The 47,659-nt window shown below is 74.1% G+C and carries 41 protein-coding genes, 1 tRNA gene and 1 pseudogene; 16 read left to right on the forward strand and 27 right to left on the reverse strand.

Translation table 11 applies throughout. The features are described 5' to 3' along the window. Nucleotides 1-101 precede the first annotated feature (101 nt). The gene (locus ACWEMJ_RS22860) at nucleotides 102-1,388 is read left to right on the forward strand and encodes a hypothetical protein (RefSeq protein WP_452138953.1); all 1,287 of its coding nucleotides are present in this window, start codon (nucleotides 102-104) and stop codon (nucleotides 1,386-1,388) included. Beyond that, nucleotides 1,385-1,891: a potassium channel family protein gene (locus ACWEMJ_RS22865; RefSeq protein ID WP_452138954.1), complete on the forward strand. Its 507-nt coding sequence runs from the start codon at nucleotides 1,385-1,387 to the stop codon at nucleotides 1,889-1,891. Before ACWEMJ_RS22860 ends, ACWEMJ_RS22865 begins: the two co-directional genes overlap by 4 nt. On the opposite strand, the gene ACWEMJ_RS22870 is transcribed toward ACWEMJ_RS22865, so the two are convergent. The 4 genes from ACWEMJ_RS22870 to ACWEMJ_RS22885 form a co-directional block, all read right to left on the reverse strand. Beyond that, on the reverse strand, nucleotides 1,888-3,399 hold the full coding sequence (locus ACWEMJ_RS22870) for a protein kinase domain-containing protein (protein ID WP_452138955.1): 1,512 nt from the start codon (nucleotides 3,397-3,399) through the stop codon (nucleotides 1,888-1,890). The two genes, ACWEMJ_RS22865 and ACWEMJ_RS22870, sit on opposite strands and share 4 nt — an antisense overlap. Nucleotides 3,400-3,450: 51 nt before the next feature. Then, on the reverse strand, nucleotides 3,451-3,588 hold the full coding sequence (locus tag ACWEMJ_RS22875; protein WP_452138956.1) for a hypothetical protein: 138 nt from the start codon (nucleotides 3,586-3,588) through the stop codon (nucleotides 3,451-3,453). Nucleotides 3,589-3,915: 327 nt separating this feature from the next. Then, nucleotides 3,916-4,797: a hypothetical protein gene (locus tag ACWEMJ_RS22880; protein ID WP_452138957.1), complete on the reverse strand. Its 882-nt coding sequence runs from the start codon at nucleotides 4,795-4,797 to the stop codon at nucleotides 3,916-3,918. Next, nucleotides 4,794-5,528 carry an RNA polymerase sigma factor gene (locus ACWEMJ_RS22885; protein ID WP_452138991.1) on the reverse strand — a complete coding sequence of 245 codons (735 nt, stop codon included), beginning with the start codon at nucleotides 5,526-5,528 and terminating at the stop codon, nucleotides 4,794-4,796. Before ACWEMJ_RS22885 ends, ACWEMJ_RS22880 begins: the two co-directional genes overlap by 4 nt. Nucleotides 5,529-5,841: 313 nt before the next feature. Here ACWEMJ_RS22885 and ACWEMJ_RS22890 point away from each other — a divergent pair, with 313 nt between their 5' ends. From ACWEMJ_RS22890 to ACWEMJ_RS22900, 3 genes are read left to right on the forward strand one after another with little or no spacing between them, the layout of a single operon-like run. Further along, on the forward strand, nucleotides 5,842-6,531 hold the full coding sequence (locus tag ACWEMJ_RS22890) for a hypothetical protein (RefSeq protein WP_452138958.1): 690 nt from the start codon (nucleotides 5,842-5,844) through the stop codon (nucleotides 6,529-6,531). Nucleotides 6,532-6,585: 54 nt separating this feature from the next. Next, nucleotides 6,586-7,329: a tyrosine-protein phosphatase gene (locus ACWEMJ_RS22895; RefSeq protein WP_452138959.1), complete on the forward strand. Its 744-nt coding sequence runs from the start codon at nucleotides 6,586-6,588 to the stop codon at nucleotides 7,327-7,329. Between the two features lie 42 nt (nucleotides 7,330-7,371). After that, the gene (locus ACWEMJ_RS22900; RefSeq protein ID WP_452138960.1) at nucleotides 7,372-8,067 is read left to right on the forward strand and encodes a class I SAM-dependent DNA methyltransferase; all 696 of its coding nucleotides are present in this window, start codon (nucleotides 7,372-7,374) and stop codon (nucleotides 8,065-8,067) included. A 5-nt stretch (nucleotides 8,068-8,072) separates the two neighbouring features. Here ACWEMJ_RS22900 and ACWEMJ_RS22905 read toward each other — a convergent pair whose 3' ends face one another. Together ACWEMJ_RS22905 and ACWEMJ_RS22910 are read right to left on the reverse strand one after the other, a co-directional pair. Then, the gene (locus ACWEMJ_RS22905; RefSeq protein ID WP_452138961.1) at nucleotides 8,073-8,567 is read right to left on the reverse strand and encodes an NUDIX domain-containing protein; all 495 of its coding nucleotides are present in this window, start codon (nucleotides 8,565-8,567) and stop codon (nucleotides 8,073-8,075) included. A 60-nt stretch (nucleotides 8,568-8,627) separates the two neighbouring features. Continuing rightward, entirely contained in the window at nucleotides 8,628-8,906 is a 279-nt protein-coding gene (locus ACWEMJ_RS22910; RefSeq protein WP_452138962.1) for a hypothetical protein, read from the reverse strand. 158 nt (nucleotides 8,907-9,064) lie between these two features. Between ACWEMJ_RS22910 and ACWEMJ_RS22915 the strand changes: the two genes are divergently transcribed. Then, on the forward strand, nucleotides 9,065-11,524 hold the full coding sequence (locus ACWEMJ_RS22915; protein WP_452138963.1) for a lysylphosphatidylglycerol synthase domain-containing protein: 2,460 nt from the start codon (nucleotides 9,065-9,067) through the stop codon (nucleotides 11,522-11,524). 9 nt (nucleotides 11,525-11,533) lie between these two features. On the opposite strand, the gene ACWEMJ_RS22920 is transcribed toward ACWEMJ_RS22915, so the two are convergent. Further along, nucleotides 11,534-11,761, reverse strand: a complete 228-nt coding sequence (locus tag ACWEMJ_RS22920; RefSeq protein WP_452138964.1) for a hypothetical protein — start codon at nucleotides 11,759-11,761, stop codon at nucleotides 11,534-11,536. A 110-nt stretch (nucleotides 11,762-11,871) separates the two neighbouring features. Between ACWEMJ_RS22920 and ACWEMJ_RS22925 the strand changes: the two genes are divergently transcribed. Continuing rightward, nucleotides 11,872-13,401 (forward strand): ATP-dependent DNA ligase, encoded by a 1,530-nt coding sequence (locus ACWEMJ_RS22925; RefSeq protein ID WP_452138965.1) that lies wholly within the window; start codon nucleotides 11,872-11,874, stop codon nucleotides 13,399-13,401. Between the two features lie 4 nt (nucleotides 13,402-13,405). On the opposite strand, the gene ACWEMJ_RS22930 is transcribed toward ACWEMJ_RS22925, so the two are convergent. The 3 genes from ACWEMJ_RS22930 to ACWEMJ_RS22940 form a co-directional block, all read right to left on the reverse strand. After that, nucleotides 13,406-14,218 (reverse strand): ABC transporter ATP-binding protein, encoded by an 813-nt coding sequence (locus ACWEMJ_RS22930; RefSeq protein WP_452138966.1) that lies wholly within the window; start codon nucleotides 14,216-14,218, stop codon nucleotides 13,406-13,408. A 195-nt stretch (nucleotides 14,219-14,413) separates the two neighbouring features. Further along, on the reverse strand, nucleotides 14,414-15,538 hold the full coding sequence (locus ACWEMJ_RS22935; protein ID WP_452138967.1) for a FecCD family ABC transporter permease: 1,125 nt from the start codon (nucleotides 15,536-15,538) through the stop codon (nucleotides 14,414-14,416). Further along, the gene (locus ACWEMJ_RS22940; RefSeq protein ID WP_452138968.1) at nucleotides 15,535-16,566 is read right to left on the reverse strand and encodes a FecCD family ABC transporter permease; all 1,032 of its coding nucleotides are present in this window, start codon (nucleotides 16,564-16,566) and stop codon (nucleotides 15,535-15,537) included. Before ACWEMJ_RS22940 ends, ACWEMJ_RS22935 begins: the two co-directional genes overlap by 4 nt. A gap of 145 nt (nucleotides 16,567-16,711) precedes the next feature. Between ACWEMJ_RS22940 and ACWEMJ_RS22945 the strand changes: the two genes are divergently transcribed. The 4 genes from ACWEMJ_RS22945 (at nucleotide 16,712) to sigJ (ending at nucleotide 20,347) form a co-directional block, all read left to right on the forward strand. Then, on the forward strand, nucleotides 16,712-17,755 hold the full coding sequence (locus tag ACWEMJ_RS22945; protein ID WP_452138969.1) for an ABC transporter substrate-binding protein: 1,044 nt from the start codon (nucleotides 16,712-16,714) through the stop codon (nucleotides 17,753-17,755). A gap of 31 nt (nucleotides 17,756-17,786) precedes the next feature. After that, the gene (locus tag ACWEMJ_RS22950; RefSeq protein ID WP_452138970.1) at nucleotides 17,787-18,662 is read left to right on the forward strand and encodes a siderophore-interacting protein; all 876 of its coding nucleotides are present in this window, start codon (nucleotides 17,787-17,789) and stop codon (nucleotides 18,660-18,662) included. 111 nt (nucleotides 18,663-18,773) lie between these two features. After that, nucleotides 18,774-19,376, forward strand: a complete 603-nt coding sequence (locus ACWEMJ_RS22955) for a superoxide dismutase (protein ID WP_452138971.1) — start codon at nucleotides 18,774-18,776, stop codon at nucleotides 19,374-19,376. 77 nt (nucleotides 19,377-19,453) lie between these two features. Continuing rightward, on the forward strand, nucleotides 19,454-20,347 hold the full coding sequence (gene sigJ, locus ACWEMJ_RS22960; RefSeq protein WP_452138972.1) for an RNA polymerase sigma factor SigJ: 894 nt from the start codon (nucleotides 19,454-19,456) through the stop codon (nucleotides 20,345-20,347). Nucleotides 20,348-20,377: 30 nt separating this feature from the next. Here sigJ and ACWEMJ_RS22965 read toward each other — a convergent pair whose 3' ends face one another. The 14 genes from ACWEMJ_RS22965 to bldG all read right to left on the reverse strand — a co-directional run bounded on the left by ACWEMJ_RS22965 (nucleotide 20,378) and on the right by bldG (nucleotide 37,973). After that, nucleotides 20,378-20,782: a hypothetical protein gene (locus ACWEMJ_RS22965; RefSeq protein ID WP_452138973.1), complete on the reverse strand. Its 405-nt coding sequence runs from the start codon at nucleotides 20,780-20,782 to the stop codon at nucleotides 20,378-20,380. 81 nt (nucleotides 20,783-20,863) lie between these two features. Next, the gene (locus tag ACWEMJ_RS22970; protein ID WP_452138974.1) at nucleotides 20,864-21,727 is read right to left on the reverse strand and encodes a helix-turn-helix domain-containing protein; all 864 of its coding nucleotides are present in this window, start codon (nucleotides 21,725-21,727) and stop codon (nucleotides 20,864-20,866) included. A 214-nt stretch (nucleotides 21,728-21,941) separates the two neighbouring features. Further along, a tRNA-Thr gene (locus tag ACWEMJ_RS22975) sits at nucleotides 21,942-22,015 on the reverse strand. Between the two features lie 109 nt (nucleotides 22,016-22,124). After that, nucleotides 22,125-22,781 carry a leucine efflux protein LeuE gene (leuE, locus tag ACWEMJ_RS22980; protein ID WP_452138975.1) on the reverse strand — a complete coding sequence of 219 codons (657 nt, stop codon included), beginning with the start codon at nucleotides 22,779-22,781 and terminating at the stop codon, nucleotides 22,125-22,127. Between the two features lie 121 nt (nucleotides 22,782-22,902). Then, nucleotides 22,903-24,501, reverse strand: coding sequence for an alpha/beta hydrolase (locus ACWEMJ_RS22985; protein ID WP_452138976.1), 1,599 nt, complete (start codon nucleotides 24,499-24,501; stop codon nucleotides 22,903-22,905). Between the two features lie 194 nt (nucleotides 24,502-24,695). Continuing rightward, nucleotides 24,696-25,772 carry a hypothetical protein gene (locus tag ACWEMJ_RS22990; RefSeq protein ID WP_452138977.1) on the reverse strand — a complete coding sequence of 359 codons (1,077 nt, stop codon included), beginning with the start codon at nucleotides 25,770-25,772 and terminating at the stop codon, nucleotides 24,696-24,698. Between the two features lie 277 nt (nucleotides 25,773-26,049). Beyond that, nucleotides 26,050-27,255, reverse strand: coding sequence for a DNA polymerase III subunit delta' (locus ACWEMJ_RS22995; RefSeq protein WP_452138978.1), 1,206 nt, complete (start codon nucleotides 27,253-27,255; stop codon nucleotides 26,050-26,052). A gap of 151 nt (nucleotides 27,256-27,406) precedes the next feature. Continuing rightward, nucleotides 27,407-30,505: a dTMP kinase gene (gene tmk, locus ACWEMJ_RS23000; protein WP_452138979.1), complete on the reverse strand. Its 3,099-nt coding sequence runs from the start codon at nucleotides 30,503-30,505 to the stop codon at nucleotides 27,407-27,409. A 78-nt stretch (nucleotides 30,506-30,583) separates the two neighbouring features. Further along, nucleotides 30,584-33,448, reverse strand: coding sequence for a type I DNA topoisomerase (gene topA / locus ACWEMJ_RS23005; protein ID WP_452138980.1), 2,865 nt, complete (start codon nucleotides 33,446-33,448; stop codon nucleotides 30,584-30,586). A gap of 324 nt (nucleotides 33,449-33,772) precedes the next feature. Then, the gene (locus ACWEMJ_RS23010) at nucleotides 33,773-34,261 is read right to left on the reverse strand and encodes a hypothetical protein (protein ID WP_452138981.1); all 489 of its coding nucleotides are present in this window, start codon (nucleotides 34,259-34,261) and stop codon (nucleotides 33,773-33,775) included. Nucleotides 34,262-34,502: 241 nt separating this feature from the next. After that, the gene (locus ACWEMJ_RS23015) at nucleotides 34,503-36,029 is read right to left on the reverse strand and encodes a DUF7059 domain-containing protein (protein ID WP_452138982.1); all 1,527 of its coding nucleotides are present in this window, start codon (nucleotides 36,027-36,029) and stop codon (nucleotides 34,503-34,505) included. Between the two features lie 99 nt (nucleotides 36,030-36,128). Further along, nucleotides 36,129-36,857, reverse strand: coding sequence for a small secreted protein (locus ACWEMJ_RS23020; RefSeq protein WP_452138983.1), 729 nt, complete (start codon nucleotides 36,855-36,857; stop codon nucleotides 36,129-36,131). Between the two features lie 205 nt (nucleotides 36,858-37,062). Further along, complete coding sequence (locus ACWEMJ_RS23025; protein WP_452138984.1) at nucleotides 37,063-37,476, reverse strand: ATP-binding protein; 414 nt, start codon at nucleotides 37,474-37,476, stop codon at nucleotides 37,063-37,065. A gap of 155 nt (nucleotides 37,477-37,631) precedes the next feature. Further along, entirely contained in the window at nucleotides 37,632-37,973 is a 342-nt protein-coding gene (gene bldG, locus ACWEMJ_RS23030; protein ID WP_073807489.1) for an anti-sigma factor antagonist BldG, read from the reverse strand. A gap of 222 nt (nucleotides 37,974-38,195) precedes the next feature. Between bldG and ACWEMJ_RS23035 the strand changes: the two genes are divergently transcribed. Beyond that, complete coding sequence (locus tag ACWEMJ_RS23035) at nucleotides 38,196-40,571, forward strand: DEAD/DEAH box helicase (RefSeq protein ID WP_452138985.1); 2,376 nt, start codon at nucleotides 38,196-38,198, stop codon at nucleotides 40,569-40,571. Between the two features lie 54 nt (nucleotides 40,572-40,625). Here the strand turns inward: ACWEMJ_RS23035 and ACWEMJ_RS23040 are convergent. From ACWEMJ_RS23040 to ACWEMJ_RS23050, 3 genes and pseudogenes are all read right to left on the reverse strand, one after another. Beyond that, nucleotides 40,626-40,991 (reverse strand): annotated as a pseudogene (locus ACWEMJ_RS23040) (Rv3654c family TadE-like protein); the annotation flags it as partial. A gap of 13 nt (nucleotides 40,992-41,004) precedes the next feature. After that, nucleotides 41,005-41,343 carry a TadE family type IV pilus minor pilin gene (locus ACWEMJ_RS23045; RefSeq protein WP_452138986.1) on the reverse strand — a complete coding sequence of 113 codons (339 nt, stop codon included), beginning with the start codon at nucleotides 41,341-41,343 and terminating at the stop codon, nucleotides 41,005-41,007. 37 nt (nucleotides 41,344-41,380) lie between these two features. After that, nucleotides 41,381-41,512, reverse strand: coding sequence for a DUF4244 domain-containing protein (locus tag ACWEMJ_RS23050; protein ID WP_452138992.1), 132 nt, complete (start codon nucleotides 41,510-41,512; stop codon nucleotides 41,381-41,383). Between the two features lie 106 nt (nucleotides 41,513-41,618). On the opposite strand from ACWEMJ_RS23050, the gene ACWEMJ_RS23055 reads away from it, so the two are divergent. From ACWEMJ_RS23055 to ACWEMJ_RS23070, 4 genes are read left to right on the forward strand one after another with little or no spacing between them, the layout of a single operon-like run. Then, nucleotides 41,619-43,064, forward strand: a complete 1,446-nt coding sequence (locus tag ACWEMJ_RS23055; RefSeq protein ID WP_452138987.1) for a tyrosine-type recombinase/integrase — start codon at nucleotides 41,619-41,621, stop codon at nucleotides 43,062-43,064. After that, nucleotides 43,058-44,806 (forward strand): hypothetical protein, encoded by a 1,749-nt coding sequence (locus tag ACWEMJ_RS23060; protein ID WP_452138988.1) that lies wholly within the window; start codon nucleotides 43,058-43,060, stop codon nucleotides 44,804-44,806. Before ACWEMJ_RS23055 ends, ACWEMJ_RS23060 begins: the two co-directional genes overlap by 7 nt. Beyond that, complete coding sequence (locus ACWEMJ_RS23065; RefSeq protein WP_452138989.1) at nucleotides 44,803-47,013, forward strand: integrase; 2,211 nt, start codon at nucleotides 44,803-44,805, stop codon at nucleotides 47,011-47,013. The genes ACWEMJ_RS23060 and ACWEMJ_RS23065 overlap by 4 nt, the downstream gene beginning before the upstream one ends. Before the next feature lie 2 nt (nucleotides 47,014-47,015). After that, a complete protein-coding gene (locus ACWEMJ_RS23070) occupies nucleotides 47,016-47,510 on the forward strand; it encodes a hypothetical protein (protein WP_452138990.1) in 495 nt (164 codons plus the stop codon). Nucleotides 47,511-47,659: the final 149 nt, after the last annotated feature.

Below are 47,659 nucleotides of genomic sequence, written 5' to 3' on the forward strand. Positions count from 1 at the left end.
GTGCTCCGCCCGGGCGGGTCGCTGGCGCTCTGGTGGAACGTCAAGGACTACGCGACGCCCTGGCATGGTAGTCATCCGAGGCCGACCAGCAGGGAGCCCTGATGACGGACGAGTCCCCCGACGAGCCCGAGCTCGCCGCGCTGCGCGCCCGGGTCGCCTCGCTGGAGTCCCGAGAACCCCGCCGGCACCGCGTCCGGTCGTTCTTCGCCGTGCTGCTGATCGTGCTGGCCGCCGTGCTCACCCCGTTGGCGGTGGTCGCCTCGTGGAGCCGGTCGCAGGTCACCGACACCGACCGGTTCGTGGCGACGATGGCCCCGCTGGCGTCCGACCCGGCCGTGCAGGCGGCGGTCGCCGACCGGGCGACGGCCGCGGTGATGCAGCAGCTGCCGGTCTCCGACCTGCTGAACGAGGTGGCGCCAGGCGACCAGCCCGCGCTGAACGCCCTGCTGGGCAAGGTCGGTTCGGCGCTGACCGACGGGCTGACCGGGTTCGTCCACGGCCAGGTGCTGGACGTCGTGCGGTCGGACGCGTTCGCGGGCATCTGGGAGACCGTCCTGCGCGACGCGCACGCCGCGTTCACCAACGTGCTGACCGGGCAGGGCGGCGGCTCGGTCCAGGTGAAGGGCGACACCGTCACCCTCGACCTGGCGCCGGTGATCGCCCAGGTGAAGGACCGGCTGGTGGCGAGGGGCCTGGGCCCGGCGGAGAAGATCCCCGAGGTGCACACCGACTTCACCCTGGTGCAGTCGGACGCGGTGCGGAAGGCGCAGACCGGGCTGCGGCTGCTCGACCTGGCCGGGTTCTGGGTGCCGGTGCTGGCCGTGCTGTGCGCGGTCGGCGGCGTCCTGCTGGCGGTGCGCCGCCGCCGGGCCGTCGTCACCGCGGCGCTGGCGATGGCCGCCGGGGCGGTGCTGCTGGGCATCGGGCTGAGCGTGTTCCGGGCGCTCTACCTGGACAAGCTGCCCGCCGAGGTGGACCAGGCCGCCGCGGGCGCGATCTACGACACCCTGGTGCGCTACCTGCGGGCGGCGGTCCGGATGCTGCTGGCGCTGGGGATCGTGATCGCGCTGGCGGCCTGGCTGACCGGTCCGGGCCGACGGGCCGGCTGGGTACGGCAGTTGTGGCAGGCGGGCCTGGGCGCGGTCCGGCGGGCCGCCGAGGGGATCGGGCTGCGGCTGGGCCCGGTCGGCCGGTTCGTGCACCGGTGGAAGGCCTGGCTGGGCTGGGGCGCGGTGGCGGTGGCCGCCGTCGTGCTGCTCACCTGGGGCTATCCGACGGTGGCGGTGGTGCTCTGGATCGCGCTGGCGCTGCTGGCCGCGCTCGCGGTGCTGGAGTTCCTCGACGCCCGGCCCGAGGAGCCCGCCGGCCGGAGGGCGACGCCCGCGTGAAGGAGCTGGCGCGGATCTACCTCGCCCTGCTGGGCGGCCCGGTGCTGCTGCTGACGGCCTACTTCGCGGTGCCGCTGGACTGGTTCGGCCCGCGCCACCCGGTGCTCAGCTGGGTGGCGTTCGGCGTCCTGCTCACCCTGGTCGGCGCGGGCCTGCTGGGCGAGGCCCGGCGGCAGGTGCTGGGCCTCCCGGGGCGGCCCGTCCCGGTGATCCTGCTGCTGCTGTGCGCGGCGCTGGTGGTGTTCGCCGGCGCGTACCTGGCGATGTCCAAGCAGCCCGGCGAGCTGGAGGGACTGAACACCAAGGTGGACGCGCTGTACTTCACGGTGATCACCATGGCGACCGTCGGCTACGGCGACATCCACCCGTCCGGACAGCTGGCCCGGATCGTGGTGATGCTCCAACTGCTGTACACCGTGGTGTTCCTGACCACCGGCGTGACGGCGCTCAGCCGCCAGGTGAAGACCCGCGCGATCAGGCGGGCCCGCGGCGGCGACGGCTAGTCCTCCTTCTGCGCCTGCTGGTGCACGGCGGTGACCAGCCCGGCGAGGCGGGTCTGCCAGCTGTTGGCGGCGGCGGCGTCGACGGCGTGGTGCTTCTGGAGGTCGCGGAGCAGCTTCTGGGCGTTCTTGAGGGCGCTCTCGGCGTCGTCGGCCTGGTGGTCGTTGACGTCCTGGGTGGCCTGGTCGAGGAGCGTGGTGAGGTCGTCCTGGCGGTCGCGGTCGCGGGTGAAGGAGGCCTGGGCGATGTCGGCGCGCAGTTGGGCGATCTGGGCGACCACGGTGGGCTTGGCGCTGGTGGTCGGTCTGGCCGAGGTGCTGGGGCGGGCCGAGGCACTGGCGGACGGGGACGCGGATCCGCTGCTGCTCGGGCCGGCCGAGGTGCCGGCTGCGGCGACCGGCTGGGCCGGCGGGGCGGGGTCGCCGCCGCTGAACGAGAACGCGGCGATGCCGGCCACGCAGGCGAACACGGCGGCGCCGACGCCCGCGTACACCAGCGGGTTGCGGCCGCGCCGGGGCTCGGGCTCCTCCTCCCGGCGGCGGGCGGGCATCGGCATCGGCGGCAGCACCGAGGTACGGTGCTGCTCGGTCCACGGCCGGTGCGACGGGGGCGGGGGCGGCGTCGCGGGGACAGGCGGCAGCACCTGGGTGGCGGCGCCGAGCAGTGCGGCGGTGCGGTCGGCGGGGGCGGCCGGGACGGCGGCGAGCAGTTCGGCGGCGGCGGCGTTGGCGTCGACGGGGCGTTCGGCGGCGTGCTTGGCGAGCAGCCGCAGGATCGCGGCGTCCAGCGCGGGCGGGACGTCCGGGCGGAGCGCGGCGGGCGGCACCGGGTACTCGGTGACGTGCTTGAAGGCGATCGCGACGGGGGTGTCGGCGGTGAACGGCGGTGCGCCGGTGAGCATTTCGTACAGCACGCAGCCGACGGCGTACAGGTCGGCGCGGGCGTCCACCTGGCCGGCGGTGGCCTGCTCCGGGGAGAGGTAGGCGGCGGTGCCCACCACCGAGGCGGCCTGGGTGAGCTGCTGGCCGGAGGAGGAGCCGGCCCGGGCGATGCCGAAGTCCACCACCTTCACCCCGCCGTCGTGGGTGATCATGATGTTGCCGGGCTTGATGTCGCGGTGCACCAGGTCCTGGGCGTGGGCGGCGGACAGCGCGTCCAGGACGGCGGCGGCGATGCCGACGGCGCGTTCCACCGGCAGGGTGCCCAGGTCGGCGATCAGCCGGCCGAGGGTGTCGCCGTGGACGAGTTCCATCACCAGGTACGGGGAGCCCTGGTCGAGGCCGGAGTCGAAGACCGTGACGATCCTCGGATGCACCAGCAGGGCGGCCAGCCGGGCCTCGCGGGCGAAGCGTTCGGCGAACCGGGGGTCGTCGGCGAGCCCTCCGTTGAGCACCTTCACGGCGACCGGGCGGCCCAACTGGTGGTCGACGGCCCGGTAGACGGTGGCCATTCCGCCGACGCCGAGTATCTCGCCGAGTTCGTAGCGCCCGTTCAGCGCGCGTCCGATCATCGGATACTCCCCTCACCTAGGTCGGGCACCCGTGAACCATAGCGGGGCGGCCTAAGGGCGTTGCACCAGCAGCGCGGCGAGCAGGGCGGCCAGGGCGGCGGTGAGCAGGGCGCGGGGAATCCGCGCCGGGCCGTGGACGGCCCGCCGGGCGGCGCGTTCGACGCGCGGCGAGGTGCGCGGGAAGCTCATCGCCGACTCGCCTTGCGGTGGGTCGGGTCGGTCACCGGGGACTCCATGGGTTTCGGGCGGGCGCCGGGGTGGGCTCCGGACGGACGGTGGACCCGGGGGAGTTCAGCCGTCCGTCCGGAGCGGTTCCGGACGGCCGCGGACCCGGGGGAGTCCTGGTGGCCGACCGGAGCGGTTTCCGGACGGGCGTGGCCCGGGGGAGCCGGTCGCCCGTCCGGAAGTCGGTCCGGGCCGGCCGGCGGGTACAGGGGAACCCGCCGGCCGTCCGGAGTCGGGGCCGGTCGGACGGTGGACCCGGGGGGAGTGTCCACCGCCCGACCGGAGTCGGTGTCAGTCCTGGTCGTCGCCCCCGCCCCTGGGCTGCTGGCTGCGGCCCGGCCGTCCCGACGGGGCGGATGCGGACGGCGACGGCGACGGAGTGGCCGACGGGCGGCCGTGGCCGTTGCCGCGCTGGTCACGGTCGTCCCGGTCGTCCCGGTCGTCGCCGCGGGCGGTGAGCTGCGCGCAGTACCCGGTGACCCTCTCGGGTCCGCCGGCCGCGCTCAGCAGGTCGGCCAGCGCCGGATCGACGGCGGCCTCCTTCGGCTTGGCGCCGCCCGACACCTGGGCCGAGAAGCCCCGGCACAGGGCGGACAGGTCGGGGGCCTGCCCGGGGTCGTCGGAGGCCGGGCCGACCGGCCGACCGGACGCGCCGCCCGGCCGGGTGGCGGCGCCGGACGGCTTCGCGGTGCGGCCGGGGGCGGCGGACGCGGGCGCGGCGTCCGGCGTGCTCGCAGCGGAGGCGGGCGCGGGCGCGGCGGCGGCCGGCGGGGTCGGGGCGGGGCCGCCCAGCACCTCGGGCAGTCGGCCCGTCCCGGCGGCGACGGCGACGCCGCCGACGGCGGTCACGCCCAGCGCGACGGCCACGGCCTTCGCGCTGAGGGCCCGCGCGAGCGCGGTGTCCGCCATCTTTCGTCTCCGGTGCTGCCTGGGGGCCGGCTGGCGACGAGCCTGCCGGAACGCGGCCACGGCTCCCTCCTCGCCGGGCAGCGGGCCGTCGCCGGCCGTCCCGGTCGCCGCGGCGGCGGCGAGCAGGTCGGCGAGCTCGGGCCGCCCCGGCCCGGACTGCGGTCCGGCGGAGGGGTCCTGACCGGCCGTCGGGTCGACCGTCGCACCGCCGAGCAGTCGCTCGGCGGTGGCGCGGTCGATCCGGCGGGATCGGTTGGTGCTCATCTCATATCCCTCAGCGTCGGCACCTGCGCCGGTGTCACACCCTGCGCGGAGATTTCTTTCCCGGCGGCCTGACGGGGCACCCCGGCGGCCACTCCCCCGGTCCGGTCAAGGGCCTTGGCGAGCCGCCGCAGCCCCCGGTGCGCGGCCATCCGGACGCTGCCGGCCCGTTTGCCGAGCACCTTCGCGGCGCTCTCCGCGTCCAGCCCGAGCACCACCCGCAGCAGCACCGCCTCGGCCTGGTCGGGCGGCAGCGAGGCGATCAGCGCGAGCGCGTCCGAGGTGGCGACGGTGGCCATCGCCTGGCCTTCGGTGTCCTCGACGGCGACCAGCTCGGCCAGGTACTCCACCGGCAGGTCGGCGACCGGCCGGCGGCGCGCCCGGCGCAGGTGGTCCATGGCCCGGTTGCGGGCGATGGTCGCGGCCCAGCCCCGGAAGCCGTCCGCGTCGCCCCGGAATCCGGGCAGGTCGCGGGCGATCTGCAGCCAGGCCTCGGACGCGATGTCCTCGGCGTCCTCGGCCCTGCCCCCGACCAGGACCCGCAGGTAGCGCAGCAGGCCGGGCTGGACGGCCCGGAACAGGACGCGGAACGCCTCCTCGTCGCCGTCCTGCGCGGCCCGCACGGCCGCGGCGAGATCGGCCCGCCGACCCGGCGGACGGCCCGGCACCTCCGGACGGCCGCGCAGGTCGCCGCCGTCCGCCCCGTGGTGTTCAGCACTGTGCACCCGCCACATCATGCGCCATCCGGGTGCCCCGGCCCACCTGCGGGGCGGGGCACCGGCCGTGACGGAGCGGTGGCGGCCCGGTGTGGGGGCGCGTGGCGCCGGGTGTGCGCTCGGTGCACGCCGACGGCTCGCGGGCCCCGGGACCAAGGACCTGCGCCGGGCAGACCTTCGTCCCGCCGGCCGCTGTCGTTCGCCCGAGGATTCACCCCTCCCCCTCGCCATACCGTGCAAAGAGGGACATTTCGTCCCTGATCCGGAGCGCGGCGACCGCCCGCCCGCCGCCGCCCCGCAGCACGCGCCGCAAGACCGACCGGGAGACGCCATGAGCACCGCCCAGGAGCTGTACACGACGGGAATCCGCGAGCACTTCGCGCCCGCCCTGCGCGCCCTCGGCCTCCAGGGCTGGCGGCACTCCTTCTCGCTGCCGGACCGCGACCGGTGGGCGGTGCTCGGCGTGCAGGTGGTCCACTCGGACGGGCGGGTGCGCTACACCGTCAACCTGTCCGTCACCGACAAGGCCGCCTGGGACCGGCGGAGCATCCGCCCGGACGCCAACACCCCCACCGGGCTGGAACGTTGGCGCGCCCCGATCGGCGAGGTGATGCCGGTCGGCGGCGAGGTCTGGTGGGAGGTCGCGCCCGGCCCGCGCTGGCTGGTCGCCGTCGAGGACTCGGTGGCCGCCGTCCGCGGCTACGCGCTGCCCGAACTGCGCCGCCGGCTGCGCCCCGACGACCGCGGGCCCTACCTGCTCCCGGCCGCCCTCGACGGCGTCAACAACGCCCTGGCGATCGCCGGTGTCGCCCGCATCCAGCGCGCCGAACTCACCGACGGCACACTGGAGTTGCACGGCGCGTGGCACCGCCACGACCCGGCCGCCCGGCAGGTCCTGGCCGGCGCCGCCCGGGGCTTCCTGTCCGCCCGCGACCACCGGTTCCGCCTGGTCCGGGCGCTCGACACGCTCGGCCGCCCGCTCTGGGAGTTCCCCGCCGGGAACCACGGCGGAGCCGACTGAGTCCAAGTCAGTACCGGTGCCCCACGCGCCGGTACGACACACCGGGGGGAACACATGACGGGGACGGCCACCACATCCATCGCGGCCCGGCACGAGCAGCGCCGGCTCGACTGGGACGGCTGCCTGAACGTCCGCGACCTCGGCGGCCTGCCCACCCGTGACGGCCGGACCACCCGCAGCGGCGCGATCGTCCGCGCCGACAACCTCGACCGGCTCACCGCCGAGGGCCAGAACAGCATGCTCGCCCACGGCGTCCGCACCGTGATCGACCTCCGCGACGAGGTCGAGTACCGGCCGCTGCTGCCCACCCCCGACACCGTCGACCTGGTCCGCGTCCCGCTCGACGCGCTGGCCGGCCCCGACTGGTGGGCCCGCTTCGGCGGCCTCGACGGCACCCCGCTGTCCTTCCGGCCCTACCTCGACCACTGCCGCGAGGCCGTCGCCCGGCTGGTCGCCGCCGTCGCCCGCGCCCGCGACGGCGCCGTCGTGGTGCACTGCGGCGCCGGCCGCGACCGCACCGGCCTGGCCGCCCTCGTCCTGCTCGCCCTCGCCGACGTCGAGCCCGCCGCGATCGCCGAGGACTACCTGCTGTCCGCCGCGAACCTGCGGCCGCTGTGGACCCTCCTCGACCGCCCCGACGAGGAAGCCGGCATCGCCCGCGTGCTCGCCGACGCCGGCACCACCGCCGACCAGGCCCTGCACCAGGTCCTCGCCGAGTTCGACGCCGTCGACCGGCTGCCCGCGGCCGACGTCGCCGCCGTCCGGGCCCGGCTCCTGACGGACCGTCAATTCGCTTAATTCGCTGGCCGCCCCGGAGCGGCGCGAACAATACTGCGCCGCATGGTCGACTTCTCCCTCTTCGACACCCGCGGCTACCCGACCGTCGACGTCCGCACCGGCTACGCCGGCTGGGTCGACAGCTACGAGAGCACCGTCCAGGACGCGATGGACGTCGACGTCCTGGCCCGGCTCGCCGTCCCCGCCTGGTCCGAGGCCGGCCTCGCCGTCGACCTCGGCTGCGGCACCGGCCGCACCGGCGCCTGGCTGCGCAGCCGGGGCGTCGGCGCGATCGACGGCGTCGACCTCACCCCCGAGATGCTGCACCGCGCCCGCGAACGCGGCGCCCACCGCACCCTCACCGAGGCCGACCTCGCCGCCACCGGGCTGCCCACCGCCGGGTACGACCTGGCGGCCTGCTCGCTGGTCGACGAGCACCTCCCCGACCTCGCGCCGCTCTACCGCGAGGCCCACCGACTGGTCCGCCCCGGCGGCCTGTTCGTGCTGGTCGGCCTGCACCCCGCCTTCATCATGGCCGCCGGCATGCCCACCCACTACGACGGCCCCGACGGGCCGGTCGCCATCACCACCCACGTCCACCTGGTCAGCGACCACCTCACCGCCGCCCTCGCCGCGGGCTGGCACCTCGCCGAGATGCGCGAACAGCTCATCGGCGACGAGTGGATCGCCCTCAAACCCAAGTGGTCCGCCCACCGCGGGCGCCCGGTCTCGGCCGCGTACGTCTGGCGACGCCCGTAGGCGGCTCAGAACCCCGAGTCGGGCGCCGTCGCCACCCGCGCCCGGCCGTCCTCCCGTGCCGCGAGCCCCGCCTCCAGGCGCAGGGCCCGGGCCGGCCCCAGCAGCGCCAGCGCCTCCGGGACGGTCGCCCAGCGGTACGCATCCAGCTCGCCCTCCGGGAGGGCTATCGGAGTGTCCGCCGCAAAGACGCCCAGGTCGAACAGGAAGTGGCAGGCGGGATGCCCGAGTTCACCGCTCGGATGCGTCCACGCGACCACCAGCAGCGCGCCCGCGTCCCGGCGCAGCCCCGTCTCCTCGAAGAGCTCCCGCGTCGCGCACTGTTCCGCGTTCTCGCCGAGGTCGACCGTCCCACCGACGAACTGCCAGGAGTCCCGGTAGCCGGCCTTGACGATCAGGACCCGGCCGTCGGGGTCGGTGATCAGGCAGCCCGCGGCGGCGTACACGCGGTGCAGGGAGGCGAGCCAGTCCTCGCGGGAGGCGAACACGGGGGCGGTGGTCACGGGTGCTCCTTCGGCGGGGGCGGGAGTTGCGGCGCCAACTCTCTCACCCCCGCCGGGGATTCAGTGTTCCGAGTGCCGTTCGGCGCCGCGGTGCCGGTGGCCGGGCAGTTCGGTGTGGGCGGCGGCCCCGTCGGCCGGCCCGGCCGGCGCCGGTGCGTGCCGGCCGCCGTGGCTGAATTCGATGTCGCCGGGATAGCCGCCGATGTCGGCCGCTCTCACGGTGTCGGTGTGCAGCTGCGGGGCGAGGGGTGTCGGGTCGGTCTCCATGGCGCGGTCCTTGAGCACCAGTTCGCTGCCCTCGCGGAGCCTGATCATCCTGTCGGTCGATCGCTCGGTCATCGCCGATCTCCCTTCCGCGGTCGGAAGAGGCCCTTTTCGACCTCCGAAGACCGTCATCAACCCGATATACCCATTATCGGCCCGTATCTCCCGTCACGCCCCGAACTCCCTTTTCCGAAAGGCCAGCTCAGGCACCCCGCGATGTGGGACCATGCTGCGTGGCCACGGTGATACAAGCCGACGAATCCCAGGAACAGCGCCCCGCACACCCCGCATTGCACGGCGGGCACACGGACCGGGTCCGGCACCCGGCCGCCCTGATCCGCCTGCTCTCCGGGCTGTGCTGGATCACCCTGGTGCTGCTGATGGCGGGCTACGCCCGCTCCTCCGCGCTCGGCCTGGACACCGACGTCGCGCGGGCCGCCGTTCTGCTGCCCTGGCCGCCGGTGAAACTCGCGGCGGCGCTGTGCGGCGGCGCGCTGCTGCTGGTGCCGCTCGGCTACGCGGTCGACCGGATGCTGCGCGGCGACGGCCGCCGGGTCTCCGACGGCGTCCTCGCCGCCGTCCTCGCGTACGGCCTCTCGCTGGCCCTGGACCTGCTGGCCGGCGACCTCACCACGCTCACCCACCCGCTCGCCGACGGCGCCGGCCGCACCGACCCGGTGTACGGGCACCTCGCGCCGGTGCTGGCCTTCATGACCGCGATCGGCACCGCCGGCATGCGCCGCTGGCGCACCGCGCTGGCCGTCACCCTGGCGCTGTCCGCCCTGTCCGGGCTGATCACCGGCTACGCCACGCCGCTGTCGCTGGTGCTGTCGCTGCTGCTCGGCTGGACCACCGCGCACGCCACCCGGTACGCCGTCGGCGAGCCGGTCGGCACGCCCACCGAGGGCCAGATCGCCGCCGCGCTGGCCGCCAGCGGGGTCCGCCCCGACGCGGTGCTGGCGACCGGCCCGAGCCGCTACCTGGTCACCCAGCGCGACGGCCGCCCCGAGCTGGACGTCCACCTGCTCGACCGGCACGTCCAGGCCAGCGGGCTGCTCGGCCACCTGTGGCTGGCGCTGCGGCTGCGCACCGCACCCCGCCCGCTGGGCCTGCGCCCGCTGCGCGCCGGCCTGGAGCACCAGACCCTGCTCGGCCACGCCGCGTCCGCCGCGGGCGCGCGCACCCGCACCCCGGTCGCCGCCGTCGAGCTGAGCCCGGACGCCGCGCTGGTCGCCTACCACCGGATCGACGCCCGCCCGTTCGCCGACCTCTTCGCCGCCGCCGAACCGGGCGCCGACGACCGGCCGGACCCGGACAGCACCCCGAGCGACGCGGAACTGCGCGACGCCTGGCAGCAGTTGGCGCTGCTGCAGCGCCGCCGCATCGCGCACCGCACCGTCTCCCCGCAGAACGTGCTGCTGGACGCCGAGGGGCGGGTCCACCTGGTCGGGCTGGCGCGCGGCGAGATCGCGGCCGGCGACCTGCTGCTGCGCCTGGACGTGGCCGGGATGCTCGCCGTCCTCGCCCTGTACGCCGGGCCGGAGCGGGCGGTGCGGGCCGCGATCGAGGTGCTCGGCCAGGGGCCGGTCTGCGCCGCGCTGCCGCTGCTGCAGCCGATCGCGCTGGCCCCCGACACCCGGGCCGCGCTGGCCCGGCACAAGGAGCTCGCGGGCGAGCTGCGCGCCGAGGTGCAGCGGCAGATGCCGCAGGCCACCGCCGAACCCGTCCGGCTGGAGCGGTTGCGCCCGCGTACCGTGCTGACCGTCGTCGCGGGCGTCGCGGCCGGGTACGGGCTGCTGCAGTTCCTGTTCGACATGGACCGCAACCCGGTCTCGCTGGTCGCCGACGCCGACCCGCTGTGGCTGACCGCCGCGGCGCTGTTCGCCGCCGTCAGCTACCCGATCGCGACCTTCGCGTTCAGCGGGTTCGTCCCGGAGAAGCTGTCGTTCCGCGCCACGCTGGCCGCGCAGAGCGCCGGCTCGTTCGTCAAGCTGGTCTCGCCGGGCGGCATCGGCGGCATCGCGCTGAACACCCGCTACCTGCAGTGCGCGGGCATCCCCACCGCGCAGGCGCTGGCCAGCATCGGCGCGACGCAGCTGTTCGGCCTGGTGCTGCACATGCTGCAACTCGCCGTGTTCAGCGCGCTGATCGGCGTCAACCTCGGTTCCGGCCCGGGGGCCGGGGACGGCGACTCCGGGTTCCCCACCGAGCTGGTGCTGGTGCTGGCGACGGCGGCGGGGGCGGTCGTGACGGTGTCGGTGGTCGCGGTGCCGGCGCTGCGGCGGCGCGCCCAGGCCCTGCTGCGGCCGCTGCGCGCCGAGGTGCTGCCCCGGCTGCTCGACCTGGCCCAGCAGCCCGGCAAGCTCGCCGTGGGCGTGGCCGGCCAGCTGCTGGTGTCGATGTGCTTCGTGGTGAGCCTGTACTGCTGCACCCGGGCGGTCGGCCAGCACCCGGGGTTCAACGCCGTCGCGGTCAGCTTCCTGGCCGGCAACGCGGTCGGCAACGTGGCGCCCACCCCGGGCGCGGTCGGCGCGGTCGAGGGGCTGCTCGCGGGGGCGCTGGTGTGGACCTCGGGCATGGACGAGGGCACCGCGTTCGCCGCGGTGCTGCTGTTCCGGCTGCTCACCTTCGTCCTGCCGGTCCTGCCGGGCTGGGCGGCGTTCGTCTGGCTGCAGCGCCGCCGCGCGATCTGACCGCCCCGGTCAGTCGTCCCGGTGGTCCTCGTCGCCCATCGCGACCTCCCGGACCTGCTCCACCGCGTCGCCCTCGTCGGCCGGCTCGGCGCCCAGCTCGCGCCGGCGCCGCAACACCTCCAGGTCGTCCACCTCCGGCTCCACCACCGGCCGCTCCTCCTCGATGCCCTCCAGCACGGTCGGGGTCGGCTCGTCCTCGTCCTCGGGATACTCAGGGTTCTCCGCATTCAGGCGCATACCGCCAGTATCCGGCGCAATCGCCCGGAACGGACACCTGTGGGGCGGCGGTTCCCGCATCCGGGCCCGTACGATGGCGGGCCGGGCCGGCCCGGTGGAGGGTGGTCGGCATGTTGGTGGCGGAGGTGGCCGGGGCTTCGGCGCGGCTGGCGGGGACGGCGGCGCGGTCGGAGAAGGTCCGGGTCCTCGCGGAGCTGTTCGGGCGGGTCTCGGCCGAGGAGGCGCCGCTGGTGGTGGCGTACCTGGCGGGGCGGCTGCCGCAGCGCAAGGTCGGGGTGGGCCCGCAGGCCCTGCGCGAGCGGCCCGCACCGGCGGCCGCGGCGACGCTCGGGGTGCTGGAGCTGGACCGCCGGCTGTCCGCGCTGGCGGCCCTCGCCGGGCCCGGCTCGCAGGGCGAACGGCGGCGGCAGGTGGATGAGTTGATGGCGCTGGCCACCGCGCAGGAGCAGCGCTTCCTGCTCGGCCTGCTCTCCGGCGAACTGCGCCAGGGCGCCCTGGACGCGGTGGCGGTCGAGGGCCTGGCGGCGGCCGTCGGAGCCCCGGCCGAGGCGGTCCGGCGGGCCCTCATGCTGTCCGGCGAACTCGGCCCGCTCGCCGGACAGTTGGTCGCCCAGGGCCCCGCCGCGCTGGACGCCTTCCGGCTGACCGTCGGCCGCCCGGTGCAGCCGATGCTGGCGCAGAGCGCGAAGGACGTCGACGAGGCCCTCGACCGGCTCGGCCCGTGCGCGGTCGAGGAGAAGCTGGACGGGGTCCGCATCCAGGCGCACCGCAACGGCGACCAGGTGCGCCTCTACACCCGCACGCTCGCCGAGATCACCGCCCGACTGCCCGAAGTGGTCGCACTCGTCCGGGAGTTGCCGCAGGAACAGCTGGTGCTGGACGGCGAGCTGCTGGCACTGGACGAGGAGGGGCTGCCGCGGCCGTTCCAGCAGACCTCGGGACGGGTCGGCTCCCGGCACGAGGACGGCGAACTCCCGCTGTCCGCCGTCTTCTTCGACCTGCTGCTGGCCGGCGACCGGGACCTGCTGGACGCCCCCGCCACCGAGCGCCACGCCGCACTGGCCGCCCTGGTCCCGGCGTCCGCGCGGGTCCGGCAGCTGCGGGTGGACGACCCGTCCGATCCCGAACAGCGGCGGCTGGCCCGCGAGTTCACCCGCGCGGCGACCGCCGAGCACCGGCACGAGGGGGTGGTGGTGAAGTCGCTGGACGCGCCGTACAGCGCGGGCCGGCGCGGCTCGTCCTGGCTGAAGGTGAAACCCGTCCACACCCTGGACCTGGTGGTGCTGGCCGCCGAGTGGGGGCACGGCCGGCGCACCGGCCGGCTGTCCAACCTGCACCTGGGGGCCCGGCGGGCGGACGGCTCGTTCGCGATGCTCGGCAAGACGTTCAAGGGGCTGACCGACAGCCTGCTGGAGTGGCAGACGGAGCGGCTGCGCGAACTGGCGGTCCGCGAGGAGCCGTGGGGCGTACTGGTGCGGCCGGAGCTGGTGGTGGAGATCGCCTTCGACGGGGTGCAGCGCTCCAGCCGCTACCCGGACGGCGTGACGCTCCGGTTCGCCCGGGTGCTGCGCTACCGGGAGGACAAGCGCGCCGCCGAGGCGGACACCGTGGACTCGGTGGCGGCGCTGCTTCCGCCCTGACGGCTCAACTCCGCGCGGCAGCCCGGCGGTTGGCGGCGGGGACGACCAGCGGGGTGCCGGTCTCCGGGTCGGGGATCACCCGGCACGGCAGACGGAACACCTCCTCGACCAGTTCCGCGGTGACCACGTCCTGCGGAGCCCCGGCGGCGACCAGCCGGCCGTCGCGCAGCGCGATCAGGTGGGTGGCGTAGCGGGCGGCCTGGTTGAGGTCGTGCAGCACCGCCACCAGGGTGCGGCCCTGCTCCTGGTGCAGGCGGGCGCACAGGTCGAGGACCTCGATCTGGTGCGCGATGTCCAGGTAGGTGGTGGGCTCGTCGAGCAGCAGCAGCGGGGTCTGCTGGGCCAGCGCCATGGCGATCCACACCCGCTGCCGCTGGCCGCCGGACAGCTCGTCCACCGGCCGGTCCGCGAGGTCGTCGACCCCGGTGTCGGCCATCGCCTCGGCCACCACCCGCTCGTCCTCCGCCGACCACTGCCGCAGCACCCCCTGGTGCGGGTACCGCCCCCGCGAGACCAGCTCGGCCACGGTGATGCCGTCCGGCGCGATCGACGACTGCGGCAACAACCCGAGCGTCCGCGCCACCTGCTTCGCCGGCAGCGTCGCGATCGACCGCCCGTCCAGCAGCACCTGCCCCGCCGCCGGCTTCAACGTCCGCGACAACGCCCGCAACAACGTCGACTTCCCACAGGCGTTCGGCCCCACCACCACCGTGAACGACCGGTCGGGCACATCGACGCTCAGCCCCTCCGCGATCACCCGCTTCTCGTACGCGAGGGTCAACTCCCGACCGACCAGACGGGACTCGGACTGGGCCATGGGAACACTCCGTTCAAGAAAAGCGGATGGGCGCGAAAACCAAGGTGAGCACCACCAGGGGCGCGGGGAACTGCGCGAAGGGGAACAAATCCGACGGCAAGATCGCGACGCGGGACAGTGACCTGCACGTGAGAGCGACCTCGCGGACACGGCCGGCGCTTGTCGCGCAGTCCTCCCCCCGGCGGGCCTGCGTCCTCACAACCGCCCCTCCCGCCGCCGCCCCGCCAGCAACCAGAGCAGGTACCCACCCCCCAGAACACCCGTGACCACCCCGACCGGCAACTGGCGTTCGCCGAACAGGTGCTGCGCAGCGAAGTCCGCGGTGACCAGCAGCGCCGCACCGGTACAGGCGGACGCGGCCAGGTTGGGCCCGGGCGCACCGGTGAGCCGGCGGGCGAGCTGGGGTGCCGTCAGGGCGACGAAGTTGACCGGTCCGGCGGCGGCCGCGGCGAGGGCGGCGAGCAGAACCGCCGCACCGAGCAGGCCGAGCCGCAGGCGTTCGGGTCGCACGCCGAGTCCGTTGGCGGCGTCGTCCCCGAGTTCGAGGGCGCGCAGCGCGGGCCCGCAGCCGAGCAGCACCAGCGGGAGCAGCACGGCGAGCGCGATCGCCAGCGGGCGGGCCTGTTCCCAGCCGCGGCCGTCGAGGCTGCCGGTGAGCCAGAGCACCGCGCGGGCGGCGTCCATGAGTTGGGTGCGGGTCAGCAGGTAGCCGTTGACGCCGGTGAGGATCGCGGCGGTGCCGATGCCGACCAGCACCAGCCGGGCGCCCTGCAGGCCGCCGCGCCGGGCGAGGGCGTAGATCGCGGCGCCGGTGAGCAGTCCGCCCGCGACCGCCCCGCCGGCCAGGGCCTGGGTGCTGCCGCCGGCCACCACGACCAGCAGTGCACCGGTGGACGCGCCCTGGGTGAAGCCGAGGATGTCGGGGCTGCCGAGCGGGTTGCGCACCAGGGTCTGGAACAGCGCGCCGGCCAGCGCCAGCGCGGCGCCGACCAGCAGCGCGGTGGCCACTCTCGGCAGGCGCAGCTGGTTGACGATGAAGTCCTCGGCGGGGGTGCCGTCGCCGAGCAGGGTGCGCACCACGTCGCCGGGGGCGAGCGGGTAGTCGCCGTGCCCGAGCGCGAGCACCCCGACCAGCAGCGCGACCGCCAGTACCCCGGCGCAGACGGCCAGTGCGCGGGGCCGGTAGCGCACCGAGTACCGGGCGATCCGCAGCGTCCTGGGCTGCCTCCCCCGCCGCCCCTCCGCGCGCCCTCCGACCGTCACAACCTCCGAACCCGCACCCGAACCCGCGCCCGCCCGGTCGCCCGTCGTCGTCCTCATGCCCGGGCCTTTCCCCGTCGTGCGAAGTACAGGAAGAACGGTCCGCCGAGGACGGCCGTGACGATGCCGACCTGGAGTTCGCCGGGCCGTCCCAGCACCCGGCCGAGCACGTCGGCGCCGAGCAGCAGCACGGGCGCGAGCAGCGCGCAGTACGGGAGCAGTCGGCGCAGGTCGGGGCCGGTGAGGGCGCGGACCAGGTGCGGGATCATCAGGCCGACGAAGACGATCGGCCCGCACGCGGCGGTGGCCGCGCCGCACAGCAGGGTGACGGCGAGGATCGCGGCGGCCCGGATCGCGGCGGGCCGGGCGCCGAGCGCGCGGGCCGCGTCGTCGCCGAGCGCGAGCGCGTTCAGCGGGCGGGCCAGCGCGAGGGCGAGCACCGCGCCGACGGCGACGAACGGCAGCACTCCGAGCACGGTGGACGGTTGCGCGCCGGCGAGCGAGCCGACCGTCCAGAACCGCATCTTGTCGAGCGAGGCGGTGTCCAGCAGCATGACGGCGCTGACGTACGAGTACAGGGTGGCGTTGAGCGCGGCGCCGGCCAGGGCGAGCCGGGCGGGGGTGGCGCCGCGTCCGCCGCCGACGGCGTAGACCAGCGCCGAGACGGCGGCCGCGCCGGCCAGCGCCCACCAGATGTAGCCGGTGAAGGAGCTGACGCCGAGGAAGGCGATGGCGGTGGCGACGGCGGCGGAGGCGCCGGCGTTGATGCCGAGCAGGCCGGGGTCGGCGAGCGGATTGCGGGTGAGGGCCTGCATGACGCCGCCGGCCAGGCCGAGCGCGGTGCCGGCGAGCAGGCCGAGCAGGGTCCGCGGCAGGCGCATCTCGTGGACGACGGTCCAGCCGGGGGCGGTCGGGTCGGTCAGTCCGTGCCAGACCTCGATGGGGCTCAACTGCCGTGCGCCGAGGCCGAGGCTGAGCACCAGGACGGCGAGCAGCACGAGCAGCCCGACGGCCGGGCCGAGGGCGGGCGGGAGGCCGCGCCGGGCGGTGGCGGCGCCGGGGGTCGCGGGGGAGCGGGTGGTGCTCAAGGGTGCTCCGGATCGGTCGGGGACTGCCGGCGGGGGCCGCTGGAGCGCCCCGCACGCCGAAACTTAGGTTAGGTTAACCTACCTAGCGCCTGCCCTGGTTGGCCGGCTCCCCACGCCCCCTGCTCCACCGAACCGAGGTACCGCCATGCCGTTCTCCTTCCGCCCGACCCGTCGCGGCCTGCTCGCCGCCGGCGGCGCCACCGCCCTGGGCGCGCTGCTCGCCGCCTGCGGATCCTCCGGCGGCAAGGACTCCGGCAAGGGCTCCGGCGGCGCGAACTCCGTTACCGCCAACGGCCCGTGGAGCTACACCGACGACCGCGGCAGGACCGTCACCGCCAAGTCCACCCCCACCCGGGTGGTCGCCTTCACCGGCGCGGCCGCCGCCCTCGCCGACTTCGGCCTGGACAAGCAGCTGGTCGGCGTCTTCGGCGAGACCAGGGCCGCCGACGGCAAGGCCGACCCGCAGGCGGGCAGCCTGAACATCGATCAGGTCGAGATCATCGGCAACGCCTGGGGCGAGTTCTCCATCGAGAAGTACGCGGCGCTGCGCCCCGAACTGCTGGTCACCCACATGTACGACCCGGACGCGTACTGGTACGTGCCGGACGAGTCCAAGGACAAGATCCTGCAGCTCGCCCCGGCGGTGCTCACCTCCACCGGCCGGGTGTCGATCCGTCAGCCGATCGAGCACTACGCCAAGCTCGCCGAGTCGCTCGGCGCGGACCTCACGGCGCCGAAGGCGGTGGACGCCAAGGCCCGCTTCGAGCAGGCCTCCGAGGCGCTGCGCCAGGCCGTCAAGGCGGCCGGCGGGATCAAGGTGATGGCCTGCTCGGGCAGCGCCGACCTGTTCTACGTCTCCAACCCGAAGATCTCCTGCGACCTGATCTACTTCGCCGAACTGGGCGTGGAGTTCGTGCAGCCGGAGAAGACCGACGGCGGCGACTACTACGAGGGCCTGAGCTGGGAGAACGCCGGCAAGTACGCGGCGGACCTGCTGCTGCTCGACCAGCGCTCCACCGCCCTCCAGCCCAAGGACCTGGCGGCCAAGCCCGCCTGGGGCCGGCTGCCCGCCGTGCAGGCCGAGCAGATCACCCCGTGGGACGCGGTGCCGCGGTTCTCGTACGCCGGGTTCGCCCCGCTGCTGGAGCGGCTGACCGCCGCGATCCAGAAGTCCCGCAAGCTGGGCTGAGCCGCGCCGACCGCTCCGAGAGGTGGAGGAAATGACCGTCCCGGCACAGGAGTTCGCGTTCTTCCCGGCGCAGGTGGTGCACACCCGCCGGCTCGGCCCGACCATGCTGCGGGTCACCTTCGGCGGCGCCGCGCTGGCCGGCTTCGCGAGCGGCGGGCGCGACCAGTCCTGCTCGCTGTTCCTGCCGCACCCGGGCCAGTCCGAGCCGCTGCTCCCGTACCGGGAGGGCGAGGGCTGGTTCGCCGCCTGGCGGGCGCTGCCGCCGACCGAGCGGGCGGTGATGCGCTCGTACACCGTCCGCGCCCACCGGACCGAACCGCCGCAGGTGGACGTGGACTTCGCCCTGCACGGCTCCGACCACGCCTCGTCCGGCCACGCCGCTTCCGAGCACGCCTCGTCCGGCCCGGCGGCCCGCTGGGCGGCGGGCGCCGCACCCGGCGACCGGGTGGTGCTGCTCGGCCCCGCCACGGCCGACAACCGCTCCATCGGCTTCCGGCCCCCGCCGGGCACCCGCACCGTCCTGCTGCTGGCCGACGAGACAGCGCTCCCCGCGGTCGGCGGCATCCTGGAGCAGCTGCCGGCCGGCACCCGCGCCCTGGTGTGGATCGAGGTGCCGGACGCGGGCGACATCCAGGACCTGCCCGACGCGGACGGCCTGGAGCTGACCTGGCTGATCCGCGAACCCGGCTCCCCGTCCCGCCTGTTGGCGTCCCTCCGCGAGGCCGACCTGCCCGCCGACGGCGCCTACGCGTGGATCGCCGGGGAGTCCGGCACCGTCAAGGAACTGCGCCGCCACCTGGTGCGCGAACGCGGGCTGGACCGGCGCGCGGTCGCGTTCTCCGGCTACTGGCGGCGCGGCGCGTCCGAGGACCGGCTGCGCGAGGAGGCCTACGGCGAGGACGCCTGACGACACGTGACGACACCCGCCCTTAATGCCCCATCATCGCTCCTGCAAAAGAGTTGCAATAGGGTGGCCCTCGCAACGGATCTTCCGTCCATCGAGAGGGGCTGCTCACCCATGGGTGCCTACACGCTGCCTGACCTGCCCTACGACTACTCCGCCCTGGAGCGGGCGATGTCCGCCGAAATCCTGGAGCTCCACCACTCCAAGCACCACCAGGCGTACGTCAACGGCGCCAACCTGACGCTGGAACAGCTCGCCGAAGCCCGCGACAAGGAGCAGTTCGGCTCGCTGGTCGGCCTGCAGAAGACCCTGGCCTTCAACCTGTCCGGCCACGTCCTGCACTCGCTGTTCTGGCAGAACCTCTCCCCCGAGGGCGGCGACCGCCCCGACGGCGCGCTCGCCGACGCCATCACCGAGCACTTCGGCACCTTCGAGGCGTTCAAGCAGCAGCTCACCACCGCCACCGTCGGCGTCCAGGGCTCCGGCTGGGGCATCCTCTCCTGGGAGCCGCTCGGCCGGCGCCTGATCGTCGAGCAGGTCTACGACCACCACGGCAACGTCGGCCAGGGCACCGTCCCGCTGCTCGCCTTCGACGCCTGGGAGCACGCCTACTACCTGCAGTACAAGAACGTCCGCCCCGACTACGTCACCCGCCTGTGGGACGTCGTGAACTGGCAGGACGTCACCACCCGCTTCACCGCCGCCACTTCCGCCTGACGGCAGCCGGCCGCCGGGACCCCGCACACCACGGGGCCCCGGCCCCGCGGCCGACCGGCCCCGCTACCGTGGGGCCCATGGACGCGGCACAGGAGTTCGAGACCCACCGGCCGCGGCTGTTCTCGCTCGGGTACCGGATGCTCGGATCCGCCGCCGAGGCCGAGGACGCCGTGCAGGACGCCTACCTGCGCTGGCACGGCACACCGCGCGAACAGATCGCCGCACCCGGGCCGTGGCTGAACAAGGTGCTCACCAACCTCTGCCTGAACCGCCTCACCTCCGCCCGCGCCCGCCGCGAGGAGTACCCCGGCACCTGGCTGCCCGAACCGGTCGCCACCGGCGACGGCGCCCTCGGGCCGATGGAACGCGCCGAACAGCGCGAGGCGGTCTCCTTCGCGGTCCTCACCCTGATGGAACGGCTCACCCCGCCCGAGCGGGCCGCCGTGGTGCTGCGCGACGCGTTCGGCTACAGCCACCGCGAGATCGCCGGCGTCCTCGACTGCACCGAACCGGCCGCCCGCCAGCTCTACCACCGCGGCCACCGGCACCTCACCGACGAGACCCCGCACCCCGCGCCCGACCCCGCGCAGAATGCCGCCCTGCTGCAACGCTTCCTGTCCGCCGCGGCCGACGGCGCCCTCGACCGGCTCGAACAACTCCTCGCCGAACACGTCGTGATCTGGGCCGACGGCGGCGGCAAGGTCCGCTCCGCGCTGCGCCCGGTCTCCGGCCGCGACAACGCCACCCGCTTCCTCGCCGGCCTCTTCGCCCGCTTCACCACCGGCGTCCACTTCACCCTCGCCGAGGCCAACGGCCTCCCCGCCGTCCTCGGCTGGGAGGGCGACCGCCTCACCTCCCTCGGCGCCATCGACCTCGGCCCGAACGGCATCACCACCGTCCGCATCCTCCGCAACCCCGACAAACTCGCCCACTACGCGGCCCACCACCACGCCGCAGCCCCGGGCCGGTGACCCGGCCCGGGGCTCTGAACTACCGAATCGCTACTTGCACTTCTCCAACAGGCTCGTGTCGTTGAGCCAGCCGTAGGTGTCCAGGTAGACCTCGGTGACGTAGACGTTGGCGTTGCCGTTGTCGTCGTCGGTCAGCAGCCAGATGTTGCTGGTGCGGCCGTTCTCCACCGCGTGGTAGGTCTGCCCGTACGTGTAGCACTTGAAGTAGTTCCGCGCCTTGTACAGCGTGCCGACGTGGCTGGACGCGTTGGCGTCCGGCGTCTTGTGCGACCACTGGTCGTAGACCGTGTTCAGGTAGACGAGGTTGTACCCGGAGGTCGTGGCGGACGGGGCGGCGGCCGTGCTGACCCCCGCCGTCGCGGTGAGGACAAGCGCTGCGGCGGCCACCGTGGTGGCCGCGCGCTTCGCGGCAGACGTGATCAGGTTGCGTGACATGGAGACTCTCCCGTTGGCTTCCTGGTGCTGGCGCCCGGCCCGGCTCGGCCGGTTCGTGTCGATTCTTTCCGGCGGCGACCGTCAGGGCGTTGTACTTTCTTGCTCGATTCCCGCCGCCGGCCCACCCCGCCGCAGCGCGGCCCTGACCACCTTCGGAAGCTCGCCGGCATGCTGCCGGAACACCCGCGTCAGATGGGCCTGATCGGCGAACCCGTACTTCGCGGCCAACTCCCGGAGGGTCCGCCCACCACCGAACTCCTCCACCACCGCACGCACCCTCAACTCGTTCCGGTAGCAGGTGAGCGTACGTCCCGTCACCGCCCGGAAGACCCGGCTGAGGTGGAACGGCGAACAGCCCACCAGGCGGCTGAGCTCCGCCAACCCCAACGTCGGCGGCCCGTCCACCAGCGCGGCGCACGCCCGATGGGCCAGCCGCCGGTGTGCCGTCGAAGCACGTCGCGGCAGCTCCCGAGCAGCCCCCAACCCGGCCACCAACCGGTTCGCCCGCTCCGCCACCTCCAGCGAATCCGCCCCGCCCCGACAGGCCGCCACCAGCCCCCGATGGGCCAGGTCGAGCCCCGCGTCCACCGGCAGCACCCGCGACCCGCCCCCACCCGGACACTCCCCCTGCACATCCTGATGGAACTGCAGCACCGTACTCAGCTCCGGCGCCCGAGCCAGATGCGCCACGGCCACCCCCTCCCCACCACCCACCACAAAGCCCGCGGTCGCATCCACGAAGTACTCACGTCCCCCGATCCGCACCACCAACCCCCCGGACCGGATCAGCGAAACAACCAACACCCCCTCCCCCGCCTCCCCCACCGCCCGGAACGACCGGTGATCCTCAAAACACGCCAACTCCGCAATCCCCAACCCCACCTGCCGAGCCAGCCACGTCCGCCTCACCCTCCCGTACTGCCCCACCCCGAGATCCCCCGCCATGTCCCCGTCCTCAGCATCCGAACCAATCCCCCGGACCAGCAGTCTGACGGCGCCCACCCACCCGCACCCCGGACACCGAAGCCCTTGGCGAGGACCAATTCAAAGATGACTCAATCCCCAGAAAAGCCCAGGCAAACCCCCTCCCCACAACCGGAATCCCCCCAAAACACAAAAAAGACCCAGACCGGATGATCTCCGACCTGGGTCTTACCTGAGCCGCCTGCGGGATTCGAACCCGCGACCTACGCATTACGAGTGCGTTGCTCTGGCCAACTGAGCTAAGGCGGCACCGCTGCCGGATGGGACCGGGCTGGTGGGCCCAGGGTCGCATTGGCAACGCGGGTCAGTCTACACAGTTTCCGGGGGTGATCCGTACGCGGTGGCGAGGTGGGGGTGGTCAGGCGGAGGAGACGGCGAGTTTGGCGGCGAAGCCGGCGAAGAGGACGGCGACGGTGGAGGTGAGGGCGGCGGAGAGACGCTTGCGGCGGCGGAAGGCGTCGGCGAGGGAGGTGCCCGCGAAGATCAGCAGCGAGAGGTAGAGGAAGGAGAAGGTCTGCAGGACGCCGCCGAGCAGGGCGAAGGAGAGGGCGGGGGCGCTGTAGGAGGTGTCGACGAACTGGGTGAAGAACGAGAGGAGGAACAAGATGGCCTTCGGGTTGAGCAGGCTGATCACCAGCGCCCGGCGGAACGGCCGCTCGGTGTCCGTCTCGGCGGCGGCGGGGTCGGCCGCGACGGCGGGCGAGGCCGACCGTTCGCGCCACAGCTGCCGGGCGGCGCGCAGCATGCCGAGGCCGATCCACAGCAGGTAGGCCGCGCCGCCGAACTTGACCACCGCGAAGACGGCGGGGTTGGCGCGCAGCAGGGAGGACGCGCCGAGGGCGGTGAGGCTGATCAGGGTGAAGTCGCCGAGGAAGACGCCGCAGGCGGCGCGGTACCCGGTGCGGATGCCTTTGCGGGCGGCCACGGAGAGCACGTAGAGGGAGTTCGGCCCGGGCAGCAGGACGATGACCAGTGCGCCGAGGACGTAGGAGGTGAGGTCGTGGACTCCGAACACTGCGGTCTCCTGGGTGGCCGAGAGGCAGGAACGCCGAAGGGGCTGCGCCATGCTAGCGCCAGCCCCTTCACGCACAAACACTCCTGACGGCAGCGTCCGTCATCCGGACACGCGGCCGGTCTCAGTCCTTGCAGACCTGGCCGTTCTCGGGCACCGCCCCGCCGAGCAGGTACCGGTTGACCGCGTCGTCGATGCAGGCGTTGTGCCGCCCGTACGCGGTGTGCCCGTCGCCGTCGTAGGTGAGCAGTCGTCCGGACTCCAGCTGCCCGGCCAGCGACTTGGCCCAGGCGTAGGGGGTGGCGGGGTCGCGGGTGGTGCCGACCACGACGATCGGGGCGGCGCCGGCCGCGCGGACGGTGTGCGGGGCGCCGGTGGCCTTGACCGGCCAGTAGGCGCAGCTGAGCGCCATCCAGGCCATGTCCCTGCCGAAGTGCGGCGCGGCCTTCTCGAACGCGGGGATCGCGGCGGCGACGGCGGCCGGGTCGGCGAACGAGGCCGGCAGGTCGAGGCAGTTGACGGACATGTTGGCGTACATCAGGTTTTCGTAACTACCGTCCGCAGAACGGTTGTAGTACTCGTCGGCGAGCTTCAGCAGCCCGCTGCCGTCGCCGGCCTGGGTGCCGGCCAGCGCGGCCCGCAGGTGCGGCCAGAGGGCCTCGGTGTACATCGCCTCGGCGACGCCGGTGAGCGCCTGGGCCTCGGTGAGCGGGCGGTTGGTGCCGGTGGCCATCGGCTCGGCGTCGAGCTGCTTGAACAGCGCGGTGAGCTTGTCGCCGGCCTCCTGCTCGGTGCGGCCGACCGGGCAGTCGTCGCGCTTGACGCAGTCCTTCGCGAACGCCGTCCACGCGGTCTCGAAGCCGCCGGCCTGGGTGAGGTTGCCGGTGACGGAGTCGAGCGAGGGGTCCATCGCGCCGTCCAGCACGACCTTGCCGACCTTGCCGGGGAACAGTCCGGCGTACGTCGCGCCGAGGAAGGTGCCGTACGACTTGCCGACGTAGTTGAGCTTCTGGTCGCCGACCAGCGCCCGCAGCATGTCCATGTCCCGGGCCGCGTCGATGGTGGAGACGTGGCCGAGCAGTTCGCCGGCCCGGGCCGAGCAGCCCGCCGCGAACTCCTTGTCGACGGCCACCAGGGCGTCGATCTCGGACTGGCTGTCGGGGGTGATGTCGGCGGCGGCGTAGGCGTCCATCCGCTCGCCGCTCAGACAGGTGATCGGCGCGGACTTGCCGACGCCGCGCGGGTCGAAGCCGACCAGGTCGTAGCCGGCCCGCACATTGGCGTCGTAGCGCGAGGCGACGGCCTGCACGTACTCGATCGCCGAGCCGCCGGGCCCGCCGGGGTTGAGCAGCAGGGAGCCCTGCCGGTGCGCCTGGTCGGTGGCGGGCTTGCGGATCGCGGACAGTTCCACGTCGTGGCCGTCGCCGGGGCGGGCGTAGTCCAGCGGCACCTTGAAGGTGGCGCACTCGAAGTCCGTGGTGCAGGGCTTCCAGCTCAGCTGCTGCGCGTAGTAGGGGACGAGCCCGGCGGGCAGGTCGGCGGGCAGCGCCTCCAGCGGGGTCGCGCCGTTCGCGGGGGCCGGTGCGTGGCTGTCCGCCGTACCGCCGGGCGAGCCGCCCGCCGTGGGCGCCGGGTTGCCCGAGGTGCAGCCCGCCAGCAGCAGGGACGCGGCGGCGGCCAGCGCGGCGGCGGGCAGGAGCCGGCGGGGCCGGGCGACTCTCATGAACGTGGGTCCTCTCCCCTGGAAACGGGCCGACCGCGGGCCGACCGCCCCGGCCGTCGCCGGGAGGCCGAGCCTAGCGGCCGCGAACGCCGCACCCGGGACGCCGCCGCCCACCTCGCGCCAAAGCCGATCATCACACCGCAGCCACCCGTACCGGCCGCGCCCGGGGCGGCCAGGGGGTGGTCAGAGGGCGCTCAGGGGGTCGGCAGCTGCTCCGTCAGGTACTGCACCGCGACCCGCAGCAGCCGCATCCGCTCCCGGTCCGCCGAGTAGTCCTGGACGACGTCGGAGATCCGCACCTCGGCCCGCGCCCCGGCGTCCCGCAGCGCCGACCGCACACCCCGGGCCGAGGCCAGCCCGTCCGCGTCCCCCTTCGCGGCGGCCAGCAGCAGCCGCGTCGAAGCCGCTCCCCTGCCCACCGCCGGTGCCTCGCCCGAGGCGGCGGCCAGCGCCGGCCCGTCGTAACGGCCGGACACCGCCGCGCCCGCCCCGTACAGGTCCGGCCGGGCCAGCGCGGCGGCGGCCGCACAGGGCGCGCCGTCGTCCACGCCCAGCACGGCCCAGCCGTCGGGGCCGGCCGGCCGGGTGCGGAACGCCGCGCCCACGGCCGCACGCAGGGCCGCGTCGTCCGCGACCGCCTGCGGGGCCGCCGCCACCAGCTCGCAGGGGTGGCCGGTGCCGATCGGCGCCTCGGGGGCGACCAGCACGAACGGGCGGGACTTGCCGAGCTCGACGGCCGAGGCCACGCCGTCGAACACACCCGGCAGGTCCTGGTCGGCGGTCCGCCCGGCCGTCCCGGAGTGCACCACGATCACCGGGAACCGGGCCGCCGGCTCCCGCCCGTACTCGGCGGGCAGCCACACCCGCACCGCACGCGGCTGCCCGTCCGGACCGGGCACCTCGCCCTCCAGCAGCTCCCCGCCCGCCGGACGGCTCACGTTGCTGAACAGCGCCTCCACCGGCGGCGGCGCGGCAGCGGCGGCCTCGGGGACGGGGGCGGGCCGCTCCGCGCCGACCACCGCCGCCGCCTGCCGCACCGGCACCCGGCCGGGCCGCTCCCCCATCAGCACCGTCACCCCGAGCGCGGACACGCACACCAGGCACAGCACCGCCGCCCCGGCCCGGACCAGCACCGGATGCACCCGGGCCGCCAGCTCGTACGTCTGCGCGGCCCGCAGATCCCGCCAGCGCGACACCGCCGACCGGGCCAGCCGACCGCCCACCGCCACAGCCGCCAGCATCACCAACAGGACGAGGAGCAATCGGGGCATGGGGGACGCACCACCTCGGGGAAGGACCGGCCGGACGCGGGCGCGTGGCCAGTGCACAGGGTGCAAGACCGCACGCCCCCTGACCGTCGGGCGGTACGGGCGTCTCCCCACCTTCACTCGAACGAGCTAACGGACCGACGGCGACACCCGCCGACAGCCCGGCACCGCCCCCGAGAGCGCCACCGCCACCGCCGCGATCACCCGCAGCGCCGGCGTCGCCCGCTCAACCCGCGACGCCGACACCGCCTCGACCGCCAGCAGCGCCGGCGTCGCCCGCTCAGCCCGCCCGCAGCGCCACCGTCATCGCCTCGACCGCCAGCAGCGGGTCCACGTTCCGGTCCAGCGCCCGCCGGCAGGCCAGCACGGCCTCGATCCGGCGCAGCGTGTTCTCCGCCGCGCCCTCGCCGGCCACCCGCTGCACGGCCGGCCGCTGGTCCTCGTTGGCGAGCGCCCCGCCCGCGCCCAGTTGGACGGCCAGCACGTCCCGGTAGAAGCCCAGCAGGTCGCCGAGCGCGACGCCCAGCGTCTCCCGGCGGGTCCGGGTCGCCCGGCTCTTCTGCCGCTTCTCCAGCTCCTTCACCGCGCCCGCCATGCCGCGCGGCGCCCGGCTGCCCTCGGCCGCGCCGTACGCGGCCCGCAGGTCGTCGGTCTCCTTGGCGTCCTGGGTCTCGGCCAGCGCCTCGGCGTCGGCCTTCGCGGTGTCGACCAGTCGCTGCGCGGCGGCCAGGCAGCCGCCGAGGTCGGCGACCTCCAGCGGAATCCGCAGCACCTCGGCGCGGCGGGCCCTGGCCTGTTCGTCCACGGCGAGCCGCCGGGAGCGGTCGATGTCGCCCTGCCCGGCCAGCGCGGCCAGCCTGGCCGCCTCGGGCTCCGCGCCGTCGCGCCGGACCAGCATGTCGGCGACCGCCTCGGCGGGGGGCGTGCGCAGCACCAGCAGGCGGCAGCGGGAGCGGATGGTCGGCAGCACGTCCTGCACGGACGGCGCGCACAGCAGCCACACCGTCCGCGGCGAGGGCTCCTCGACGCCCTTGAGCAGTGCGTTCGCGGCCGCTTCGGTGAGTCGGTGCGCGGCGTCCACCAGGATCACCGACCAGCGGCCGCCGGTCGGGTAGCTGGCGGCCCGCAGCACCAGGTCGCGCATGTCGCCGACGCCGATCGACAGCCCGTCGGTGCGGACCTGCTTGACGTCGGCGTGGCTGCCGGAGAGCACGGTGTGGCAGCCGTCGCAGAACCCGCAGCCGGGCGTCCCGCCGGTCTCCAGGTCGGGGCTGGTGCACTGGAGCGCCGCCGCGAAGGCGCGGGCCGCGGTCACCTGCCCGGCACCGGGCGGACCGGTGAACAGCCAGGCGTGCGTCATCAGCGAGGCGTTGCCCTCGGGGGCCTCGCCGCGGCCCGCCAGGACGGTGGCCCGGGCTGCCCTCGCGGCCGCCTGCAACTGTTCGACCACCCGGTCCTGTCCGACCAGGTCGTCCCACACACTCACGCCGCGCTCCTCCTCGCCCTCACCGACCCGACGAGCCTAACGCCGCGCGGGGACAGGCCCGGACGCGCCGACCGCTTCCGCCCCGGCCGGAACGCGAAGGCGCGGGGAGCCGCGCGCATCGCACGACTCCCCGCGCCCGGGTCGGCCTCGGTCAGTCCTTGCGGCGGCGCCAGCCCCGCTTGGGCTGCTCGTCCTGCGCCGTCTCGGGGGCCTCGGCCTCCCAGCGGGCCCACTCCTCGCGGGAGCCGAGCAGGCTGTCGGTCAGGCTGGGCAGGTCGTCGAGCGGGGTCTCCTCCGCCCAGTCCGGCCGGGGGCGCAGCTCGCGGGTGCGGGAGGAGTCGTCGTCCTCGTCGCGGAACAGCGCGGGCGGCACCTGCTTGGCCTCGGGCCCCTGCTTCGGCTCCTGCGTCGGCTTCGGCGCAGGCGCGGGCGCGGGCGCGGGCGTCGGCTTGGGCGCAGGAGCAGGCGCAGGCGCGGGCTCCGCCTTGGGCAGCACCGCGGTCTCGGCGTCCTCGACCTTCGGCAGCACGGCGGTCTCGTCGAGCACCGGCTTGGGCAGCTCCCGGGTGGTCTCGCTGTCGGACTCGGCGGCCGGCTCCTCGATCCTGGGGAGCACCGCCGTCCGCTCGGCCTCGGCCTCGGCGGCCTTGCGGGCCTCCTCCGCGCGCTGCAGGGCCTCCTCGGCGCGTCGCCGCTGCTCCTCGCGCTGCAGGTCTCGCTGGCGCTGGAGTTCGGCGCGGGCGGCTTCCTCGGCGGCGGCCTTGCGGGCGGCCTCGGCCTCGGCGGCGAGCCGGGCCTGTTCGGCGGCCTGCCGCTTCGCCTCCTCCTCGGCCCTGCGGGCGGCCTCGGCCTCGGCGGCGAGGCGGGCCTCCTCGGCGGCCTTGCGGTCGGCCTCGGCCTTGGCGCGGGCGGCTTCCTCGGCGGCGAGGCGGTCCTTCTCGGCCTGTTCGGCGCGGAGTTCCTCCAGCAGCGCGAGGCGCTTGCGCTCGGCCTCCTCGGCGGCCTTGCGGGCGGCTTCGGCCTCGGCGGCGCGCCGGGCGGCCTCTTCGCGGGCCTTGCGCTCCTGCTCGGCCTTGGCGGCCTTCTCCTGGTCGGAGAGCGGCAGCTCGCGGTCGAGCCGGTGCCGGATCGCGGTGGTGACGGTGGCGGCGGCCTGGCTGCCGTCGACGACCAGGTAGCGGGCGGGATCGGCGGCGGCCAGGGCGAGGAACCCGGAGCGGACCCGCTGGTGGAACTCGGTGGGCTCGGACTCCAGCCGGTCCAGCGCCTCGGTGAAACGATCCCGCGCGGTGGTCGGGTCGACGTCGAGGACGACGGTCAGGTCGGGCACCAGCCCGCCGGTGGCCCAGCGGGAGATCCGGGCGACCTCGGTGGCGGCCAGGTCGCGGCCGGCGCCCTGGTAGGCGATCGAGGAGTCCATGTAGCGGTCGGTGATGACGACGGCGCCGCGCTCCAGGGCGGGCCGGATCACGTTCTCGACGTGCTCGGCGCGGTCGGCGGCGTAGATCAGCGCCTCGGCGCGGTGCGACAGGCCGGTGTTGCCGACGTCGAGGACGAGGGCGCGCAGCCGCTGGCCGATCGGGGAGCCGCCGGGTTCGCGGGTGATGACCACCTCGTGGCCCTTGGCGCGGATCCATTCGGCGAGGGCCTGCGCCTGGGTGGACTTGCCGGCGCCGTCGCCACCCTCCAGCGCGATGAAGTAGCCGCTGCCGGAGAGCCGGTGCGGCGCCGCCCCGGCCCCGCCGCGGACGGCCTGGGCGAGTTCCCGGCCGAACGGGACCACGCCGCGCTGGTCGTCGGTCTTCAGCAGGACGACGGCGGCGAGCACCAGGGTGAGCAGTCCGGCGGTGGAGACGGCGAGCGCGGCGCCGCCGTGGATGAAGGTGAAGCTGCCGGTGCGGACCTCGCCGAGCGAGACCTCGCCGTAGGCGGCGGCCAGCAGCGGCATGCCGATCAGGGCGGCGGCGACGACCACCCGCAGCACGGCGTACAGGTGCTCGGTGACCTTGCCGAGGCGGATCTCCTCGATCTCCTGGGCGAGCAGCCCGCGTCCGGTGGCGATGACCACGCCGGCGGCGAGGCCGGCCAGCACGGTGAGCAGCAGCACCAGGACGAAGTCGAGGACCAGCCCGGCGAGGATCAGCGCCACGCCGGCGGTGACCAGGCCGAGGGCGAGCAGCCGGCGGCGGGACAGGCCGGGCAGGGTGGCGCGGCTGAGCCGGATGCCGACGGCGGGCGCGCCGGCGGCGGCGAGCACCAGCAGGCCGTAGCCGATCGGGCCGGCCAGGTGCTCGGTGGCGGTGAGCAGTCCGAGCGCGGCGACGCCGGCCATCGAGGCGTAGGCGGCGGCGATCGAGAAGGTGAAGTAGGGGGCGGAGCCGGTGCGGCCCTTCTTGAGGGACGGTCCGGGCGTCGCGTCGGTGGGGGCGCGCAGACCCTGCAGGGGGGAGCGCGGCGCGGTGTTTGCGCCTGCGGGCAGCTCCTGGAGGTACAGCAGCGCGGCGTTGGCGACGAACAGCGCGGCGGTGCCGAGCGCGGCGACGGTGACCTGGTGGCCGCGCAGCCAGTGCAGGCCGAGCGCGGCGATCACGTTGTTGAGCAGCGTGAGGCCGACCAGTCCGGTGGCGGCCAGCGGCAGCGCGGCCCAGCCGGTGCGCTGGTCGAGGGTGCGGACGGCGTCCAGCGAGGCGGCGGCCGGCGGGCCGGCCTGCTCGGGGACGGCCAGCAGGGCGGGGACGGCGGCGTCCTTGCCGATGGTCCAGATCCGTTCGGCGGCGCCGGCCAGGAAGACCGTGCCGAGCAGCAGCCAGGTAGCGGAGCCGGGCGACCAGACCACCCACCAGGGGGCGAGGCCGATCAGCAGGGCGCGGGCCAGGTCGGCGCCGAGCAGGCTCCAGCGGCGGTCGATCCGGCCGCCGACCAGGGCGTGCACGGGGCCGAGCAGCACGGCGCCGAACAGGGCGGAGGCGAGCAGCCGGGCCGCGAACAGGGCGGCGACGGCCAGCGCGAGCGAGCGGTAGCCGTGCCCGAACTGTCCGCCGAGCACCGCGGCGACCACGGTGAGCGGGACGAGCACCAGAAGGGACAGCCGGTCGGCGGCGCCGCCGAGCAGCTGGGTGGTCCACAGTCTCCGGTAGGGCCGCAGCCGGAGCAGCGCGCGGGCCCGTTCGCCTGGTGTCCCGGCGGGGGCGACCTCGGGGAGGCCGCGGGCGCCGGCGCGTGCGGTGGGGGGCAGCTCCTCGCTCGTCATACGGTCAGCGTAGCGAGTGCGCGGCCCCGACCTTAACGGGCCCGCCCGGATTCGAACAGGCCCGTTACGCGGTGTCCGTCAGCTCTCCTCGGATGTGTTCTCGGCGGCGGCGGACTTCGTCGCGGCGGTCTTCTTCGCCGTCGTGGTCTTCTTCACAGCGGTGGTCTTCTTGGCCGCCGTCTTCTTCGCCGCCGTGGCCTTCTTGGCCGTGGTGGTCTTCTTGGCGGCCGTGGCGGTCTTCTTCGCCGGGGCCTTCTTGGCGGTCTTCTTCACCGGCCCGCGGGCGCGCTTCTCGGCGAGCAGCTCGAAGGCCCGCTCCGGGGTGATGGTCTCCACCTCGTCGTCCTTGCGGAGCGTCGCGTTGGTCTCCCCGTCGGTGACGTACGGGCCGAACCGGCCGTCCTTGACCACCACCGGCTTCTCGCTGACCGGGTCGTTGCCGAGCTCCTTCAGCGGGGCGGCCGCGGCGGCCCGGCCGCGCTGCTTGGGCTGGGCGTAGATCGCCAGCGCCTCGTCCAGCGTGATGCTGAGCAGCTGGTCCTCGCTGGTCAGCGACCGCGAGTCGGTGCCGCGCTTGAGGTACGGGCCGTAGCGGCCGTTCTGCGCAGTGATCTCGTTGCCCTCGGGGTCGGTGCCGACCACCCGGGGCAGCGAGAGCAGGCGCAGCGCGTCCTCAAGGGTGACGGTGTCCAGGTCCATCGACTTGAACAGCGAGGCGGTGCGCGGCTTGACGGCGTTCTTGCCGGTCTTCGGGGTGCCCTCGGGGAGCACCTCGGTGACGTACGGGCCGAACCGGCCGGCCTTGGCGACCAGCGGGTTGCCGCTGATCGGGTCGGTGCCGAGTTCGCGCTCGCCGCTGGGCCGGGCGAACAGCTCCTCGGCGAGTTCCACGGTCAGCTCGTCCGGCGGCAGCTCGTCGGGGACGTCGGCGCGCTGCTCGGGCTCGCCCTCGACGGCGGCCGGGCGGGTCACGTACGGGCCGAACCGGCCGACCCGGAGCACGATGCCGTCGCCGATCGGGAAGGAGCTGATCTCGCGGGCGTCGATCGCGCCGAGGTCGGTGACCAGTTCCTTCAGGCCGCCGAGGTGGTCGCCGTCGCCGTTGCCCGCGTCGGCGGCGCCGATCGCGGCGCCGGTGGCCTCGCCCTCGCCGAAGTAGAAGCGCTTGAGCCACGGCACGGACTCGGCCTGGCCGGCCGCGATCCGGTCGAGGTCGTCCTCCATCTTCGCGGTGAAGTCGTAGTCGACCAGCCGGCCGAAGTGCTTCTCCAGCAGGTTGACCACGGCGAAGGAGAGGAACGAGGGCACCAGGGCGGTGCCCTTCTTGAACACGTACTTGCGGTTGATGATCGTGTCGATGATCGACGCGTACGTGGACGGGCGGCCGATCTCGCGGTCTTCCAGCTCCTTGACCAGCGAGGCCTCGGTGTAGCGGGCCGGCGGCTTGGTGGCGTGGCCCTCGGGGGTGAGCCGCTCGGCGGCCAGCGGGTCGCCCTCGGCGACCTGCGGCAGGCGGCGCTCGCGGTCGTCGAGCTCGGCGTTGGGGTCGTCGGCGCCCTCGACGTAGGCCTTGAGGAAGCCGTGGAAGGTGATGATCTTGCCGGAGGCGGAGAACTCGGCGTCCCGGCCGTCGGCGGAGCGGCCACCGACCTTGACCGTGACGGACTGGCCGACCGCGTCCTTCATCTGGGAGGCGACGGTGCGCATCCAGATCAGCTCGTACAGCCGGAAGTCGTCGCCGGACAGCCCGGTCTCGGCGGGCGTGCGGAACCGGTCGCCGGACGGGCGGATCGCCTCGTGCGCCTCCTGCGCGTTCTTCACCTTGGAGGCGTAGGTGCGCGGCGCGGCCGGCAGGTAGTCGGCCCCGTACAGCTGGGTGACCTGCGCGCGGGCCGCGACGATCGCGGTCTCCGACAGCGTGGTCGAGTCGGTGCGCATATAGGTGATGAAGCCGTTCTCGTACAGCTTCTGCGCGACCTGCATGGTGCGCTTGGCGCCGAAGCCCAGCTTGCGGCTGGCCTCCTGCTGCAGCGTGGTGGTGCGGAACGGCGCGTACGGGGAGCGGCGGTACGGCTTGGACTCGACGCTGAGGACGCTGAACGCGGTCTGCTCCAGCGCGGCGGCCAGCGTGCGGGCGGCCTGCTCGTCCAGGTGCAGGGTGTTCGCGGCGGACTTCAGGCGGCCGTCGGTGCCGAAGTCGCGGCCGGTGGCGACGCGCTTGCCGTCCACCGAGATCAGCCGGGCGCCGAAGTTCTCCGGGTTGGCGGCGTCGGCGGCGGTGCGGCCGGTGGCGAAGGTGGCGACCAGGTCCCAGTAGGAGGCGGAGGTGAAGGCGATCCGCTCGCGCTCGCGCTCGACCACCAGGCGGGTGGCGACCGACTGGACCCGGCCCGCCGACAGCTTCGGCATGACCTTCTTCCACAGCACCGGGGAGACCTCGTAGCCGTAGAGGCGGTCCAGGATGCGGCGGGTCTCCTGCGCGTCGACCAGGCGCTTGTTCAGGTCGCGCGGGTTGCGCACGGCCTCCTGGATGGCGTCCTTGGTGATCTCGTGGAAGACCATCCGGTGCACCGGCACCTTGGGCTTCAGCACTTCCTGCAGGTGCCACGCGATGGCCTCGCCCTCGCGGTCCTCATCGGTGGCGAGGAAGAGCTCGTCGGACTCCTTGAGCAGCGACTTCAGCTTGGTGACCTGGGACTTCTTGTCCGGGTTGACCACGTAGATCGGCGCGAAGTCGTGATCCACGTCGACCCCGAGCCGGCGCACCTCGCCGGTGTACTCGTCCGGGACCTCGGCGGCCGTGCCGGGCAGGTCGCGGATGTGACCGACACTGGCCTCGACGATGTAGCCGGGCCCGAGGTAGCCCTTGATCGTCTTGGCCTTGGCCGGCGACTCGACGATGACGAGTCGCTTGCCGTGGGCGGTCTCGCTGCTCGGGGACACCTTCGCTCTTCTCTCCCGGTCGTTTACCAAAGCTCCTGGGCAGTCGCACAGCGACGGTCCCACCAGCGGAGTGTGACCGTACCCTGGCCACCCTTGTCAAACGGACGGATGCCGCGTTTTCACCGGCAAGGCCGACCGACGCCACTCGAACGGTAACCCGATGGCAGCTCTTCGGGCATGTCTTTCCCGGGCAAGCGGGCCTTCGGCGGGGGTCGGAAGGTTTCGCCGGGTGCCCGGCGCGGTGGAAGAAGAGAGGAGCGGAACTGTGCGCTCCGTGATCGGGACGGGCCCGATCGACGCCGGCCGGACCGGCCGCCGGTCCGCTCAGCGCACGGCGAGGGCGAGCAGGGTCAGACCGCCCGCCAGCGCCGAGGTGCCGAGCAGCGCCCAGAACAGGTCGGCGGGCAGCGAGGGCAGCTCCTCGTGCGCGGCCAGCACCACCCGGTCCGGCCGCCGCGGGTCGTAGGCGACCTGGACGGCCGCGCCGGCGGCCAGCCGCGGCGGGCGGCGCAGCGGGGTGTGCCCGCGCGGACGGGACAGCACCAGGCGGCCCACCGGGTCGGGGTGCAGCTCGTGGACAGCGGCGAGCCCGGCATCGGGCGTGCCGCCGGCGGCGTCCACCGGGTAGGAGAGCAGCGGGCTGCTGTCCATCGCGTCGGTCCGGCCCCGGTCGGCGACCACCTGCGCGGTGGCGGCCACGCCGTGCCGGCGCAGGTGGTGGCGAAGGCGCAGTTCCACGGCGCACCACAGCAGCAGTGCGCTCCCGAAGGCCGCCAGGACCGCCCCGCCCACCAGCGTCGTCGGCGTCTCCATCCGGTCCTCCCCCGCACTGTCCACAGCCTGTGGACAGCAGCCTGGCAGTCGGTGGACAACCTCCGGCGGACACCCGGCGTCCGCCGGACCACGCCCGGGGAACGTACGGGTGAACGCCGCCGTCGGGCCGGGCGGGCCTGGGTGTTCAACGCGGCCGGGCCGCGCCGGTCACTCCGGATTCCCGGCGGGCCGATTCACCCGCCGGGTGATCAATGTCACCGCCGCGACCGCGGCGGTCGGATCAGCGGACCGGCTCGATGAACCCCTGTTCGGTGAGCAGCCGCAGCGACTCGGGCACCCGGGCCCGCAGCTGCGCCGCGTCCTCGCCGAGCAGCTGGGCGATCGCGTCGATGATCTCCCCGGCGGCCAGCGTGCCGTCGCAGACGCCGACGAAGCCCGCGCCGACGGTGTCCACCTTGGTGGCGCGGCGCATGCCCCGGTTGTGGCGGAGCACCACGTGCTCGGGGTCCTCGGAGCCGGGGGTGCCGATCTGCTCCTGCACCACCTCGTCGGCGAGCAGGTAGCGGGCGGCCAGCAGGCCGGCGTCGTCGTGGGCGCGCAGGAAGTCCTGGCGGGCGAACCACTCCTCGATGTGCGGGCCGAGCGGCTGCTCGACCGGGTGCGGCCAGTCCTCGATCCGCACCACCGGCTCGGCCGCGCCGGACGCCCGCAGGACGATCCAGCCGAAACCGACGCCCTCCACGCCGGCCGCCTCGAAGCTGTCCAGCCACTCCTCGTACCGGGCCCGGTACTCGTCGCCGCGGTGGTCGCCGCCGTCGCGCAGCCACAGCTCGGCGTACTGGGCGACGTCCTGCACCTCGCGCTGCACCACCCAGGCGTCCAGGCCGGTGCCGGCCACCCAGCCGGCCAGGCGGTCGCGCCAGTCCTCGCCCTTGACGTGCTGCCAGTTCGCCAGCAGCAGGCAGTAGCCGCCCGGCTCCAGGTGGTCGGCGGCGCCGCGGACGACGCTGCGGCACAGCTCGTCGCCGGCCATCCCGCCGTCCCGGTAGGTGAACCGGCCGGCCGGAGAGATCACGAACGGCGGGTTGGAGACGATCAGGTCGAAGCGCCGCTCGTCGACCGGCTCGTACAGGCTGCCCTCGGCGGTGGTGACGTTGTCGAAGCCGGACAGCGCGGCGGTCAGCCGGGTGAAGTGCAGGGCGCGCGGGTTGAGGTCGGTGGCGGTGACCCGCTGGGCGTGCCGGGCCGCGTGCAACGCCTGCACGCCGGAGCCGGAGCCCAGGTCGAGCACCTCGCGGACCGGGCGGCGCACCGTCAGGTTGGCCAGCGTGGTGGACGCGCCGCCCACCCCGAGCACCAGGTCGCGGCGCTCGACGCCCGCGTCGGTGCGGCCGGAGCCGATGCCACCCGCGCCGCCGACGGCGCAGCCGAGGTCGGACACCACCCAGGCGTCCGCGCTGGGCAGGCCGGCCACCTCGTCGGCGTACGGCCGGACGTCCACGGTGGCGCGCAGTTCGGCGCCGTCGCGCACCAGCCAGCCGTCGGCGAGCAGGTTCCGCACGGGCAGGGCGGCGGCCGCGGCGGCCTCCGACACGGGCTGCTGCAGCAGGAACAGCCGCACCAGGGTCTCCAACGGCGTGCCGCCGCGGGTGGCCCGCAGCGCCGGGACGGCCTCACTGCGGGCCAGTGCCGCGTAGGCGGCCGGGCCGAGCAGGTCGAGCAATCCGTCGGCGGTGAAGGAGGCCTTCAGCAGCGCCTCCCGCAGTTCCGTCGTCCGGTCGGCATCAAGAACGGGGCTGTTCGTCACCCCGCCATTCTCCCCCGTCCGCCGACCCCGCCCGGCCACGGCACCGGCGGTCGCACCGGCCACCGCACCGGCGGCCGGGCCGCCACGGCGTCGGCTCCGTCAGCTCTTGCTCGGCGAGGGCGATCCGCCGCCCTGGTCACCCGTACCGGAGGACGGGGCACCGCTGCCGGACGGGTTGGCGCTGCCGGACTGGCCGGCACCGGCCGACGGGTCGGCGCTGCCCGAGGGGTTGGCGCTGCTCGAGGGGTTGGCGCTGCTCGACGGATCGGTGGCGGGTACGCCTGCGGCGGCGGCCTTGCAGCCGGGCTGCTTCTTGATCGCGTCGCCGAGGGTGCCGCTCTGGAGGGTGGCGAGCGCGCCGGTGGACACCTGGGACAGGCGCTGCACCTGGTCGCCGACGCTGCGCAGGCCGTCGGCGAACTTGGCCTGATCGGCGTTGGTCAGCCCGTCCAGCTTCTTCTGCGCGTCCAGGTAGCCCTGGGCGACCTGCTTCAGCTCGTTGACGGCGTCCTGCTGGAGCTTCGCCCCGTCGCCGATCGCCGGCACGCCGGCCTTCTGCACCGCGTCCGCCAGCTGCTGGTTGGTGGTGGCCAGCGCGGCCAGGTCGGCGGACAACCGCTTCTGCAGGTCCACCGGGGACTCGCCATCCTTGACGTTCCCGGTGTCGGCGAGCGCCGTCCGGGACTGCGCGATCGGATCCCGCGCGGCATCGCAGACGTTCTTCGCCCAGCCGTCGAGCTTCTTCGCCGAGTCGTCGGCGGAACAGCCGACGGCGGCGAGCGCGAGCAGCGCGCCGAGCGCGGAGACGGTGACCAGTCGCTTCTTCACCGGGGCCCTTTCGGTCGCTGACACCCGGTCCCGGGCATCGACCAGCGAACCTACACGGCCGCCCGCCCCCGCCCGTCGGGAAGGCCACAGCCCGGCGCATCCGCGCAGCTCAGCGGCCGGGCGTGGCACGGATCAACAGATCAGCGGATGGACGGGCGTGCGGCACAGGGCGCACGGACGTCGCAGGGCGCGCGTGCGGCGCAGGTCAGGTGCCGACGGAGGCCGGGTTGATCGACCAGCTCATCCGGATGACGCCGCCGTCCGCGCCGTTGCCGACCTCGACGTCCTCGACCAGGCCGGTGATGACCGCCAGGCCGAGCGCGTCCTCGTCCTCCGGGCCACCGCCCGCGGCACCGGCGGCGTGCGCCGGGCCGGCCTCGTCGGCGACCTCGATGAGAAAACGCTTCTCCTGCTCGGTCAGCGCGACCCGGACGGCGCCGTCCACGCCGTTGCGCCGGTGCAGGGCCACCGCGCGGGAGCAGGCCTCGCCGACGGCGAGCCGCAACTCGTCGAGCACCGACTCGTCCACCCCCGCGCGTCTGGCCACCGCGGCGGCCACCAGCCGGGCGGTGCGGACGTGCTCGGGCAGTGCGCTGAATCGAAGTTCGACGGTTGCCATGTCTCCCCTCCGGGGTTGCTCCCCACCGCCGGGCACACCGGCCCGCACGGCGAGGGCGGGAACACCGACCACGCCGGCCGGGCAGGGCTCAGCGCCCGGCCGACCGGCGGCGGTCGATCGAGAAGATTCGGTTGGAACGGCGGACCGACGGAACGTCAGTCGGTCGCCGCGACGGCGTCGTCCACCGAGTTGTGGATCGGGAACACCTTGGTCAGGCCGGTGATCCGGAAGATCTTCAGGATGCGCTCCTGGTTGCACACCAGGCGCAGCGAACCCTCGTGCGCACGCACCCGCTTCAGGCCGCCGACCAGCACACCGAGGCCGGTGGAGTCGAGGAAGTCCACGCCCTCCATGTCCACGACCAAGTGGTAGTTGCCGTCGTTGACGAGCTCGACAAGCTGCTCGCGCAACTTGGGGGCGGTGTACACATCGATCTCGCCGCCAACCTCGACGACCGTGCGATCGCCGACAGTACGGGTCGACAGGGACAGGTCCACGGAACCTCCAGCACCTTGCCTTGCTACGTCATTGCGATCTTCAGCCCAGCGGCTGCGACCACGTGGTCACAGGCCCAGGGCGCGGCAAACCGGCAGGTCGGAGCCTCGGTGTCGCGGCCCTCGGCCATGCGGCCGTCACGGGCTTCATTCAACCACTTGCGACCATGGGCGCACGATGGTTAACAGCGATTCTCCGTCACGCCGGTGACACACTGGGTCTTCATGCCGCCCCGTCACCACCAGCCCGAGGCCCTGCTCGCGACCCTTTCCACCGAGCGCGGCAGGTCGGATCGCCTCACCCATACGGAGCACTTGCCCGCACGCGAGGCGCGCTACGCCCCTTGGCCGGAGGGAATCCGGCAGGAGGTGGTGGCGGCCGCCGCCGAGCTCGGCGTGCTGCTGCCGTGGGCCCACCAGGCCGAGGCCATGGACCTGGCCGCGTCCGGGCGGACCACGGTCATCGCGACCGGTACCGCCTCGGGCAAGTCGCTCGGCTATCTGGCCCCCGTGCTGAGCGAGCTGCTGACCGGCACCGAGGCCCGCAACGGACGCGGCGCCACCGCGCTGTACCTCGCCCCCACCAAGGCGCTGGCCGCCGACCAGCGCCGGCGCGCCGCCGAGCTCGTCCCCGACCGGGTCCGGGTGGCGCTCTACGACGGCGACACTCCCCCGCAGGAGCGCGAGTGGGTCCGCCAGTACGCGTCGTACGTGCTGACCAACCCCGACATGCTGCACCGGGGCATACTCCCCGCCCACCCGCGCTGGTCGTCCTTCCTGAAGGCGTTGAAGTACGTGGTGATCGACGAGTGCCACACCTACCGGGGGGTGTTCGGCTCGCACGTCGCCCAGGTGCTGCGCCGGCTGCGGCGGCTGTGCGCCCGGTACGGGGCTTCGCCGACCTTCCTGCTGGCCTCCGCCACCACCGCCGAACCGGCCGTCACCGCGCAGCGGCTCACCGGCCTGCCCGCCACCGCCGTGACCGAGGACTGCTCGCCGCGCGGCCCGCTGGTGTTCGCGCTGTGGGAGCCGCCGCTGACCGAGAACGTCGGCGAGCACGGCGCGCCCGTCCGCCGCTCCGCCACCGCCGAGGCCGGCTACCTGCTCACCGACCTGGTCCACGACGGCACCCGGACGGTGGTCTTCGTCCGCTCCCGCCGGGCCGCCGAACTGGTCGCCCTGCAGGCCCAGGAGCAGCTCGGCCAGCCGCTCGCCGCCCGGGTCGCCGCCTACCGGGGCGGCTACCTGGCCGAGGAGCGCCGCGCCCTGGAGCGCGCCCTGCACAGCGGCCGACTGCTCGGGCTGGCCTCCACCTCCGCGCTGGAGCTCGGCGTGGACGTCTCCGGTCTGGACGCCGTCCTGCTGGCCGGCTACCCCGGCACCCGGGCCTCGCTCTGGCAGCAGGCCGGGCGCGCCGGACGCGAGGGCCAGGGCGCGCTGGCGGTGCTGATCGCCCGCGACGACCCGCTGGACACCTATCTCGTCCACCACCCCGACGCACTGTTCGCCACCCCCGTGGAGGCCACCGTCCTCGACCCCGACAACCCGCACGTGCTCGCCCCGCACCTGTGCGCGGCCGCTGCCGAGCTGCCGCTCACCGACGCCGACCTGGAGCTCTTCGGCCCGTCCAGCAAGCCGCTGCTGCCGGTGCTGGAACGCCGCGGGCTGCTGCGCCGCCGCAGCGACGGCTCCTGGTACTGGACCCGGCGGGAGCGTGCCGTGGACGGTGTCGACCTGCGCGGCAGTGGCGGCAGCCCCGTGCAGATCGTCGAGGCGGACACCGGGCGGCTGCTCGGCACGGTGGACGCGGAGGCCGCGCACACCACCGTGCACACCGGTGCCGTCCACCTGCACCAGGGGCGGACCTATCTGGTGCGGGAGTTCGACCTGGAGTCCTCGGTCGCCCTGGTCTCCCCCGCGAATCCGCCGTACACCACCTCCGCGCGGGACGTCACCTCGATCTCGATCCTGTCCACCGACACCACCGAGGAGTGGGGCGAGGCCCGGCTCTGCTTCGGCTCGGTGGAGGTGGTCAACCAGGTCGTCGGCTACCTGCGCAAGCGGATCTCCACCGGCGAGATCCTCGGCGAGAGCAAGCTCGACCTGCCGCCGCGCACCCTGCGCACCCGGGCCGTCTGGTGGACCGTCACCGAGGACCAACTCCTGGACGCCACGATCCCGTTCGACCAGCTGCCCGGTGCGGCGCACGCCGCCGAGCACGCCTCGATCGGCCTCCTTCCGCTGTTCGCCACCTGCGACCGCTGGGACATCGGCGGCGTCTCCGTCCCGCTGCATCCCGACACCGGCCTCCCGACCGTCTTCGTCTACGACGGCCACTCCGGCGGCGCGGGCTTCGCGGAGCGCGGCTTCCGCCGTGCCGTGGAGTGGCTGACCGCGACCCGGGACGCGATCGCCGCCTGCGAGTGCGACCGCGGCTGCCCGTCCTGCGTCCAGTCGCCCAAGTGCGGCAACGGCAACGAGCCGCTCGACAAGGCCGCCGCGATCCGCCTGCTCACCGTCCTCCTCGCCCACGCCCCCGACCGGCCGGAAACCGCCGACGCGACCGGCGACACCGACCCGGCCGACGGCACCGCCGGTTGACGGGTCGTCCGCTTCGGCGGTCTGGTCGGCCCAGGCCCACTGCGGGCCGGCCCGGGAGCGCGCCCGGGCCGGGCCGAGCGGGACGGGCAGGCCGTGGATCGGGACTTGGACGACCACCTCCACCGCGTCCTGGCCCGGCAGGACGCGGCAGGAGACGAGCTCGGCGCGTTCCTGGGCCCGCGTCAGCTCGGCGGCCCGACCGCAGCCGCCGTCCGGGTCGAGGAGCAGCCGGTCGGCGGCGGCCAGCGCGGCCAGGTCCGCCGCCGACTCGGCCCGGTGGCGGGCGGCCACCACCTGCCCCACCAGCAGGCAGGCCGAGAACACCGCCACCCCCAGCAGCCCCAGGGCGACCAGCCACAGGGTCGCCGAACCGCGGTCGGCCGGGGCGGACGGACGGTCTCGTTCCCTCACGGCGGGCACCTCCTCTCGTTTCTCAGCTGTCGTCGGTCGGTACGTCCTCGCGGGCGCTCACCGCGGTGGCGGTGAGGCGGACCGTCAGGAGTGCGGCGAGGCGGCCGGGGCCCGGGCAGGGGGCCTCGACGGTGACGCGGGCGGTGGCGGCGTCCAACGCGACGTCGACCTTCGCGCCCGCCGGGGCGGCCGACGCCGCGACCGCGGCGGCGTCGGCATCCCCTCGGGCGGCGGCCCGGGCACCGGCCCGGGCCGCGTCCACGCAGCGGATCTGGGCTCCGGCGGCGGCCACGCCCCAGATCAGCATGGCCGCGAGCAGCACCAGGGCGGGCAGGGCCACCGCCGTCTCGGCGGTGACCATCCCCGAGTCCGGCGACCTGCTGCGGCCTGCCCGGCGCTCAGGCCGTGTGCAGGGCACGGCCGAGGATCTCCGACAGCGCGCCGGAGACGGTGTCGCTGGTCACCACCTTGTAGAGCACCGCCGCGAAGGCACACGCCGCCACCGTGCCGATCGCGTACTCGGCGGCTATCCCTGCTTAGTTGCCGAGTCTCTTTCGAGGCTCCCCAGCGATGACCCCTGACGGGGATCTTGAATATCCATTGCACTTTATTGTGTCTCTATCTAGGGTCTCGATCATGTTCTTGATCTTCTTCAGCTCGGCGGACTGGGACCGCTGGGGCCTTGGAGGTCAGCCGCTCATTCCCGAGGGGATGCCCGTGCTGATCGACGACGACCTCCGCTTCGAGGACGCCGGCAGGCCCCGCGCCACCGTCGCGGCGAACCTCTGGCTCCGGGAGCTGCCGATCAGCGGCGCCCCCTCTCCCCGTACGTGGAAGACGTACGCGCAGGCTCTGAAGAGCTGGCTGGAGTTCCTCGCCAAGGTCGGAGTTCACCCGTTCGGGAGCCGGGAGGAGCTCCGGGCCGCACTCAGCGCCTTCTCGGAGTACCGCTTCTCCGGGCCGCTGGACGCGCGGTGGGACGGCACGACATGGAACCAGAGCATCAACACCGTGGCGCGGTTCTACCAGTGGGCGGCGGACGAACAGCACTGTGACGTCGTGCCGTTCAGCTACGCAATGGCTCGGCGGTACACCGAGTCCGGGGTACAGCTGGCCCGACGCAACACGGCGACGGTGCGGCGGGCGAAGCCCCACGTGACGCTGAAGTACCTGGAGCCGGACTTCCTGGACATGTTCCTCAAGGCCCTGGCCGGGCTTCAGCCGGACGGCGAACCGGACACCTTCCGAGGTCACCACCTGGGCCGGAACGCGGCGATGGGCAAGCTCGTGGTCTCCTCCGGCACGCGCGCACAGGAGTTCACTCACCTCCTGCGCTACGAACTTCCCCCAACTCCGCTGCGGGACAGCGGCGTTCCGGTCCCGTTTCCGCTGTCCGGGCAGATCACCAAGGGCAAGAAGCCGCGGACGACGTGGGTGGACTACGAGGCCCTGGCGGAGATGTGGCAGTACATCGACCTGGACCGGGCCGCGATCGCCGACGGTCGGACCTACATGCCTGAACTGCGGCTCGGCGAACCGCTGGTGGTCAGCGAGCCGGACTGGGAGGGCGGCAAGGTCAACGGCCGGCGCCAGTCCTGGCGCAAGCTCAACCTGGCCGAGCGCCTGCGGCTGGTAGCCGAGGACGGATCACCCGGCGTGATCGCGCTCCAGTCCGACGGAACTCCGTTCACCGACTGGGCGACCACGTTCCGTCGTACTTCGGAGCGCATCCGACGGGACTTCGAGCCGCGCTTCCCGACCGTGACACCACACACGCTGCGTCACACCTTCGCCATGGCGACGCTGGAGCGGCTGGTCCGGGGCTACTACCAGCGGGCCGCGGCCTTGGTCGCGGACACCGACGAGAACGCCGCCCTGGCGCTCTACCTGACCAAGCAAGACCCGCTGATGGTACTGCGCGACCTGTTGGGGCACAGCAGCGTGACCACCACGGAGATCTACGTCATGCGGCTGGACGTCCAGCGGGTCTACCGGGACCTGTACGCCGAGGTCGGCAACAAGAGCGGCTTGGAGGCTGCGGAGGCCGCAGCCGAGTTCGATGCGGAGGACGGCGAATGGTGACCCGGGTGGAGCACGACCCGCTGCGGGTGGAGTTCGACTTCCCCGACGGCACGCAGTGGACGGCCCGGCTCGAAGGGACCGCCAACCCGGCGCTCGCGGCGGAACTGGCAGCCGGGCTGGTGCAGTTGACGCATCCGCTGGGAGACGTCTCCCGGAAGGGGACGGCGATCCAGTACGCCTCGACGATCCGCAAGATGGCAGCTGCCCTGGCCGACGCCGGGTTCCAGGGCGGAGTCGCCGATCTGCGCAGGGGCCACATGCTGGAGTACTGGCTGGCGGCGACGCCGGCGCGGATCATGTACAGCCGGATGCTGCTGAAGGGGTGCGGCGAGCGGGTGGACGCCGAACTGCGCGCCCACCTGGTGGGCCGCGCGATCCGCAAGGCCCCGGCCTCGAAGCCGTGGCAGCCCTACAGCGAGGCCGAGTGGAAGGCGATCGAGACCGCCCTGCGCGAGCGGGTGGCGGCCTCGATATCGGCTCACCGGCAGGCGCTCACGCTGGCCGGGCACGGCCCGGACGGAGCCAACCGCGGCGTCAACCGGCAGAACCTGGCCTGGGTGATGCGCGAGCACGGCCCGCTGAGCCGTGTCGCGCTGGCCAGCGTGATGGAGGTGTCCCTCGACGCCCTGGTGCCGGCCAGCGCGGTGATCAACGAACTGCGCGATGCCCTGTTCCCGCCGGTGGACGCGGTGATCGCCGCCCGGTACCTGTTCGGCGTCTACAGCGGGGTGGTGCCGGACGGTATCCGCGACCTGGGGCTGGAGGACATGACCTGGGCCGGGGACCGCACCGTGCTGCTGAACTACATCAAGCACCGCCGGGGCCCGGAGTCGGTGAACCTGTCTTCGCGCGGGGTCCGGCTGTTGGAGCGGTGGTTGGAGTGCTCCGAACTGCTGCGCACGTTCGCCCCCGCGGAGACCGCAGCCCACCTGTGGATCTACCGGGACGTGAAGAACCGACCCGGCGGACCGGACGGGCAGATGGCGGTGCTGTCGTCGGTGGAGGCGCCGACCGCCGGGGTGCGCGCACGCAAGCGGCTGTTCGATGCGCTGGGCCTGCTCACGGACGACGGCAAGCCGTTGACGCTGCACGCCTCGCGCATCCGCACCACCTACCACAACCAGCTCTCCCGCCGGGGTTGGACGGGTCGCACGACGATCGACCCCAACCACACCGCGCGGGTGGAGGGCGGCCACTACGTGTCGGCTACGACGCCGGCCCAGAAGGACGCGCTGGAGTCGATCATCGAGGACGCCCAGGCGGATCTTCTGCGCCGTACCCGTCCGCCGGTGCTGCTGACCGACGAGGAGGCGGCCGACTTCGTGGCTGCCCAGCCGCAGGAGGCCGAGCGGCTCGGCCTGGACGAGGCTGCCCTGGCCGAGCTGCTGGGCGGGGAGATGGACGTGTTCACCGCCTCGTGCGCGAACCAGCTCGCGGGACTGCACGGGCCGAAGGGCAAGCCCTGTCCGGCCCGGCCGTGGGTGTGCCTGATGTGCCCGTTGGCGGTGTTTCTTCCCCGTCACGCGCCGAACCTGCTGCGGCTGAAGGCGTACTTCGCCCGCCAGTCGAGGCGGATGACCACCCAGCAGTTCCTGGCCGTCTTCGGCCCCTACGCCGACCGGCTCGACCACGACATCCTGACCCGCTTCGACGAACGCACCCTGGCCCAGGCCGCCGGCGTGGTCGAGGACACCGACGCCGAGCTGCCGCTCCGCCCCGAGGAAGGAACCACCGCACAGTGACCGCCGTCGTCTTCCTGGAGCCTGTGACCGTCACCACCGCCAGCGGGCCGATCCCGGCCGACTGGGCCCGCAGGTCCGTGTTCGCGGGCGAGGACATCTGCCGGGCCGCCGGCTGGGAGGTGACCGACGGCGCCCACCGGCCCAACTTCGACGAGGACCTGTGGGACCTGGCCGGACTGGCCCATCTGCCGCGCTCGATCCGCGCCAGCGCCAAGCGCCTGGACTTCTCCAAGATCACTGACCCTGCCTTCCGGCTCACCGCCAAGGAGTACCTCTTCGCCCTGATCGCGCCCCAGCACCAGCGGGTCATCGAACTGCCCGATGCCTTCCGCGACTCGCGCAAGCCCACCACCTGCTACAACGCGCTCGGGCACCTGGCGAACTGGCTGAACTGGCTGACCGGGCAGGGCCTGGGCTCGCTCACCGAGGTACTCCAGGAGCACTGCGATGCCTACCGGACGAGCCGTCGCCGCCGCAGTGGCGACGGCCCGCTCGCCCCCGGAGCCATGGTCGGCGTGCTGCAGCCGGTGCAATACCTCGCCTTCTACCGCGACCTGTTCACCGCGGATTCCTACCTGCCCGGGTTCGTGCCGTGGAAGGGCCACACCGTCAGCGAGGTCGCCGGCTGGCAGCCCGGCCGGGTCAACTCCGCCCCGGCGGTGCCCGACGCGGTCTTCCAGCCCACCGTCGCCGCCGCGCTGTACCTGGTGGAGACCATCGGGCCGCACCTGGCCGCCGAGTTCGAGACGATGCTGCGTGTGCACGAGGAGGGGCAGTCAGGCTCGCTGCTGGAGCAGTTGTCGCCGTCGACCTACGAGGTGCTGCGCGAGGCCCTCGAGCGGTACGTGCGCGAGAAGGTGCCGCTGCCGCGCATCGACACCCCGCGGATCAAGGTTCGGCTCACCATGGGCTGGGACGCCGACGACCCGCTGCTGGAGGTCAACACCCACCGCGTGGTCCACCGGGCCACCGGCCGCGGGGGCATGGCCAGAGGGCTGGTGGAACAGACCCGGCCGCTGTGGGAGAACGCCCTGGCCCTGGCCGGCCTAGAGGAGGAGTTCGGCCGGGACGCCGCGCTGGTGCCCCGCGCCGACGACGACGCGACGCCGGTGCCGTGGACCCTGCCGACCTCGGCCCACGACCTGCGCCGCCTGCACTTCGTGGTCCTGGGCGCGTGCCGGCTGGTGACCGCCGCGCTCAGCGGCATGCGGGCCAGCGAGCTGGACGAGATCAGCGCCGACTCCCCGTTGGAACCGGTCACCGTCCCCGGCGGCACCCAGCGTTTCCGTCTGGCCAGCAAGCTGATCAAGGGACAGGTCCTCGGCGGGGTCCGCGAGGAGTGGGTCGTGCTGGAGCCCGCCTACCGGGCGGTGCAGCTGGCCGCCCGCCTCAACCGGGCCAGTGGCCAGGAGCGGGCCTTCGCCATGGCCACCATGGACTACATTCACCAGCGGCTGCGCGCGTGGGTGAACGGCCCTGACGGGCAGCGCCTGGGGCTCGCCCCGATCCCGGCCGGGCCGGTGAACGGCCGGATGCTGCGGCGGACCGTCGCGCTGGCCATCGCGCACCGTCCCGGCGGACTGCTCGCGGCCAAGATCCAGCTCAAGCACCTGTCGGTGGTCACCACCGAGGGCTACGCGCACCGGCCCGGAGGCTCCCAGGCCGCGCTGCTGAGCGACATCGAACAGGCCGAGCAGGAACGCAACCTCGAACTGACCACGGCCGCCTGGCGCGACTACCAGCAGGGCCGCATGCCCGCCGGCCCCGGCGCGCGGGACCTGATCGCGGCCTTCGAGCACATCGACGCCGAGCTCGCCGACCACACCCCGGGGGCGGCGTCCGTGCTCGACAGCGATCGCCGCCTGGAGAACCTGCTGCGCAAGCAGGCCAAGCACCTCCACCTGGGGACCGCGAACTACTGCTGGTTCCGCGACCCGGCCAAGGCCCTGTGCCTGCGGCTGGCCGGCACCCCGAAGGCGGACAAGCCGCTGGCCGGGATGTGCGACTCGGCCCGCTGCTCTCAGGCCACCCACCACCCGTGCCACCTGCCGGTGTGGGAGGGTCAGGTCGCCGGCAACCAGGTGTTCCTGGGCAACCCGCGCTTCCCGAAGGCGGAGAAGGCCCGGCTGATGCCGGAGATCGAACGAGCTCTGCGCGTGGTCGAGGAGATCAAGGCCGCCGCGAAGCTGACGGAAGGAGCCGCCTGACCATGGCGCGGATCAACGAGGAGACCCGCACCCGCAACGAAGAGGCAATCCGCGCGGCAGCCGACCGGCTGCTGCGCGGAGAACTCCCCCCGGGCGGCAAATGCGACCTCAAAACACTCGCCGCCGAGGCGGGAGTGACCCGCACCGGCTTCTACCCGAAGAAGAACCGGGACGGCACCGAACGGCCCGGCCCCTACCAGCACCTCGCCGAGGAGTTCGAACGGCGGCTGGCCGCCCTCCAGGACGCCGGGGAGATCGTCGACCCGCGCGAGGCCCAGATCACCCGACTCAAGGCCGACAACGCCGACCTGCGCGGGCGCGTCACCCGGCTGGACGCCCGGGTCACGGAACTGGTGGAGTTCCAGACCCTGGCCGTGTCCCGGATCGCCGCCCAGCACGAGGAGATCGAGCGCCTGCGCAAGACCCTCGCCAACCAGGGGAACATCACCACCCTGCCCGTCCGGGCGCGCGTGGACCCCAACCGGGCACCCCGGTAGAGGCGGTCCGCCTACCACTGACGATCAAAGTCGAGACGGTCTGGGATGATGACGGCCGTGGGCGTCCAGGCGCGACTCCTGCCGGGAGATCCGCTCACTGATCGCGGTGATCACCAAGCCCTGCGCATCCAGCCGCCGGTCCACCGACC

The sequence above is a fragment of the Kitasatospora sp. NPDC004531 genome, assembly GCF_053602195.1.

Bases quoted from the DNA above. Each gene is read 5' to 3' on its own strand.
- ACWEMJ_RS23070 (WP_452138990.1), top strand. From the start codon at position 47,016: ATGGCGCGGATCAACGAGGAGACCCGCACCCGCAACGAAGAGGCAATC.
- ACWEMJ_RS22925 (WP_452138965.1), top strand. From the start codon at position 11,872: ATGTTGGTGGCGGAGGTGGCCGGGGCTTCGGCGCGGCTGGCGGGGACG.
- ACWEMJ_RS23045 (WP_452138986.1), bottom strand. From the start codon at position 41,343: ATGGTCACCGCCGAGACGGCGGTGGCCCTGCCCGCCCTGGTGCTGCTC.
- ACWEMJ_RS22950 (WP_452138970.1), top strand. From the start codon at position 17,787: ATGACCGTCCCGGCACAGGAGTTCGCGTTCTTCCCGGCGCAGGTGGTG.
- ACWEMJ_RS22910 (WP_452138962.1), bottom strand. From the start codon at position 8,906: ATGACCGAGCGATCGACCGACAGGATGATCAGGCTCCGCGAGGGCAGC.
- sigJ (WP_452138972.1), top strand. From the start codon at position 19,454: ATGGACGCGGCACAGGAGTTCGAGACCCACCGGCCGCGGCTGTTCTCG.
- ACWEMJ_RS22990 (WP_452138977.1), bottom strand. From the start codon at position 25,772: ATGCCCCGATTGCTCCTCGTCCTGTTGGTGATGCTGGCGGCTGTGGCG.
- ACWEMJ_RS22875 (WP_452138956.1), bottom strand. From the start codon at position 3,588: ATGAGCTTCCCGCGCACCTCGCCGCGCGTCGAACGCGCCGCCCGGCGG.
- ACWEMJ_RS23035 (WP_452138985.1), top strand. From the start codon at position 38,196: ATGCCGCCCCGTCACCACCAGCCCGAGGCCCTGCTCGCGACCCTTTCC.
- ACWEMJ_RS22900 (WP_452138960.1), top strand. From the start codon at position 7,372: ATGGTCGACTTCTCCCTCTTCGACACCCGCGGCTACCCGACCGTCGAC.
- ACWEMJ_RS22885 (WP_452138991.1), bottom strand. From the start codon at position 5,528: ATGTGGCGGGTGCACAGTGCTGAACACCACGGGGCGGACGGCGGCGAC.
- ACWEMJ_RS23055 (WP_452138987.1), top strand. From the start codon at position 41,619: ATGTTCTTGATCTTCTTCAGCTCGGCGGACTGGGACCGCTGGGGCCTT.
- ACWEMJ_RS22985 (WP_452138976.1), bottom strand. From the start codon at position 24,501: ATGAGAGTCGCCCGGCCCCGCCGGCTCCTGCCCGCCGCCGCGCTGGCC.
- ACWEMJ_RS22880 (WP_452138957.1), bottom strand. From the start codon at position 4,797: ATGAGCACCAACCGATCCCGCCGGATCGACCGCGCCACCGCCGAGCGA.
- ACWEMJ_RS22920 (WP_452138964.1), bottom strand. From the start codon at position 11,761: ATGCGCCTGAATGCGGAGAACCCTGAGTATCCCGAGGACGAGGACGAG.
- ACWEMJ_RS22935 (WP_452138967.1), bottom strand. From the start codon at position 15,538: ATGAGGACGACGACGGGCGACCGGGCGGGCGCGGGTTCGGGTGCGGGT.
- ACWEMJ_RS22860 (WP_452138953.1), top strand. From the start codon at position 102: ATGACGGACGAGTCCCCCGACGAGCCCGAGCTCGCCGCGCTGCGCGCC.
- ACWEMJ_RS22970 (WP_452138974.1), bottom strand. From the start codon at position 21,727: ATGGCGGGGGATCTCGGGGTGGGGCAGTACGGGAGGGTGAGGCGGACG.
- ACWEMJ_RS22890 (WP_452138958.1), top strand. From the start codon at position 5,842: ATGAGCACCGCCCAGGAGCTGTACACGACGGGAATCCGCGAGCACTTC.
- ACWEMJ_RS23010 (WP_452138981.1), bottom strand. From the start codon at position 34,261: ATGGAGACGCCGACGACGCTGGTGGGCGGGGCGGTCCTGGCGGCCTTC.
- ACWEMJ_RS22895 (WP_452138959.1), top strand. From the start codon at position 6,586: ATGACGGGGACGGCCACCACATCCATCGCGGCCCGGCACGAGCAGCGC.
- ACWEMJ_RS22965 (WP_452138973.1), bottom strand. From the start codon at position 20,782: ATGTCACGCAACCTGATCACGTCTGCCGCGAAGCGCGCGGCCACCACG.
- ACWEMJ_RS23025 (WP_452138984.1), bottom strand. From the start codon at position 37,476: ATGGCAACCGTCGAACTTCGATTCAGCGCACTGCCCGAGCACGTCCGC.
- ACWEMJ_RS22870 (WP_452138955.1), bottom strand. From the start codon at position 3,399: ATGATCGGACGCGCGCTGAACGGGCGCTACGAACTCGGCGAGATACTC.
- ACWEMJ_RS22930 (WP_452138966.1), bottom strand. From the start codon at position 14,218: ATGGCCCAGTCCGAGTCCCGTCTGGTCGGTCGGGAGTTGACCCTCGCG.
- tmk (WP_452138979.1), bottom strand. From the start codon at position 30,505: ATGACGAGCGAGGAGCTGCCCCCCACCGCACGCGCCGGCGCCCGCGGC.
- ACWEMJ_RS23060 (WP_452138988.1), top strand. From the start codon at position 43,058: ATGGTGACCCGGGTGGAGCACGACCCGCTGCGGGTGGAGTTCGACTTC.
- ACWEMJ_RS22955 (WP_452138971.1), top strand. From the start codon at position 18,774: ATGGGTGCCTACACGCTGCCTGACCTGCCCTACGACTACTCCGCCCTG.
- ACWEMJ_RS22945 (WP_452138969.1), top strand. From the start codon at position 16,712: ATGCCGTTCTCCTTCCGCCCGACCCGTCGCGGCCTGCTCGCCGCCGGC.